The 53,542-nt window shown below is 68.1% G+C and carries 61 protein-coding genes and 4 tRNA genes (2 of these 65 running past the window's edge); 30 read left to right on the top strand and 35 right to left on the bottom strand.

Annotated elements, in window-relative coordinates; genetic code table 11:
• Positions 1–183 carry the end of an ABC transporter permease gene (locus AC0KS4_RS16145; protein ID WP_425326322.1) on the top strand. Its footprint begins 570 nt before the window's first position, so only the last 183 of its 753 coding nucleotides appear in the window; its start codon lies beyond the left edge, outside the window; it ends in the stop codon at positions 181–183.
• A 5-nt stretch (positions 184–188) separates the two neighbouring features.
• Here the strand turns inward: AC0KS4_RS16145 and AC0KS4_RS16140 are convergent, their stop codons facing one another.
• Positions 189–1,478, bottom strand: a complete 1,290-nt coding sequence (locus tag AC0KS4_RS16140) for an ArsB/NhaD family transporter (protein WP_238956378.1) — start codon at positions 1,476–1,478, stop codon at positions 189–191.
• Between the two features lie 16 nt (positions 1,479–1,494).
• Positions 1,495–1,938, bottom strand: a complete 444-nt coding sequence (locus tag AC0KS4_RS16135) for a CBS domain-containing protein (RefSeq protein ID WP_238956377.1) — start codon at positions 1,936–1,938, stop codon at positions 1,495–1,497.
• Between the two features lie 142 nt (positions 1,939–2,080).
• On the opposite strand from AC0KS4_RS16135, the gene dxs reads away from it, so the two are divergent.
• Positions 2,081–4,006 carry a 1-deoxy-D-xylulose-5-phosphate synthase gene (gene dxs / locus AC0KS4_RS16130; RefSeq protein ID WP_225327699.1) on the top strand — a complete coding sequence of 642 codons (1,926 nt, stop codon included), beginning with the start codon at positions 2,081–2,083 and terminating at the stop codon, positions 4,004–4,006.
• Here dxs and AC0KS4_RS16125 read toward each other — a convergent pair.
• From AC0KS4_RS16125 to AC0KS4_RS16115, 3 genes are all read right to left on the bottom strand, one after another.
• Positions 4,003–5,289 (bottom strand): ribonuclease D, encoded by a 1,287-nt coding sequence (locus AC0KS4_RS16125; RefSeq protein WP_238956376.1) that lies wholly within the window; start codon positions 5,287–5,289, stop codon positions 4,003–4,005. The genes dxs and AC0KS4_RS16125 overlap by 4 nt on opposite strands.
• A gap of 1 nt (position 5,290) precedes the next feature.
• Positions 5,291–5,827: a DUF3000 domain-containing protein gene (locus AC0KS4_RS16120; protein ID WP_255641709.1), complete on the bottom strand. Its 537-nt coding sequence runs from the start codon at positions 5,825–5,827 to the stop codon at positions 5,291–5,293.
• Between the two features lie 208 nt (positions 5,828–6,035).
• Positions 6,036–6,857: an enoyl-CoA hydratase/isomerase family protein gene (locus AC0KS4_RS16115; RefSeq protein ID WP_225327702.1), complete on the bottom strand. Its 822-nt coding sequence runs from the start codon at positions 6,855–6,857 to the stop codon at positions 6,036–6,038.
• Between the two features lie 97 nt (positions 6,858–6,954).
• Between AC0KS4_RS16115 and hemE the strand changes: the two genes are divergently transcribed.
• Genes hemE through AC0KS4_RS16095 form a run of 4 tightly spaced genes read left to right on the top strand, consistent with a single transcriptional unit; the run spans position 6,955 to position 10,881 of the window.
• A complete protein-coding gene (gene hemE, locus AC0KS4_RS16110) occupies positions 6,955–8,004 on the top strand; it encodes a uroporphyrinogen decarboxylase (RefSeq protein WP_238957331.1) in 1,050 nt (349 codons plus the stop codon).
• Between the two features lie 50 nt (positions 8,005–8,054).
• Positions 8,055–9,431 (top strand): protoporphyrinogen oxidase, encoded by a 1,377-nt coding sequence (locus AC0KS4_RS16105; RefSeq protein ID WP_238957330.1) that lies wholly within the window; start codon positions 8,055–8,057, stop codon positions 9,429–9,431.
• Between the two features lie 5 nt (positions 9,432–9,436).
• The gene (gene hemQ / locus AC0KS4_RS16100) at positions 9,437–10,132 is read left to right on the top strand and encodes a hydrogen peroxide-dependent heme synthase (protein WP_225329863.1); all 696 of its coding nucleotides are present in this window, start codon (positions 9,437–9,439) and stop codon (positions 10,130–10,132) included.
• The gene (locus AC0KS4_RS16095) at positions 10,129–10,881 is read left to right on the top strand and encodes a class I SAM-dependent methyltransferase (RefSeq protein WP_225329862.1); all 753 of its coding nucleotides are present in this window, start codon (positions 10,129–10,131) and stop codon (positions 10,879–10,881) included. Before hemQ ends, AC0KS4_RS16095 begins: the two co-directional genes overlap by 4 nt.
• 117 nt (positions 10,882–10,998) lie before the next feature.
• Here the strand turns inward: AC0KS4_RS16095 and AC0KS4_RS16090 are convergent, their stop codons facing one another.
• The 5 genes from AC0KS4_RS16090 to AC0KS4_RS16070 form a co-directional block, all read right to left on the bottom strand.
• A complete protein-coding gene (locus AC0KS4_RS16090) occupies positions 10,999–11,847 on the bottom strand; it encodes an endonuclease domain-containing protein (RefSeq protein ID WP_225329861.1) in 849 nt (282 codons plus the stop codon).
• 125 nt (positions 11,848–11,972) lie between these two features.
• Positions 11,973–12,395 carry a peptide-methionine (R)-S-oxide reductase MsrB gene (gene msrB / locus AC0KS4_RS16085; RefSeq protein WP_238956375.1) on the bottom strand — a complete coding sequence of 141 codons (423 nt, stop codon included), beginning with the start codon at positions 12,393–12,395 and terminating at the stop codon, positions 11,973–11,975.
• The gene (aftC, locus tag AC0KS4_RS16080; RefSeq protein ID WP_238956374.1) at positions 12,392–13,702 is read right to left on the bottom strand and encodes an arabinofuranan 3-O-arabinosyltransferase; all 1,311 of its coding nucleotides are present in this window, start codon (positions 13,700–13,702) and stop codon (positions 12,392–12,394) included. Before aftC ends, msrB begins: the two co-directional genes overlap by 4 nt.
• Before the next feature lie 28 nt (positions 13,703–13,730).
• Entirely contained in the window at positions 13,731–15,290 is a 1,560-nt protein-coding gene (locus AC0KS4_RS16075; protein ID WP_225329858.1) for an alpha/beta hydrolase, read from the bottom strand.
• A gap of 14 nt (positions 15,291–15,304) precedes the next feature.
• Positions 15,305–16,060, bottom strand: coding sequence for a pyrimidine reductase family protein (locus AC0KS4_RS16070; RefSeq protein WP_238956373.1), 756 nt, complete (start codon positions 16,058–16,060; stop codon positions 15,305–15,307).
• On the opposite strand from AC0KS4_RS16070, the gene zapE reads away from it, so the two are divergent.
• Positions 16,059–17,192 carry an AFG1/ZapE family ATPase gene (zapE, locus tag AC0KS4_RS16065; RefSeq protein ID WP_238956372.1) on the top strand — a complete coding sequence of 378 codons (1,134 nt, stop codon included), beginning with the start codon at positions 16,059–16,061 and terminating at the stop codon, positions 17,190–17,192. The two genes, AC0KS4_RS16070 and zapE, sit on opposite strands and share 2 nt — an antisense overlap.
• Here zapE and AC0KS4_RS16060 read toward each other — a convergent pair.
• The 3 genes from AC0KS4_RS16060 to AC0KS4_RS16050 form a co-directional block, all read right to left on the bottom strand.
• Entirely contained in the window at positions 17,170–17,685 is a 516-nt protein-coding gene (locus AC0KS4_RS16060; RefSeq protein WP_238956371.1) for a GNAT family N-acetyltransferase, read from the bottom strand. The genes zapE and AC0KS4_RS16060 overlap by 23 nt on opposite strands.
• Positions 17,673–18,191 (bottom strand): hypothetical protein, encoded by a 519-nt coding sequence (locus AC0KS4_RS16055; protein ID WP_225329868.1) that lies wholly within the window; start codon positions 18,189–18,191, stop codon positions 17,673–17,675. The genes AC0KS4_RS16060 and AC0KS4_RS16055 overlap by 13 nt, the downstream gene beginning before the upstream one ends.
• A gap of 91 nt (positions 18,192–18,282) precedes the next feature.
• Positions 18,283–19,053 (bottom strand): Clp protease N-terminal domain-containing protein, encoded by a 771-nt coding sequence (locus tag AC0KS4_RS16050; protein ID WP_225329854.1) that lies wholly within the window; start codon positions 19,051–19,053, stop codon positions 18,283–18,285.
• Between the two features lie 99 nt (positions 19,054–19,152).
• Between AC0KS4_RS16050 and AC0KS4_RS16045 the strand changes: the two genes are divergently transcribed.
• Genes AC0KS4_RS16045 through AC0KS4_RS16035 form a run of 3 tightly spaced genes read left to right on the top strand, consistent with a single transcriptional unit; the run spans position 19,153 to position 20,844 of the window.
• Entirely contained in the window at positions 19,153–19,470 is a 318-nt protein-coding gene (locus AC0KS4_RS16045) for a DUF732 domain-containing protein (RefSeq protein ID WP_225329853.1), read from the top strand.
• Positions 19,471–19,518: 48 nt separating this feature from the next.
• Positions 19,519–19,875 (top strand): DUF732 domain-containing protein, encoded by a 357-nt coding sequence (locus AC0KS4_RS16040; protein ID WP_225329852.1) that lies wholly within the window; start codon positions 19,519–19,521, stop codon positions 19,873–19,875.
• Between the two features lie 30 nt (positions 19,876–19,905).
• Entirely contained in the window at positions 19,906–20,844 is a 939-nt protein-coding gene (locus tag AC0KS4_RS16035) for a cytochrome c oxidase assembly protein (protein ID WP_238956370.1), read from the top strand.
• A gap of 12 nt (positions 20,845–20,856) precedes the next feature.
• On the opposite strand, the gene AC0KS4_RS16030 is transcribed toward AC0KS4_RS16035, so the two are convergent.
• The 6 genes from AC0KS4_RS16030 to AC0KS4_RS16005 form a co-directional block, all read right to left on the bottom strand.
• The gene (locus AC0KS4_RS16030) at positions 20,857–21,777 is read right to left on the bottom strand and encodes a cation diffusion facilitator family transporter (RefSeq protein ID WP_225329850.1); all 921 of its coding nucleotides are present in this window, start codon (positions 21,775–21,777) and stop codon (positions 20,857–20,859) included.
• A gap of 124 nt (positions 21,778–21,901) precedes the next feature.
• Positions 21,902–22,114, bottom strand: a complete 213-nt coding sequence (locus AC0KS4_RS16025; RefSeq protein WP_225329849.1) for a hypothetical protein — start codon at positions 22,112–22,114, stop codon at positions 21,902–21,904.
• Positions 22,115–22,177: 63 nt separating this feature from the next.
• Positions 22,178–23,641 (bottom strand): aldehyde dehydrogenase family protein, encoded by a 1,464-nt coding sequence (locus AC0KS4_RS16020; protein ID WP_238956369.1) that lies wholly within the window; start codon positions 23,639–23,641, stop codon positions 22,178–22,180.
• A gap of 22 nt (positions 23,642–23,663) precedes the next feature.
• On the bottom strand, positions 23,664–24,419 hold the full coding sequence (locus AC0KS4_RS16015; protein WP_225329867.1) for a carboxymuconolactone decarboxylase family protein: 756 nt from the start codon (positions 24,417–24,419) through the stop codon (positions 23,664–23,666).
• Positions 24,420–24,477: 58 nt separating this feature from the next.
• Positions 24,478–25,299, bottom strand: coding sequence for a mycofactocin-coupled SDR family oxidoreductase (locus AC0KS4_RS16010; protein WP_238956368.1), 822 nt, complete (start codon positions 25,297–25,299; stop codon positions 24,478–24,480).
• A gap of 5 nt (positions 25,300–25,304) precedes the next feature.
• The gene (locus tag AC0KS4_RS16005; protein WP_238956367.1) at positions 25,305–26,135 is read right to left on the bottom strand and encodes a mycofactocin-coupled SDR family oxidoreductase; all 831 of its coding nucleotides are present in this window, start codon (positions 26,133–26,135) and stop codon (positions 25,305–25,307) included.
• 115 nt (positions 26,136–26,250) lie between these two features.
• Between AC0KS4_RS16005 and AC0KS4_RS16000 the strand changes: the two genes are divergently transcribed.
• The gene (locus AC0KS4_RS16000) at positions 26,251–26,817 is read left to right on the top strand and encodes a TetR/AcrR family transcriptional regulator (protein ID WP_238957329.1); all 567 of its coding nucleotides are present in this window, start codon (positions 26,251–26,253) and stop codon (positions 26,815–26,817) included.
• A gap of 15 nt (positions 26,818–26,832) precedes the next feature.
• On the opposite strand, the gene AC0KS4_RS15995 is transcribed toward AC0KS4_RS16000, so the two are convergent.
• The 3 genes from AC0KS4_RS15995 to AC0KS4_RS15985 form a co-directional block, all read right to left on the bottom strand.
• Positions 26,833–27,207: a DUF732 domain-containing protein gene (locus AC0KS4_RS15995; RefSeq protein WP_238956366.1), complete on the bottom strand. Its 375-nt coding sequence runs from the start codon at positions 27,205–27,207 to the stop codon at positions 26,833–26,835.
• A 113-nt stretch (positions 27,208–27,320) separates the two neighbouring features.
• The gene (locus tag AC0KS4_RS15990) at positions 27,321–27,686 is read right to left on the bottom strand and encodes a DUF4189 domain-containing protein (protein WP_238956365.1); all 366 of its coding nucleotides are present in this window, start codon (positions 27,684–27,686) and stop codon (positions 27,321–27,323) included.
• An 86-nt stretch (positions 27,687–27,772) separates the two neighbouring features.
• Positions 27,773–27,991, bottom strand: a complete 219-nt coding sequence (locus AC0KS4_RS15985) for a hypothetical protein (protein ID WP_225329843.1) — start codon at positions 27,989–27,991, stop codon at positions 27,773–27,775.
• A gap of 94 nt (positions 27,992–28,085) precedes the next feature.
• Between AC0KS4_RS15985 and AC0KS4_RS15980 the strand changes: the two genes are divergently transcribed.
• On the top strand, positions 28,086–29,360 hold the full coding sequence (locus AC0KS4_RS15980) for an amidohydrolase family protein (protein WP_238956364.1): 1,275 nt from the start codon (positions 28,086–28,088) through the stop codon (positions 29,358–29,360).
• Here the strand turns inward: AC0KS4_RS15980 and AC0KS4_RS15975 are convergent.
• Positions 29,357–30,244, bottom strand: a complete 888-nt coding sequence (locus AC0KS4_RS15975; RefSeq protein ID WP_225329841.1) for an IclR family transcriptional regulator — start codon at positions 30,242–30,244, stop codon at positions 29,357–29,359. The genes AC0KS4_RS15980 and AC0KS4_RS15975 overlap by 4 nt on opposite strands.
• A gap of 65 nt (positions 30,245–30,309) precedes the next feature.
• Between AC0KS4_RS15975 and AC0KS4_RS15970 the strand changes: the two genes are divergently transcribed.
• The 5 genes from AC0KS4_RS15970 (at position 30,310) to AC0KS4_RS15950 (ending at position 34,954) form a co-directional block, all read left to right on the top strand.
• On the top strand, positions 30,310–31,224 hold the full coding sequence (locus tag AC0KS4_RS15970) for an SDR family oxidoreductase (RefSeq protein WP_238957328.1): 915 nt from the start codon (positions 30,310–30,312) through the stop codon (positions 31,222–31,224).
• Between the two features lie 21 nt (positions 31,225–31,245).
• Positions 31,246–32,061: an acetoacetate decarboxylase family protein gene (locus tag AC0KS4_RS15965; protein ID WP_238956363.1), complete on the top strand. Its 816-nt coding sequence runs from the start codon at positions 31,246–31,248 to the stop codon at positions 32,059–32,061.
• Between the two features lie 3 nt (positions 32,062–32,064).
• Positions 32,065–33,279, top strand: coding sequence for an amidohydrolase family protein (locus AC0KS4_RS15960; RefSeq protein WP_238956362.1), 1,215 nt, complete (start codon positions 32,065–32,067; stop codon positions 33,277–33,279).
• Positions 33,280–33,292: 13 nt separating this feature from the next.
• Complete coding sequence (locus tag AC0KS4_RS15955) at positions 33,293–34,561, top strand: amidohydrolase family protein (RefSeq protein WP_238956361.1); 1,269 nt, start codon at positions 33,293–33,295, stop codon at positions 34,559–34,561.
• Between the two features lie 249 nt (positions 34,562–34,810).
• Positions 34,811–34,954 carry a hypothetical protein gene (locus tag AC0KS4_RS15950; protein WP_238956360.1) on the top strand — a complete coding sequence of 48 codons (144 nt, stop codon included), beginning with the start codon at positions 34,811–34,813 and terminating at the stop codon, positions 34,952–34,954.
• A 7-nt stretch (positions 34,955–34,961) separates the two neighbouring features.
• Here the strand turns inward: AC0KS4_RS15950 and AC0KS4_RS15945 are convergent, their stop codons facing one another.
• Positions 34,962–35,246 carry a hypothetical protein gene (locus AC0KS4_RS15945; RefSeq protein WP_196771124.1) on the bottom strand — a complete coding sequence of 95 codons (285 nt, stop codon included), beginning with the start codon at positions 35,244–35,246 and terminating at the stop codon, positions 34,962–34,964.
• A gap of 124 nt (positions 35,247–35,370) precedes the next feature.
• Here AC0KS4_RS15945 and AC0KS4_RS15940 point away from each other — a divergent pair, with 124 nt between their 5' ends.
• The 3 genes from AC0KS4_RS15940 (at position 35,371) to AC0KS4_RS15930 (ending at position 38,194) form a co-directional block, all read left to right on the top strand.
• Positions 35,371–35,652: a hypothetical protein gene (locus AC0KS4_RS15940; RefSeq protein WP_238956358.1), complete on the top strand. Its 282-nt coding sequence runs from the start codon at positions 35,371–35,373 to the stop codon at positions 35,650–35,652.
• 152 nt (positions 35,653–35,804) lie between these two features.
• Positions 35,805–37,640 carry a putative alpha/beta hydrolase gene (locus AC0KS4_RS15935; protein WP_238956357.1) on the top strand — a complete coding sequence of 612 codons (1,836 nt, stop codon included), beginning with the start codon at positions 35,805–35,807 and terminating at the stop codon, positions 37,638–37,640.
• Positions 37,637–38,194 carry a hypothetical protein gene (locus tag AC0KS4_RS15930; protein WP_238956356.1) on the top strand — a complete coding sequence of 186 codons (558 nt, stop codon included), beginning with the start codon at positions 37,637–37,639 and terminating at the stop codon, positions 38,192–38,194. Before AC0KS4_RS15935 ends, AC0KS4_RS15930 begins: the two co-directional genes overlap by 4 nt.
• A gap of 169 nt (positions 38,195–38,363) precedes the next feature.
• Here the strand turns inward: AC0KS4_RS15930 and AC0KS4_RS15925 are convergent, their stop codons facing one another.
• From AC0KS4_RS15925 to AC0KS4_RS15905, 5 genes are all read right to left on the bottom strand, one after another.
• Positions 38,364–38,849: a DUF4411 family protein gene (locus AC0KS4_RS15925; RefSeq protein WP_238956355.1), complete on the bottom strand. Its 486-nt coding sequence runs from the start codon at positions 38,847–38,849 to the stop codon at positions 38,364–38,366.
• A gap of 1 nt (position 38,850) precedes the next feature.
• The gene (locus AC0KS4_RS15920; protein WP_238956354.1) at positions 38,851–40,026 is read right to left on the bottom strand and encodes an ImmA/IrrE family metallo-endopeptidase; all 1,176 of its coding nucleotides are present in this window, start codon (positions 40,024–40,026) and stop codon (positions 38,851–38,853) included.
• Positions 40,027–40,276: 250 nt separating this feature from the next.
• Positions 40,277–40,351, bottom strand: a tRNA-Val gene (locus AC0KS4_RS15915).
• Between the two features lie 15 nt (positions 40,352–40,366).
• Positions 40,367–40,440, bottom strand: a tRNA-Cys gene (locus tag AC0KS4_RS15910).
• Between the two features lie 28 nt (positions 40,441–40,468).
• A tRNA-Gly gene (locus AC0KS4_RS15905) sits at positions 40,469–40,541 on the bottom strand.
• A 182-nt stretch (positions 40,542–40,723) separates the two neighbouring features.
• On the opposite strand from AC0KS4_RS15905, the gene AC0KS4_RS15900 reads away from it, so the two are divergent.
• From AC0KS4_RS15900 to AC0KS4_RS15885, 4 genes are all read left to right on the top strand, one after another.
• Positions 40,724–40,795, top strand: a tRNA-Val gene (locus AC0KS4_RS15900).
• A 217-nt stretch (positions 40,796–41,012) separates the two neighbouring features.
• Positions 41,013–41,459, top strand: coding sequence for an SRPBCC family protein (locus AC0KS4_RS15895; RefSeq protein WP_238956353.1), 447 nt, complete (start codon positions 41,013–41,015; stop codon positions 41,457–41,459).
• A 318-nt stretch (positions 41,460–41,777) separates the two neighbouring features.
• Positions 41,778–41,903, top strand: coding sequence for a hypothetical protein (locus tag AC0KS4_RS15890; protein ID WP_472408519.1), 126 nt, complete (start codon positions 41,778–41,780; stop codon positions 41,901–41,903).
• A 77-nt stretch (positions 41,904–41,980) separates the two neighbouring features.
• Entirely contained in the window at positions 41,981–42,820 is an 840-nt protein-coding gene (locus tag AC0KS4_RS15885; RefSeq protein WP_238956352.1) for an enoyl-CoA hydratase/isomerase family protein, read from the top strand.
• 10 nt (positions 42,821–42,830) lie between these two features.
• Here the strand turns inward: AC0KS4_RS15885 and AC0KS4_RS15880 are convergent, their stop codons facing one another.
• The gene (locus AC0KS4_RS15880) at positions 42,831–44,378 is read right to left on the bottom strand and encodes a long-chain-fatty-acid--CoA ligase (protein WP_238956351.1); all 1,548 of its coding nucleotides are present in this window, start codon (positions 44,376–44,378) and stop codon (positions 42,831–42,833) included.
• 70 nt (positions 44,379–44,448) lie between these two features.
• Entirely contained in the window at positions 44,449–45,054 is a 606-nt protein-coding gene (locus tag AC0KS4_RS15875) for a hypothetical protein (RefSeq protein ID WP_238956350.1), read from the bottom strand.
• 197 nt (positions 45,055–45,251) lie between these two features.
• Between AC0KS4_RS15875 and AC0KS4_RS15870 the strand changes: the two genes are divergently transcribed.
• The 3 genes from AC0KS4_RS15870 to AC0KS4_RS15860 all read left to right on the top strand — a co-directional run bounded on the left by AC0KS4_RS15870 (position 45,252) and on the right by AC0KS4_RS15860 (position 47,863).
• Entirely contained in the window at positions 45,252–46,043 is a 792-nt protein-coding gene (locus AC0KS4_RS15870; RefSeq protein ID WP_238956349.1) for an SDR family NAD(P)-dependent oxidoreductase, read from the top strand.
• Between the two features lie 35 nt (positions 46,044–46,078).
• Complete coding sequence (locus AC0KS4_RS15865) at positions 46,079–47,020, top strand: catalase family peroxidase (RefSeq protein ID WP_238956348.1); 942 nt, start codon at positions 46,079–46,081, stop codon at positions 47,018–47,020.
• A gap of 72 nt (positions 47,021–47,092) precedes the next feature.
• On the top strand, positions 47,093–47,863 hold the full coding sequence (locus tag AC0KS4_RS15860) for a sulfite exporter TauE/SafE family protein (RefSeq protein ID WP_275254441.1): 771 nt from the start codon (positions 47,093–47,095) through the stop codon (positions 47,861–47,863).
• A 26-nt stretch (positions 47,864–47,889) separates the two neighbouring features.
• On the opposite strand, the gene AC0KS4_RS15855 is transcribed toward AC0KS4_RS15860, so the two are convergent.
• Positions 47,890–48,975, bottom strand: coding sequence for a glutamate--cysteine ligase (locus AC0KS4_RS15855; RefSeq protein WP_238956346.1), 1,086 nt, complete (start codon positions 48,973–48,975; stop codon positions 47,890–47,892).
• 32 nt (positions 48,976–49,007) lie between these two features.
• Complete coding sequence (locus tag AC0KS4_RS15850; RefSeq protein ID WP_238956345.1) at positions 49,008–49,445, bottom strand: anti-sigma factor antagonist; 438 nt, start codon at positions 49,443–49,445, stop codon at positions 49,008–49,010.
• Between the two features lie 153 nt (positions 49,446–49,598).
• Here AC0KS4_RS15850 and AC0KS4_RS15845 point away from each other — a divergent pair, with 153 nt between their 5' ends.
• The gene (locus AC0KS4_RS15845; protein ID WP_238956344.1) at positions 49,599–50,216 is read left to right on the top strand and encodes a TetR/AcrR family transcriptional regulator; all 618 of its coding nucleotides are present in this window, start codon (positions 49,599–49,601) and stop codon (positions 50,214–50,216) included.
• Here the strand turns inward: AC0KS4_RS15845 and AC0KS4_RS15840 are convergent, their stop codons facing one another.
• On the bottom strand, positions 50,217–50,894 hold the full coding sequence (locus AC0KS4_RS15840) for a DedA family protein (protein ID WP_225329472.1): 678 nt from the start codon (positions 50,892–50,894) through the stop codon (positions 50,217–50,219). It lies immediately after the preceding gene.
• A gap of 314 nt (positions 50,895–51,208) precedes the next feature.
• On the opposite strand from AC0KS4_RS15840, the gene AC0KS4_RS15835 reads away from it, so the two are divergent.
• Together AC0KS4_RS15835 and AC0KS4_RS15830 are read left to right on the top strand one after the other, a co-directional pair.
• Complete coding sequence (locus tag AC0KS4_RS15835) at positions 51,209–52,270, top strand: NAD(P)H-dependent amine dehydrogenase family protein (protein WP_238956343.1); 1,062 nt, start codon at positions 51,209–51,211, stop codon at positions 52,268–52,270.
• A gap of 166 nt (positions 52,271–52,436) precedes the next feature.
• Positions 52,437–53,252, top strand: a complete 816-nt coding sequence (locus tag AC0KS4_RS15830; protein WP_238956342.1) for an IclR family transcriptional regulator — start codon at positions 52,437–52,439, stop codon at positions 53,250–53,252.
• Here AC0KS4_RS15830 and phtC read toward each other — a convergent pair.
• Positions 53,249–53,542 carry the 3' portion of a 3,4-dihydroxyphthalate decarboxylase gene (gene phtC, locus AC0KS4_RS15825; protein WP_238956341.1) on the bottom strand. It continues 429 nt past the right edge of the window, so only the last 294 of its 723 coding nucleotides appear in the window; its start codon lies off the right edge, out of view; it ends in the stop codon at positions 53,249–53,251. The two genes, AC0KS4_RS15830 and phtC, sit on opposite strands and share 4 nt — an antisense overlap.

Below are 53,542 nucleotides of genomic sequence, written 5' to 3'. Positions count from 1 at the left end.
CTGCCATGGTTCATCGACTCCAACTGGAACCTCGCCTTCGGGGTGCTGCCGGCCTATTGGGCCGCCAAGGCGTTCTGGGTCGCCAGCGACTATGGCGCCTGGTGGCCCTACCTTGTCGGCGGCGTCGTGTACAACCTGGCGCTTGCCTGGCCGTTGTTCGTCCGCTTCCGCGCCAAACACTAAGGCCGTCAGCCCATCACGAAATACCGCAGCCACAGGTACAGCGCGGACATCGCGACGGAGACCGCGGTGACGACCGCGCCCTTGCGGGTGAATTCCCAAAAGGAAATGGGATTGTCGGCGCGGCGGGCGATTCCGAGTAGGACGATGTTGGCGCTGGCGCCGATGGCGGTCAGGTTGCCGCCGAAGTCCGTACCCAGCGCCAGCGACCACCACAAGACGCCGGGGTTGGCGTGATCGCTCAGGGCGGGCACCAGGTCGGCCACCACCGGCGCCATCGTCGCCGCGTACGGAACGTTGTCGACGACCCCGCTGATGACGACCGACGCGACCAGGATGATCATCGTCGCGGTCAACGTGTTCCCGCCGGTGGCCGTGATCGCCACGTGGGCAAGCTGTTTGACGACACCCGTCTTCACCAGGGCGCCGACCATGATGAACAGGCCGGCGAAGAACAGCAGCGTGTCCCACTCCACGCTGGACAGGTAGTCGGACGGCTTGAGCCGGGACGCCACGACCAGGATCCCGGCGCCCAACAACGCCACCACCGAGGGCTCCATGTGCAGCGGCGAGTGGGCGATGAACGCGGTGAACACCGCCAGCAAAACGACGCCGCACGTGATGAGCAGCCGGGGGTCGCGGATGGCCTCCTTTTCCTCCAGCGACATCACATCGGCGACCCGCTCGGGATCCACGTCGAATTCCCCGGGAAATAGGCGCGGCAACAACGCAATCAGGACGGCGATGACGATGACCACGATCGGCGCCAGATGGATCAGGAAGTCGTTGAACGTCAGGCCGGCCTTGCTGGCGATGATGATGTTGGGCGGGTCACCCACCAGGGTCGCCGCGCCCCCGACGTTCGAGGCGAACACCTCGGCCATCAGGAAGGGTGCCGCATTGATCGCCAGACGTTCGCACACCAGCAGCGTGACCGGGGCGACGAGCAGCACGGTGGTGACGTTGTCGAGCAGGGCCGACGCGATCGCGGTCACGAGGACCAACAGGATCATGACGCGCAGCGGGGAACCACGGGCGCGTTTGGCCGACCAGATCGCCACGTACTCGAACACGCCGGTCTGCCGCAGCACGCTGACGATGATCATCATGCCCAGCAGCAAAAAGATGACGTCCCAATCGATTCCGGTTCCGCGCGAGTAGAAGATGTCGTCGGAGTGAATGATCGGCAGGGTGACCACGATCGCGGCGCCGGCCAGGGCCACGAACGTCTTGTTGACGCGATCGCTGGCGATCAGGGCATAGGCGACCACGAAGACCAGGATCGCGATGAAGCTCATCGATGTGCCTGTGGCATCAGGGTTTCAGCGCGGCGGCGAGCACCCGCGACGCCGTGATCACCCCGACCAGCCGGCCCTCTTTGACCACCGCGACGAGCGGGCTGCGCAGCCGCGCCATGAGCGCGGCCACTTCGATGATGGTGTCGTCGGCGTTGGCGGGGGGCACGTCGACCAGATGGTCGGGCAGCACGTCGCGCACCGTCTTGCCGCTCAACTTTTCCGCGCAGCGATCGGCGGTCGATTCGTTGAGCACGCCGGCCAGCGACGGATCGTCCTGCACATAACGGGGCACGATGAAGCGGACGACCTGGGAGGCGGGCAGCACCGCGTAGGGGCGCCCCGAGCCGTCGGTGACCAACAGCCCGGGCAGCCGGTGCTCGGCCAGCATCCGGGCGGCGTCCAGCGCGTCCGCGTCAATGCTGACGACGGGGAAGTCCTCGGCGATCTGCTCCGCGCGCACACTGCGACGATACGTCCGCTGGGATTGTGTGGTGCGGTCATGGCGTACTCCTGGGTCGGAAGAAGACGTGCCGACCAGGCTTCCCGGCTCACCGCGCATTGACGCTACCAAACCTGCGTCGTCGGCTGCGTAGACTGACGGGATGCTGGAACAGATCCGCGGGCCCGCTGATCTGCAGCACCTTTCTACGCATCAGCTCCGCGAATTGGCCGCCGAGATTCGCGAGTTCCTGATTCACAAGGTCGCTGCCACCGGGGGACACCTCGGGCCCAATCTGGGCGTGGTCGAACTGACGCTCGCGCTGCACCGGGTGTTCGACTCGCCCCACGATCCGATCATCTTCGACACCGGCCATCAGGCCTACGTCCACAAGATGCTGACGGGGCGTTCCCACGAGTTCGAGACCCTGCGCAAAAAGGGCGGGCTGTCCGGGTATCCGTCGCGCGCCGAGAGCGAACACGACTGGGTGGAGTCCAGCCACGCCAGCGCCGCGCTGTCCTACGCCGACGGCCTGGCCAAGGCCTTCGAGCTGAGCGGGCACCGCAATCGGCACGTGGTCGCGGTGGTCGGAGACGGGGCGCTCACCGGCGGCATGTGCTGGGAGGCGCTGAACAACATCGCCGCGTCCGGGCGCCCGGTGATCATCGTGGTCAACGACAACGGCCGCAGCTACGCCCCGACGATCGGCGGTGTGGCCGACCATCTCGCCACGCTGCGGCTGCAACCGGTCTACGAGCAGGCCCTGGAACGGGGCCGCGACGCGCTGCGGGCGCTGCCGCTGGTCGGCAGGCTCGCCTACCGCGTCATGCACAGCGTCAAGGCCGGCATCAAGGACTCGTTGTCGCCGCAGCTGCTGTTCACCGACCTGGGCCTGAAGTACGTGGGCCCCGTCGACGGCCACGACGAGCGCGCGGTGGAGGCCGCGCTGCGCCACGCCCGTGGTTTCGGGCGCCCGGTGATCGTGCACGTGGTGACCCGCAAGGGGATGGGCTATGCGCCCGCCGAGGACGACGAAGCCGAGCAGATGCATTCCTGCGGGGTGATCGATCCCCTGACCGGCCAGGCGACCAGCATCGCGGGCCCCGGGTGGACGGCGACCTTCTCCGACGCGCTGATCGGCTACGCCCGCAAGCGCCGCGACATCGTGGCCATCACCGCGGCCATGCCCGGACCCACCGGGCTGACGCCGTTCGGGCAGCAGTTCCCGGACCGCCTGTTCGACGTCGGCATCGCCGAGCAGCACGCGATGACGTCGGCGGCCGGCCTGGCAATGGGCGGGATGCACCCGGTGGTGGCCATCTATTCGACCTTCCTCAACCGGGCCTTCGACCAGATCATGATGGACGTGGCGCTGCACCGGCTGCCCGTCACCATGGTGCTCGACCGGGCCGGGATCACCGGCTCGGACGGCGCCAGCCACAACGGGATGTGGGACCTGTCGATGCTGGGCATCGTGCCGGGCATGCGGGCGGCCGCGCCCCGCGACGCCACCCGGTTGCGCGAGGAGCTCGGCGAGGCGCTCGAGGTCGACGACGGGCCGACGGCGCTGCGCTTCCCCAAAGGTGATGTGGGCGAGGACATCCCGGCGATCGAACGCGTCGGGTCGGGGCTCTCGGGTGTCGACGTGCTCGCGGTTCCGGCCAGTGGGTGCAACCACGACGTGCTGCTGGTGGGTGTCGGCGCGTTCGCGCGGATGGCGCTGGCCGTGGCCAAGCGGCTGCACAACCAGGGGATCGGCGTCACGGTCGTCGATCCGCGCTGGGTGCTGCCGGTGTCGGACACGCTCGTCGACCTGGCGGGGCGGCACAAACTGGTCGTCACCTGCGAGGACAACGGCGTCAACGGCGGTGTGGGTTCGGCGGTGTCGGCCGCCCTGCGCCGCGCCGAGATCGACGTGCCGTGCCGCGATGTCGGCTTGCCGCAGCGGTTCTACGAGCACGCTTCGCGGGGCGAGCTACTCGCCGACCTGGCGCTGACGGATCAGGACGTGGCACGCCGCATCACCGGTTGGGTCGCCGCGCTGGCCAGCAGCGACGCCGAGGCCGAAATCCGCGAGCACCTCGACTAGTCGGCGTCCTCCGGCGGCTGCAGCGCCCGGGCCAGCACCGGATCCACCAACTCCCGCTGCCACGGCCGGGCCTGCCCGGCCCGCAGAAACGCCTCGACGGCCTCGAAGGGATCCGGCGCGGCCTCCCAGTCCCAGCACAGCCGTCGCACCAGGTCCGGTGAGACCAGGTTCTCGGTGGGGACGTGCACCCGCTCCGACACCTCCGACAGCCCCGCCCGCGCGGCCTCCAGCCGCGCGGCAGCCTCCGGTTTGCGCCGGCTCCACCGCGCCGGCGGCGGCGGGCCGTTCGGCGGTTCGGCGTCCGCGGGCGGATTCTTGTTCTCGCGCGCGGCGTCCAGCGCCGCCAGCCACGTCGCGGCGCTGCGGCGTTGATTGCGCCCGCCGAACACGGGCAGCGCGACCAGTTCCTCGACCGTCGTCGGGTTGGCCAGCGCGGCATCGATGATGGCCGAGTCGGGAAGGATGCGGCGCGGGGCGATGTCGCGGCGCTGCGCGATCCGGTCGCGCGTCAGCCACAGTTCACGCACCGCGGCCAGCCCGCGCTGATCCCGCACCCGATGGATCCCCGACGTTCGTCGCCACCGGTCCCGTCGCGCGGCGGCGCCCGGCTCTTTCGAGCCCACGTCCCGCAGGTAGTCGAATTCCTGTGCGGCCCAATCGCTTTTGCCTTGCCCGGCGAGGACGTCCGCGATCGCCGCGCGCAGCTCGATGAGCAGTTCCACGTCCAGGGCGGCGTAGTTGAGCCAGTCGGCGGGCAGGGGCCGCTTGGACCAGTCGGCCGCGCCGTGGCCCTTGGCCAGCCCGAAACCCAGCAGCCGCTCGACCATGGTGGCCAGGTTCACGCGTTCGAACCCGGCCAGCCGCCCGGCGAGCTCGGTGTCATACAGCGTCGGCGGTCGCATGCCCACCTCCGCCAAACAGGGCAGGTCCTGATCGGCGGAGTGCAGGATCCATTCGTCGGTGCCCAGCACCTCGGCCACCGGCCGCAGGGCCTCGAGCGGGTCGCGGCCGTGGCTCACCGGGTCGATCAGCACGGTGCCGGAGCCGGCCCGGCGGATCTGGATCAGGTAGGCCCGGTTGGAGTAGCGGAAACCCGATGCCCGTTCGGCGTCCACCGCGAACGGCCCCCGCCCGCCGGCCAGCCGCTGTGCCGCGGCCTCGATCTCGTACACGCTGACCGAGATGGGTGGGACGCCTTCGGCCGGATGCGGCAGCGGGGTGGGCGCGGGTTCGGTGCTGCCGGGCGCGTCGCTGCCCGGCCCGTCGGGCGACGGCTCGCCCATGCTAGGCGCGTGACCGCGAGCTCAGGTCGGTGACTCCGGCGGGCGGCAGGCCCGCGGCGTGTTCCAGCACCTCGCAGAACGACTCGACGTGCGCGCCGACGGCGGGTGACGTCGCGGTCCAGGACGCCCGCAGCTCGAGCTGGTGGGCGCGCGGCGGCCCCGAGATGTCGCCGTAACGCACCGAGGTGGTGGCGGTGACGGTGCCGCCCAGCGCGACGACGTGTTCCATCCGTGACTCCAGTGCCTCGACCAGCCAGCTCCACGCTACTTCGGGCAGCAGCGGGTCGACGGCCTCGCTGGGGTCCAGGTCGGCCTGGATGTAGGCGACCATGCGGATGGTGCCGTCCCACGCGTCGGCCCCTTCGGGGTCGTACAGCAGGATGAGCCGTCCGAAGGCGTCGCCGTCGGACCGTTCGGGGATGATCTCGCGGTCGGGATGTTTGACCTCGGCGCCCAGCGCGTAGCTGTGGGGTGCCAGGCGTTGGGGCGGCCGGATCGGACCCAGCTCGATCTCCGGCCGCACGACGACGGCGTTCATGGCCGCCACCGCCTCGCGGAAGGGGGCCGGTTCGGATGAGGTCACTTGCCGTCGCTCCTGTTCATCCCGACCGTTCTGCGTTGTCACGGCACGGGTCACAGGGATCGACGGTAGACCTATCGCCCGACACGCCGCGACAGGCGCGCCGGGTTTCAAACCCGCCGCGATCAAGCCGTTACCAGCCCTCCACCAAACGTATATGTCCTGCTCAGGAGGCAGATCCGCCGGTGAACCGGGCGGGGCGCTTCTCGCGGTGGGCGGCCAGGCCTTCTTGCACGTCGGGGCCGCTGAAGCTGAGAAATTCCAGGCCGACCGAGGTTTCGAAGGTGGGTCCCATCATGCGGTACCAGTGGTTGAGGCTGCGCTTGGTCCACTGGATGGCGTTCTGCGCGCCCTGCGCCAGGTTCTCGGCGATCCGGGTGGCGGTGGACAGGACGTCGTCGTCGTCGACGCAGGTGGAGACCAGGCCGATCCGCTCGGCCTCCTCGCCGAGCAGGGTTTCGCAGGTCAGCAGGTAGTACTTGGCCTTGGCCATGCCGACCAGCAGCGGCCAGCAGATCGCGGCGTGGTCGCCGGCCGCCACGCCGAGCTTGGTGTGCCCGTCGATGAGCTTCGCGGTCCGGCCCGCCACCGAGATGTCGGCCAGCAGCGCCACGACCAGGCCCGCACCCACCGCCGGTCCCCGGATCGCCGACACCACGGGGGTGTCGCAGTTGATCATGTTGTGCACCAGGTCGCGGGCTTCGCGCATGATGCGGATCCGGCCCTCGTACTCGCCGATGGTCTCGGCGATCAGGTCGAAGCTGCCGCCGGAGGAAAAGGCCTTGCCCTCGCCGCGGACCAGGACGACGCGCACGGCCGGGTCGCGATCGATCACCGGCCAGATGTCGGCGAGGTCGCGGTGCATCTGCGGCCCGACCGAATTGAGCCCCGGGGAGTCGAGCACCAGCGTCAGCACGCCGTTCTCGCCGAGCTCGCAGCGCAGGCTGGGGAACTCGTCGTAGTTCACTGGGGGCTGGCTGACTGGCATCCGGGCTCCTGACGTTCAAACGGTCGCGGTCGCGATAGTACGCAGCGGCGTTCGGCGTTTTGTGGTCATGGCAGCATTGAGGCCGATGAACAGGCCGTTGCACACCCGTCGCGACCTTCCCGAGTCGCCGTATCTGGCCGCCGCGGGCGGCCGCAAACCCCGCCGGGTCCCGGTGTGGTTCATGCGGCAGGCCGGCCGGTCGCTGCCCGAATACCGGGCGCTGCGGGCCCAGCACGACATGCTGTCGGCGTGTTTCGACGCCGAGCTAGTCTGCGAGATCACCCTGCAGCCGGTGCGCCGCCACGACGTCGACGCGGCGATCTTGTTCTCCGACATCGTGGTCCCGCTGCTCGGCGCCGGCATCGACCTGGACATCGTCGCCGGGGTCGGGCCGGTGATCGAGTCGCCGGTGCGCACCGCCGCCGACGTGGCCGCGATCAAACCCCTTGAGCGGCAACGGGTTCAGCCGATTTCGGATGCGGTGTCGTTGCTGGTGTCCGCGCTGGGCGACGTTCCGCTGATCGGTTTCGCGGGCGCGCCGTTCACCCTGGCGTCCTACCTGATCGAGGGTGGGCCCAGCCGTCACCATGCGCGCACCAAGGCGATGATGCTGGCCGAGCCCGACAGCTGGCATGCGTTGATGGAGAAGCTGACCGACATCACCGTCGGTTTCCTGCGGGTGCAACTGGACGCCGGGGTGGACGCGATCCAGGTGTTCGACTCGTGGGCCGGGACGCTGTCGCTGGCGAACTACCGCACCTATGTGCAGCCGCACAGCGCCCGGATCTTCGCCGCCCTGGCCGGTTACGGCGTGCCGATGACGCATTTCGGCGTCGGCACGGCCGAACTGCTGGGCGCGATGTCGGCGGTCGGCGCGTCCGTGGTGGGCGTGGATTGGCGAACCTCGCTCGCCGACGCGGCGGCCCGGGTGGAACCCGGCACGGCGTTGCAGGGCAACCTCGATCCGGTGGTCCTGCTGGCGGGCTGGCCGGTGGTCGAACGCGCGGCGCGCACCGTCGTCGATGACGGTAGGCGCGCGATCGACGCCGGCGCCGCCGGTCACGTGTTCAACCTCGGCCACGGCGTGCTGCCCGAGACCGACCCCGCACTGTTGACCGACCTGGTGTCGCTGGTCCATTCGCTATGACGTCGTCCGGCGACGATGCGGGCCGGGACGGCCAGAGGAGGAGCCGGACAATCGGCCGGGGCTCGTATTGCGTTGTGGGGGGCGGGATCTCGGGGCTGACGGCGGCCTACCGGCTGCGCATGGCCCTCGGCGCCGACGCGGCGATCACGCTGTTCGACCCGGGGGAGAGGCTCGGCGGGATCCTGCGCACCGAGCGGGTCGGCGGGGTGCCGATGGACCTGGGCGCCGAGGCGTTCGTGCTGCGACGACCGGAGCTGCCGGCGCTGCTGGGCGAACTGAATTTGACCGGGCACCAACTTGTTTCGACCGGCGTCCGCCCGCTGATCTACAGCGGGCAGCAGCTGCGTCCGTTGCCGACGGGCACGGTCGTGGGCATCCCGTCGTCGTCGGCGTCGGTGGCGGGATTGGTCGACGAGACGACCGTCGCCCGCATCGACGCCGAACCCTCCCGCCCGCTGGAGTGGCACGCCGGCGACGATCCCGCGGTGGCCGACCTGGTGGGCGACCGGTTCGGCGAGCAGGTGGTTTCGCGGTCGGTGGATCCGCTGCTGAGCGGGGTCTACGCGGGCTCGGCGGCCACCATCGGCCTGCGCGCGGCCGCCCCCACCGTGGCCGCGGCCCTGGACCGCGGCGCCGCCAGCCTGACCGAGGCCGTCGCGCAGGCCGTGCCGCCGGCCACCGGCGGGCCGGTGTTCGGGGCGCTCGACGGCGGGTACCGGGTGCTGGTCGAGGAGCTCGCCGCGCGTGCCCGGCCGCGCTGGGTGCGCGCCGCGGTGTCGCGCCTCGAGCGCGCCGGCACGGGCTGGGCGGTGTTCGACGACACGGGCGCCCGCTGGGCTGCCGATGCGGTCATCCTCGCCGTGCCCGCGCACGAGGCGTGCCGCCTGCTCGCCGACATCGCCCCGCGCAGCGTCGCCGCCGCCGGGCGCATCGCCAACGCATCGTCGGTGGTGCTGGCGCTGGCGGTGCCGGGTGCCACCGCCTTCCCCGAGTGTTCGGGCGTGCTGGCGGCCACCGGTGAGCGGTTGCGGGCGAAGGCCATCACGCTGTCGTCCAGAAAATGGGGCGCCCGCGCCGACGTGCAGCTGCTGCGGCTGTCGTTCGGGCGGTTCGGCGACCACGTCGCGGCCAGCGCCGCCGACGACGAGCTGCTGGCCTGGGCGCTGGGCGACCTGGCCACCGTCTTCGGGCTGACCGTCGACCCCGTCGACGTCCGGGTGCAGCGCTGGATCGACGCCATGCCGCAGTACGGGCCGGGTCATGCCGACCTAGTCGCCGAGGTGCGCGCGGGCCTGCCGCCGACGCTGGCGGCGGCAGGCAGCTACCTCGACGGCATCGGCGTGCCGGCCTGCGTCGGTGCGGCCGGCCGCGCGGCCGAGCGTGTGATCAAGGCCATCGAAGGCCGAGATGGACAGGTGGCACGATAGGTTTCATGGCCAAGCTCGACTACGACTCCCTCAACTCCCAAATTCGCTACCTGATGTTCTCGGTCTTCTCCGTCGAGCCGGGTGAACTGGGTGAGCAGCGCGACGACGTGATTGACGAGGCGTCGACGTTCCTCAAGCAACAGGAGGAGCGCGGGGTCGTGGTGCGCGGCCTCTACGACGTGGCGGGCATGCGGGCCGACGCGGACTTCATGATCTGGACGCACGCCGAACGCGTCGAGGCGCTGCAGGCCACGTACGCCGATTTCCGCCGCACCACCGCGCTGGGACGGGCCAGCTCGCCCGTGTGGAGCAGCGTCGCCCTGCACCGGCCGGCCGAGTTCAACAAGAGCCACATCCCGGCGTTCCTGGCCGGCGAGGAGCCCGGCAACTACATCTGCGTGTATCCCTTTGTGCGGTCCTATGAGTGGTATCTGCTGCCCGACGAGGAACGCCGCCGCATGCTCGCCGAGCACGGCATGGCCGCCCGCGAATACAAGGACGTCCGCGCCAACACGGTCCCGGCGTTCGCGCTCGGCGACTACGAGTGGATCCTGGCCTTCGAGGCTCCCGAACTGCACCGCATCGTCGACTTGATGCGTGAGCTGCGCGCCACCGACGCCCGCCGGCACACCCGCGAGGAGACGCCGTTTTTCACCGGCCCTCGGGTGCCCGTCGAGCAGTTGGTGAAAGCCCTGCCATGACAGCGCCGTTCGATCCGACCGACCCCGCCCGTTTCGAGCAGATGTACCGCGACGACCGGACGTCGCACGGCCTGCCCACCGCCACTCCGTGGGACATCGGCGGCCCCCAACCGGTGGTCCAGCAGCTCGTGGCGGTGGGCGCGATCAAAGGTGAGGTGCTCGACCCGGGCACCGGTCCCGGCCACCACGCCATCTACTACGCCTCGAAGGGCTATTCGGCGACCGGCATCGACGGCTCGGCCGGCGCCATCGAGCGCGCCCGGGAGAACGCCGAAAAGGCCGGCGTATCAGTGAATTTCGAGTTGGCCGACGCCACCAAGCTGGACGGGTTCGATGGCCACTTCGACACGGTGGTCGACTGCGCGTTCTACCACACCTTCAGCACCGAGCCCGAGCTGCGACGGTCCTACGTGGAGGCACTGCGGCGCGCGACCAGGCCGGGCGCACGGCTGTACATGTTCGAGTTCGGCGAACACAACGTCAACGGCTTCAAGATGCTGCGGTCTTTGTCGGAGAACGACTTTCGCGATGTGCTGCCGGACGCCGGCTGGGAGATCACCTACCTTGGCCCGACCACCTACCAGGTCAACATCAGCGTCGAGTCCATCGAACTGATGGCCGCGCGCAATCCCGACATGGCGCAGGAGGCGGAGAAGCTGCTGGAACGGTTCCGCGCCATGGAGCCCTGGCTCGACGGCAGCCGGGTGTACGCGCCGTTCTGGGAAGTGCACGCCACGCGGGTCGATTGAGTGCCTCGGGCGCCACGCCCCCGCCCGTACCGCGAAGCCCCCGCCCCGCGCCACGCCCCCGCCCATACCGCGAAACTTAAACCGCTGCGATACTTTTCGGCGTGTCGTCGCAACTGGTTAAGTGTCGCGGTATCCGCGGCGGATGAGTGCACGGCGCACGCGGCCCACAACGTCGCCCGGCTTGTCGTCGGCGATCACCCGGATGACGGTCCACCCCAATTCTTCTAGCTTTCGTAGCCGACTCTGATCACGTGCGTACTGCTTGCGGTTGGTGCGATGGTGATCGCCGTCGTACTCGGCGGCCACCTTGTACTCCTCCCAGCCCATGTCGAGCAACGCGATCAGTCGCCAGTTGTCCTGCACCGGTATCTGCGTGGTCGGGACGGGCAGGCCGGCGTCGATCAGAAGTAGGCGCAACCACGTCTCCTTGGGCGACGCCGCGCCCGGGTCGACCAGCGGCAAGGCTAACCTCAGCCGACGCAAGCCGCGCGCACCGCGGTATCGCTTGGCCAGCAGCAGCACCTCCTCGAGCGAGAACGGCGTGGCACGCATCAACGCGTCGATCCGCGCCACCGCCTCGCCGATGGGACGCAGCCGGGCAAGGTCGAACGCGGTCCTGGCAAGAGTGGTCACCGGCAAACCGCTGACCCGGGTGACTTCGTCGGGCTGGATGCGCTGATTTCGGGTGATCACACCGCACGGCGGATGCGGGTTGCGCCAGATCAACTCGATGGGCTCATCGTCGTCGATCCACCGCGACCCGTGCAGCGCTGCCGCGGCGAGTCCGGCCAGCACGCCGCGCCGCCGCGACCATAGAAACGTCCCAGTCGAACGCGTCCTCAGCGACGGTGTCACCGCGTTCGACAGATAGATGTCCGGATAGATCGCGCGGAAGTCCGTTCGCAGCTGGTAGGCGCTCACGAGGCCGAGTCGCACTGCCTCGCTGCCCACGAATACGTCGTCCACAACCTCAAAGACGTAACGACGCGTCGGTGGGATCCGACGAAACTTAAAGGGCTGCGAGGCTGTGCGGCGCGTCTTCGCAACCGTTTAAGTGTCGCGGCACCTGGCGAGGAGGGAACCGCGACGAGCTACTCGGCCGGCACCAGCCGCAGGCAGACCGAGTTGATGCAGTACCGCTGATCCGTCGGCGTCGGGTAGCCCTCACCGGCGAACACGTGGCCCAGGTGGCTGTGGCAGTTCACGCACAGCACCTCGGTGCGCGTCGTCCCCAGGGAATGGTCGGGCCGCAGGATCACCGCATCGGATTTCGCCGGGTCGAAGAACGACGGCCAGCCGCAATGCGACTCGAATTTCTCTGTGCTGCGGAACAATTCGGCCCCGCAGGCGCGGCACTGGTACACGCCCTCGGTCTTGGTGTCGGTGTATTCACCGGTGAAGGGTCGCTCGGTGCCGGCTTGACGCAGCACGTGGAACTCTTCCGGGGTGAGCTTCTGGCGCCACTCGTCGTCGGTCAGCTGCAGCTTCGGACGCGATACGTCGGGGGAGGTCATGCATCCACGGTAGCGCGCTGCCGCTCGGTCATCAGCCACGCCGGATCGATCCCGTCGTCGAGCCGGTTCTCCGCCTTGGCGTCCAGATACCGGAAGTACAGCACGGTGAACGTGACGATCAACAGCAGCGACCAGCCGTAGGTGATCTTGAGGTACTCCAGCGCCCGGCCCCACCGCATCCAGTTGAACAGCAGCCAGCGGTCAAGGGTCATGAAGCCGTAGATCCCCAGCCACGCAGGCCAGTTGCGGATCAGCGAGTTGGGCAGCACGACCGTCATCAGGAACGGGAACAGCATCATCGAGTAGTAGCCCTGGGCCAGCGACGACACCAGGAACGACCACAGCAGCAGCACACCCGCCGAGTTGGTCAACCAGAACCGCGGGTCCCGGGTGCGGTAGTGGCGATACAGCAGCCACAGGGCCCCAATCGCGAGCAGCGTGAACAGGATTCGCAGGAACACGATCAGCCAGGTGGGCAGGCCGAAGTACACGCCGTTGCCCTCGATCGAGCTGTTGAAATAGTCGCGGGTGCCCAGGAAGTAGGGCACCGTGCGGGTGACGAAGTCCATCGGATCACTGACCAACGGCCACGCGGCCGCGTTGACGACGACGGGAATCACCAAGGCGGGCACCAGCGTCCGCCACTGGCGGTTCAGCACGGGCAGCAACAGCAACGGCAAGAGCACCGGTTTGAGCGTCAGCGTCAGGCCGATCGCCACGCCGGCCCACCACTGCCGGCTGACCCGCCCGTCGAGCAGCCAGCGCAAAAACAGCATCTCGGCGAGCAGGACGCAGCCGTTGATGTTGGTGAACACCAGCGTGTTGGTCACCGTCTCGGTGCAGAACATGGCCAGCAGCAACGCGGGCGCGGCGACCGAGGACAGCGTGTAGTTGAACATCCGCAGCAGCAGGTACCAGGCGGCCAGGATCGCCAGGGTGTTGATCAGGATGAACAGGTAGCGCGACGGATACTCGGGCAGGTATCCGAACGGTGCCATCAACAGCGTGCCGCCGGGCGGGTACAGGTAGTGCGGATCGACGTAGTCGAAGTGCTCGTTGTAGATGTCCCAGCCGCGCCGGAAGTTCAGCACCGCCCGGTAGACGGGTTTGAAGTCGTCGGTGATGTTGCCGTTGGTGGTGATGACGATGCTGCGGTGCAACACCGAGAAGATCGCGATCGGCCACAGCGCGGACCGCAATATGCTCGCCACGCTCGGCGCGCCGGTGCGGGGACGAAAGGCGGCCAGGAGCCGCTCACGCGAGCCGGTTCGGGTCGATTCAGCTGCCGTCACCAGCGCACCGTACACCGGCGCGCCGGCGCCGCTGAAGGCAGCATCAGGCCGGGCAGTAGGTGTCGGTGTTGGGCAATTTGCCGCTGCTGAGGTAGCCCATCAGCGGGGGAACCGCGCAGCCGGAATAGATGCTGGCGCCGTGCCCGATGCCCTGCCACATCACCCGCTTGCTGGCCGAGTTGGCGTTGATGATGCTGGCCGCGGTCGCCGCGACCCCGTCGGTTCCCACGATCGGGTCGTTCTGCACGCCGAGCAGCAGCACGTCGACCTTCAGGCTCTTCGGTGAGGGCGGCGGGGAACCGGTGGGCCAATGCACGCACTTGACCATGTTGAGCGCGGCGACGGTGCCGAATTGGGGATAGAGCTTGCCCCAGGCGACGAACAGTTCGCGCACCCGGTCCGGGGTCGGGCGGTTGACGGCGTCACTGCAGACGTTGACGAACTGACCGTCGGAGTCCTGCACGGTGTTGGCGTGGTTGATCAGGTTGTTCAGCCCGTTGGTGTCGCCGGAGCGCGCGGCCGCCAGCGCGTTGGCCAGGTTGGTGGTGGCGTTGACGCGCCCGCCGGAGGGAAAGCCCAGCGCGACGGTGATGGCGTTGGCGACCTGCGCCACCGACGCACCGCCGGGGCCCTTGCCGGCGCGGGCGTCGGCCAGCAGAGCGCTGACCGCGCCCTTGGGGTCCGGACCCAGCGCGCAGTTCACGGCGATGCACTGGGCGGCGAAGGCGTCGAGCGCGGCCTGCTGCCCCTTGACCTGTTGCTCGGCGGCGGCTTCGGCGTTGGTGCCCAACGCAACCGGCGAGTCGAGGATCAGGCGGGCGACCTTGTCCGGCCGCGATCCGGCGTAGGCCAGCGCCACCTGTGCGCCGTTGCCGACGCCGATCAGCGCCAGGGCAGGCACGTCCCACGTGCTGCGCAACCGCTCGATGTCGGAGGCTGCGTGCGCGTCGTCGTACGCGGAGGCGCCCGGCGCGATCGCGTCGGTGCAGTTGGTGGTCGCGGTGTTGGCGACCTCGGACAGGTTGGCCACCGGGTCGTCGCCGGTCTGGAACTGCGACTGGTCCCGCATCTCCTGGCGGTCGAACTTGTCCCGGCAGTCGATGGGGCTCGACATGCCGATGCCGCGACGGTCGACGGCGACGATCGGGTGGGCGGCCAGCACGTCGGCGCCGGCCCGGGACAGCCAGATCGGCAATTGCGCCGACGACGGCAGATCCGAGCCGGTGGTCAGAACCAGCGGCCCGGCATCGTGGGGCGTCTTGTCGGAGCGGGCGCGCACCACGCCGATGCTCAGGCTGCCGCCCCCGCCGTTGACCGGGTCCAGGTCGGAGTCGTAGTTCGCGCAGTCCAGCTGCACACCCGCCGCGGCGGGAACGGCCGCGTCCGCGAACACCCGCGAGGTGCAGTCGTGCCACGCCAGGTCGTTTTTGGGTGCGGCGATCGGGGGCGGGCCGGTGGGCGCCGGCTTCGACGTGGCCGCTCCCTGCGGCCGCGCACCGGAATTGGTGGCGAAGCGCGGGTTGGCGGCCAGGCCCGGGACGCAGCCGGCCAGCAGCGCGGTCACCGCAACCAGGATCGTGGCGCACGTGTACGGCCGACTCATGCCGACCACAGTAGCTAGGCCTTGACGTAGCGGGTGTAAAGGTAGCCGGCGTCGTCGGTCAGGACGTGGGCACAACGCATCCCGGTGAGCAGCTGGCCCGGGCCGGCCGCGATGCGTCGCGCCTGACCGCCCACGAGGTAGGGCGCGATCGTCAGGCACAGCTCGTCGAGCATGTCGCGCTCGATCAGCGTGCCCAGCAGCATCGGCCCGCCCTCGGTGAGAATGCGGCGCAGCCCGCGCGCACCGAGGGTCGCCAGCAGAGTGGCCTCGTCGACCTTCTCGGGGTCGCCGCCGGAGCAGTCGAGGACCTCGCACAGGCCGCTGAGCAGCCGCCGCGCCTGGGCGGCCGCCGCGGTGCAGGTGAGCACCAGGGGCGGCACCTCGGTGCGGGTGAACACGGCCATGTCCCGGTTGAGGAGGCCGGATTTGGTCACGATCGCCAGGGGCGGGACTTCGCTTTGCCCACGGCCCTGCCGGCGCTGACGCTGGGCGGCGCTCAGCTGCGCCCCGGAATAACCCTCGATCCGCACGGTGCCCGCGCCCACCACGATGACGTCGGCGAGCTCACGCAGCAGGTTGAAGACGAACCGGTCGCCCGGCCCGCCCATGGCCCCGCTGCTGCCGCCGGACGTGGCTCCGCCGTCGACGCTGGTGATGAAGTTCGCCCGCACCCAGGTCGCGGTGCGCTCGGGATAGCCGTAAAGCCGGGGGAGTTCGCCGTCGTCGAGTTCGCGCATCGAGCCCAGCAGCGACAGCGGCGTCTCGGGCATGTGTCTGATTGCAGCACGCCGCTACAGTTCCTGCATGCACGGGTCCACCTCCGCGGGCGCTTCGCCCGGCGTCGCGCGCCTGGTGGACCGGCATCCGACCGTCTCGCCGGAGCGCCTGATCGCCCAATTGAGGCCGCCCCCGACGTTCGCCGACGTGAGCTTTGCGACGTACCAGCCCGATCCGGCCGAGCCGACGCAGGCCGCCGCGGTCCTGGCGTGTCAGGACTTCTGCCGGCAGGCCACGCAGCGCCGCGCGGGCCGGCGAAAACTGTTGGGACGACGGCAGGTTCTGCCCGGCGTCGGGCTGTACCTCGACGGCGGGTTCGGCGTGGGCAAGACGCACCTGCTGGCGTCGGCCTACTACGAACTGCCCGGTGACGGGCCGGGCGGGTCAAAGGGCGGGACGCTGGATGGCCCGCCCCCCAAGGCGTTCGCGACCTTCGGCGAGCTCACCCAGCTCGCCGGGGTGTTCGGCTTCGTCGAATGCGTCGACCTGCTGGCCACCTACACGGCGGTGTGCATCGACGAGTTCGAGCTCGACGACCCGGGCAACACCACGCTGATCGCGCGCCTGCTCTCGTCGCTGGTCGAGCGCGGGGTGTCGGTGGCCGCCACCTCAAACACCTTGCCCGAGCAGCTGGGCGAGGGCCGTTTCGCGGCGCAGGATTTCCTGCGCGAGATCAACACGCTGGCAAGCATTTTTACCACCGTGCGGATCGAGGGGCCCGACTACCGGCACCGCGGCCTGCCGCCGGCCCCACAGCCGCTGTCCGACGAACAGGTGGCGGCGCGCGCGGTGCAGGTCGACGGGGCGACGCTCGACGACTTCGACGCGCTGTGCGCTCACCTGGCCACCATGCACCCGTCGCGGTACCTGACGTTGATCGAGGGCGTGCGCGCGGTGTTTCTGACCGGCGTGCACGGGATCGACGACCAGAACGTCGCGCTGCGGCTGGTGTCGCTGACCGACCGGCTCTATGACGCCGGCATTCCCGTGGTGGCTTCGGGCACCAAGCTGGACACCATCTTCAGCGAGGAGATGCTGGCCGGTGGATACCGAAAGAAGTACCTACGGGCCACTTCCCGGCTTTTGGCGTTGACTGCGGCGGCTAACCCAGCTCGCGAACCATGACATAGTCGTGCTCGAGGTCGGCGCCGAGTTGAAAGGTCCTGGTGCCGCTGATCCGGAAGCCGCTCTTGGCGTAAAAGCGTTGCGCGCGTTGGTTTGCCCGATTGACCCCCAGCCACACGCGGCGCGCGCCCCACTCGCCGGCGGTGGCCAGCGCGCGCTCCATCAGCGCCGTCGACACCCCGCCGCCGTGATATTCGGGCAGCACGTAAATCTTGGACAACTCGGCGGCGTCGGCGCCGGAGTCGCGAATCAGCATGGCGTAGCCGATGATTCGGCCGTCGCGCGCCGCGGCGAGGACCGCGCGGTGCGGATCGGCGAGGTAGTCCGCGAAGCGCTCGGCCGACAGGTTCGCGTCCACGAACGCCGCGATATTCTCCTGGGCCGCCCCGGGCGGGCATGCCAGCGGAAAGGTTTGTGCCGCAACGCTCGCCAGCTCTACGGCGTCGGCAGAGCCCGCCGCGGAGACCTGGACGGTTCGGATCAAAGATTCCACTGGGCGAGGTGATAGCCCGTCTTCTTGTCCAGCAGGACGACGGTGGAGACGGGGTCGCGGTAGGCGTCCCAATACACGCCGCCGCGCACGATCGCTCCGTTCGGCGCGTTGACGATTACGTTGTCCAGCGCGTCGGGCGCATCCGAGGCGCGCGGCTTGTAGGCGTCGGCGTTGGGGGTCACCCCGTTGAAACTGAAGATGGTCGCCATGACGTACGGATTGGGCACTCGGATCGCGCGAATGGTCACGTCGGCGCGCTCGGCGGTGCTGCCGGGGAAGCCCTTGTAGGTGCCTTCGCGCGTGTAGCCGAATCCGGGCGGTGGGTCGCAGGGCGCGACGCCGCTCACCGTCACGTCCGCGACGAACGTGCCGGTGTCCACGCGCAGCGTGTCCCCGATGTGGCCGATCGGCGCGTCACCGGCCCACGCGCGGGGGACCGACACGACGGCGGTGACGCTCGCCGCGGCAACCAACAAGGCGGACACCGATACCAGCCAGCGGCGCATCTTCGCCATGTCTTGCCTCCTTGGCACCGTTGGGGACCCTCGCATGATCGCACACGCGGCAGCGCCGAAGGGAGGGGTCGGCCCCCGCCCGTCAGCCGTCGCCGTCGGCGTCCGGGGCAACGGTTTTCCCGCCGGCGAGCGATTCCAGCGCCGCGATCAGATCCGCCTCGACCCGGTCCTTGTCGACGCCGCATCGGTGCAGCGGTCCCTGCGAGGAAGAGCCGGCCTCCAGCTCGAGCAGCGCCAGCAGCTGGTGCTCGGTGCCGACGTAGTTGTGGCCGAGCCGAAGCGCCTCGCGCACGGTCAATTCGAGCGCCTTGCGCGCCGGCCCGCTGAACGGGATGAGTTCGGGCGGTTGGTCTTCCACGCGCAGCGCGGCGATCGACGCGGCCGCGGCGTCGCGTAGCGCCTCGGTGTCGACGTCCTGCAGGCGCAGCAGCACCGTTGCCAGGGCGGCCGCGTCGGCGAGCACCCCGATCAGCAGATGGTCGGGGGTGATCTCGCCGTGGCCCGCTTCGTGCGCGGCGTTCTGGGCCGCCACGACCGCGCCGCGCGCCCGCGGGGTGAAACGCGAGAAGCCCTGCTCGGGAACCAGGGTGGCGGGCTCGGCCCGCGGCACGAATCGCTTCTGGGCGGCCTGTTTGGTGACGCCCATGCTCTTGCCGATGTCGGTCCAGGACGCTCCCGAGCGGCGGGCCTGGTCCACGAAGTGGCCGATCAGGTGGTCGGCGACCTCGCCCAGGTGTTCGGCGGCCAGCACGGCGTCGGCCAGTTGATCCAGCACGTCGGGGTGTGTGGTCTTGATCGCGGTGATCAGCTCGTCGAGGCGGATCGGATAGGCGATGCGGATCGGTTCGGACATGTCGTCAACGGTAGGTTGACGCGCCTACGGCTGTCAACCAAGGGTTGACGCCAGAAAGTTGATGCGCGACGGCGACGCCTCTGGGAGAATTCGTGAGCCATGAAGCTCCTGCTCGCCCTGTCCGGCCTCGCCGTCACGATCGGTCTGGCCGCAGCGGCGCACGCCGATGGCACCGACGACGCGTTCATCGCATCGCTGCACGCGGCCGGCATCACCTTCTCCGACCCGGACAAGGCCGTCGGGGCGGGCAAATGGGTGTGCGACACGGTCGGCCAGGGCACGCAGATGCCCGACGTGGTCAAGACGTTGCTGTCCAAGAACTCCGCGCTGAACGAGGACAAGGCCAACCAGTTCGCGGCCATCGCGGCCCACTCGTACTGCCCCAACACGATCACCTCAACCACGAACACCCCGTAGCGGCGCCGAGATGCCAATTGCCGCCGGGTTTGAAAGAATCTAGGCGTTATGCGATTTCTCCTCGGGCTTTTTCTTGGGCTTTGCAGTGCCGCCGCCGTGATCGGCCTGGCCGCCCCGGCCCGCGCGGACGTCGACAACGATCAGGATTTCCTCAAGGACCTGCGCGACGCCGGCATCACCTACCAGGACGCCGGCAATGCGATCACCATCGGCAAGTCGGTGTGTGAGCTGCTCGACGACGGGCAGTCGGACGCGAAGATCGTGACGGACCTGCGCAACCAGAACCCGGCCTTCCAGGGCGCCAGCGCGGCCAAGTTCACCTTCCTCTCGGCCGCCCACTACTGCCCGAAGTACATCACCGGCGAGGACCGCGGCCCGAAGCCCGAAGGCGCAAGCGGCAACTGAGCCGGGCGGGGCCGCCCTAGGCTGGTGCCCGTGCGCGTCGATCCTGGACCGCTGACATGGGACGCGGCGGTTCAGACCTGGCATCTCGACCTCGTCTCCGCGGCCGTCATCGCGGCGCTCGGGGCCGGATACGCCTGGTGCTACCGGCGCACGCGCAACGCCGAACACCCCCTCGGTGCCGCGCACGCCGCGTGCTTCGCCGTGGGCGCGCTGGTGTGGCTGCTGGCCGCGATCAGCGCGATCGGCGCCTACGCCTACATCCTGTTCTGGGTGCGCGCGCTGCAGGTCCTGCTGCTGCTCTACGTCGCGCCCTTCTTCTTCGCCCAGGCCAAGCCGGTCACCGTCCTGCGCGACGCCGTCGGGCCGGCCGGGCGTGATCGCATCGACCGGCTGCTGGCGTCCCGGTTGGCCCGCTGGGTGGCGCATCCGGCGACCACATCGGTGGCGATGCTCGCCGCGCCCTGGCTGCTGTATCTGACGCCCTGGTATACCGCGGCGCTGCGGACCGAATGGATCGGCGCGCCAACGCGAATCCTGTTGATAGTGTTCGGCTTTGGCTACTTCTATGCCCGGCTGCAGGAAGATCCCGTACCCCGCAGGTACCCGCAGTCGATCTCGTTGCTGATCACCGTCGCCGAGGCGCTCGGTGACGGCGTCCTGGGATTGGTCATCTGGCAGGGGCCGCTGATCGGCGCGGCGTATTACGCGGGGCTGCAACGTTCCTGGGGGCCGGATCCGCGCCTGGACCAGACGATCGGCGCCGGCGTGCTGTGGATCGTCGGGGATCTGGTCGGCTGGCCGTTCGTGCTGCTGCTGATGCGTGCGCTGTCCCGCGACGAGACGGCGCACGCGGTGGCGGTCGATGCCGAGTTGGACGAGGCCGACGGCGCCGTGAGCGACGGCGCCGCACCGTCGGGGCTGTGGTGGGAGAACGACCCACAGCTGCGGGAGCGGTTCCGCCGCCGGTGACTTCAGGCCGGATCAGGCCGCGCGCGCCGTCCAGGTGAAGCTCTGCATCTCCGGGATCCGTGGCGCCAGGGCGGCGGCGACGCTGCGACCGATCTGATCGGATGCGGCCAGCGACGTGTCGGCGTTCAGGAACCCTTCCACCTCCACGCGCAGGGTCCGCCCGGTCCACCGGGCGCGGGCGTGCGCGTGCGTCACGCCGGGTACCGAGGCGGCGAGGGCCTCGGCGGTGGTGATGATGTCGGGGTCGACGCCGTCGAGCAGGCGATGCGCGATGTCGGCGGTGACCTCCCAGCCGACGTGGCAGATGAATCCGGTGACGACGATTCCGGCGACCGCGTCGGCCCAGCCCCAGCCGAGTGCCACCCCGATCAGCCCCAGCACCGCCCCGGCCGACGACAACGCGTCCAGCCAGGAATGCTTGGCGTCGGCGACCATGGTCGCCGACCGAATTCGCTTGCCCACCACCAGTTTGTAGCGGGCCACCAGCTGATTGCCGACGACGCCGACGGCGGCCGCGGCGATGCCCCAGCCCACGTAACCGGTGCCGCCGTGGCGCAGCAACTTGGTGATGCTCTCGAAACCGGCGACCACGGCGCTGCCCCAGATCACCAGGGCCACCCCGATGCCGGCGAGGTCTTCGGCGCGTTCGTAGCCATAGGAGTACCGCTCGGTGGGCACCTTGCGCGAGGCGCGGAAGCCCACGAACACCAGGGCGCTGGTGGACACGTCGGACAGGTTGTGCAGCGCGTCGCCGAGCAGTGCCACCGAACCGGACAGCAGCGCGATGACCAATTCCACCAGCCCGGTCAGCGCCAGCCCGATGGCGCTGACGGCAACCGCACGGTTGGCCTGCCGGCGCTCGCCGGCGTCGTCCGCCACGGTGTCGAGGGGAAAGCCTGCCGCCGGGTCACGGACCCCGTTGATCACATGCATACCGTCAGCATGCCCGATGCGGCGGCAACTCCCAAGCCATTATCGGCGCAGGAAGGGCGGGGGCTCCGGTCGGCGCCCGTGGCCATCAGGCCGGGCCCCACGTAATCGCGTGGGCGCCAACGCCCTAGTTGTCCTGCTCCGGGTTGGCCGGGCGATCGCGCCACGGGCGGACGGTCTTCGGCAGGAGCATGAACGCCACGGGCAGGCGCACCAGCGCGTCGCGGGCGGAGACCTCGAGGAACACGATCTCCATCTCGAGGCTGTTCAGGGGCCGCGTTTCCATCATGAAGCGTGTCCGCAAGTAGCGGGGGGTCCGCAGCCACTCGACCAAATTCATGAACGCGACTGTACGCCTCTAGCGGAAATACCTGATGTACACGGTCTTTCGCAGCTTCGTCCGTCAGCCCATGCCGATGCGGATGTTCTTCACCTGCAAAAAGTCGTAGAGGCCTTCGACGCCGCCGGTGCGGCCGAACCCGCTTTGCTTGTATCCGCCGTAGGGGCCTTGGGGCGCGATGTCGCTGTGCCTGTTCACCCACACCGACCCCGCTTCCAGCCGGCGCGCAACCCGGTGTGCGCGTTCCAGGTTGGAGGTGGCCACGAAGGCGTTGAGGCCGTAGCGGGAATCGTTGGCGATCCTGACCGCCTCGTCCTCGTCGTGGAACGGCATCACCGACGCCACCGGCCCGAATGTCTCGGTCTGCGCCAGCGCCGAGCGGTTGTCCACGTTGGTGAAGATCGTCGGCTCGATGAAATAGCCGGACGCGAGGTCACCGCCCAGGCGGCGACCGCCGGTGATCAGGTCACCGGCCTTCTCACTGACCGCTTGGTCGATGACGCCGAGGATGCGCTCGGCGGCCGCCTCGCTGATGACGGGCCCGAGCATGACGTCGGGCTGCAGCGGATCCCCGACCTTCGCGGCCTGCACGGTCGCCACGAGTTTCTCCACGAACGTGGGGTACACCGACGCTTCGACGAGGATCCGGGAGGCGCAGGCGCAACTTTGGCCGGCCTGGGTGATGGGCCCCTGGTGGGCCGCGATGACGGCGGCCATGTCGAGGTCGGCGTCGGCGAACACGAGATACGCCGATTTGCCGCCCAATTCGGCCGTCACGGGTGTGAGGTTGTGCGATGCGGCCTGCAGTACTTTCTGCGCGGTCGCCTGGCCACCGGTGAAGTGGATCTTGCCGACCCTCGGGTGACGAACCAGCGCGTCGCCGCCGTCCGGACCGGCCGGCAGCACGTTCACCAATCCCGGCGGCAGGCCCGCCTCGAGGCAGAGTTCGCCAAAACGCAAGGGCGCCAACGACGCAACTTCCGACGGTTTGAGGATGACGGCGTTTCCCGCCGCCAGCGCGGGCGCCACGGCCGCGCCGACGACCACCAGCGGCCCGTTCCACGGGGTGAGGACGCCGACGACGCCGTAGGGTTCGCGTCCGACGATGTTGACGTCGAACGCACCGGCGACGGGAGTGCTTGCGCCATGCGACTTGTCGACGTATCCGGCGTAGTAGCGCAGGAACCGCTCCGTCAGTACGGAGTTGCCGGCAACCGCGATCGGGACGCCGTAGTCGTGCACGTTGAGCTCGCTCAGCTCGGCGAAGTGGTCGCGCACCGCATCGGCCAGCGCGAACAACAGATCGCGGCGGCGATCGACGGGGTAGGACATCCATTCCCGGTGCGCGTCCCATGCGCTGTCGACGGCTCTGTCGACCTCGCTGTGGCCGGCCATGGGTATGGACGCGTTGGGCAGGCCGGTGCCCGGGTAGACGTGGCGGTAGGTTCCACCGGATGCCGCGGTAATGCGTTCTCCGCCAATGAGTAACGCACCCGAGAGCGTCGGCGACGACGCGGTTGCCGTCATGGCAGTGTCCTCCGTTGTCGTGTCAGCCGACGGGCGCGGGATCGGCCTGGTTTTCGGCCGCCACCCGCTGCTTCTGTTGCGCGATCACCTGGTTGAGGTAATCCGCCTTGGCGCAGCCGTAGTACGCCGCGAATTGCAGCGCCAGTTCGTCCATCTCCCCGAACGAGACGTCGCCGCTCTTCAGCGCCGCGTACACGTGCGACATGATCGGGATTTCGGCGTCCTGGAAGGCGACGCAGGCAACCGTGATGAGGCGGCGTTCCTTCATGCCCAAGCCGGGTCGCAGCCACATCTCGCCGAAGACGAAGTTCAGGATGCCCGCGCCCGAGTAGGGGTTGTCGCGCATCGGCGCGAACGGCAGGCAGTTGATCTCCTTGAACGATTCTTCGCCGCCCTGCAGCCGCTGCTCGGGATCACTGGCGGTGACCAGCGGCAGCAACGGCTCCGGCGGGGGAGGCGTCTCTCCGCGCGCCTCGGCGATCTTCGCCCACTGCTGATCCACGGCGATGTTGAACCGCGACGCCTTCGGCCAGCCCGCGTAGACGGCGAAATGCAGGACCGTTTCCCGCATTTCGGTGATCGTGAGGTCGCCGCTGTTCAAAGCCGCATAGACGTGCTGCTCGAGCGGGGCCTGCGCGTCCGCGGCCGCGACGCAGGCCAGCGTCACGAACCGTCGATCGCGGCGGCTGAGCCCCGGCCGCGACCACACCTCGCCGAACACGAAGTCGACCAGCCCTGCCGTGAAAGGGCCCTGACCGTCGGGCGGGTTGAACGTCATCACCTCGGCGAAGGTGCGCACCCCTCGCTCGTGTCGCGCACCGTCGTCCGTCAAAGCACTACCTGATGGTGACACCGGCGTCCACTTTCAGCTCGAGTCCTGTGACATAACGGGATTCATCGGAGAGGAGGTAGAGCACCGCGTTGCTCACATCGGTCGCCTCGATCAGCGTCGCGGGCAACGCGTTGAGAAAGATGGGCACCAGGTCGGGCCGCTGCTCGGCGATCAGCGTGTGCATCGTCGGGGGCGCCATCCCGGTGGCCACCCCGGTGGGGTGCACGGTGTTGACCCGAATGTTCTGGGCGGCAAGCTCGTTGGCGAGTGCGAGCGTCATCCCCACGATGCCGTGCTTGGACGCCGTGTAGGGCACGTGCAGCGGGGTCCCCTTGATGCCGGCCGAGGAGCTGATGTTGACCAGGCTTCCGCCGCCCCGTTCGACGAGGTGGGGGAGCGCCGCCGCGCAGGTGTTCCAGGCGCCGATGAGGTTGACGTCGACGACCAGCCGCCACTGCTCGGCGGTGGTGGTGTCCCAGGTGCCGACGGTCAGCACGCCGGCGTTGGCGACGGCGCCGTCGAGCCCGCCGAGTTCGTCGACGGCCGCGTCGACCGCCGCCTTCAACGCGGCCTCGTCACGCACGTCGACGACCGCGGTGAGCGCCCGTCGGCCGTGTTTCTCGACCAGTTTCGCGGTCTCGTTCAGATCGTCCTCGGTGGCCAGCGGGTATTCCAAACCCTCTGGGGTGGAGCAGATGTCGACGAGGATGCAGTCGGCGCCCTCTTCGGCCAGCCGCACCGCGTGCGAGCGTCCCATGCCGCGCGCCGCCCCGGTGATCAGGACCCGTTTGCCCGCGACGCGGCCCGGTGGATTGTTCGTTGCCATGGGTATCAGACCTTGTTGCAGAAGCCGGCGTCGACGGGGAAGGTCACGCCGGTCACGTACTTGGCGTCATCGGAGACCAGGTAGGCGATGGCGGCGCTGATGTCCTCGGGTTCCAGCATGCCGACGGGCATCGGGTTCTGCAGGTGGGGGCCGGCGCCGGGATTCTTCTCCAGGAAATCGGTCATGTCGTCGTTGGTCGCCATCATCGTGTTGACGGCGGTCGGGTGCACGGTGTTCACCCGAATATTCAGCGGCGCAAGCGCATTGGCCATGGTGCGCATCAACCCGACGATGCCGTGTTTGGACGCCGCGTAGCCCAGGCCGCCGCCTTGCAGTCCGCCGAAGCCCTTGATGCCGGCGGTCGAGCTGGTGAAGATGATCACCCCGCCGCGATTACCGGTCAACAGATGCGGAACGGCCGCCCACGCGGTGTGATAGGCCCCGTCGAGGTTGACGCCGACGACCGCGCGCCACTGCGCCAGCTCCTCCTCAATGCTCAACTCGCGGAACGCCAATGGCGCGATCCCGGCGTTGGCCAACACGATGTCGAGGCGGCCGAAGTGCTCGACGCCGCTATCCATCGCGGTCTTGACCTGCTCGAAGTCGCGCACATCGGCCACCGTGCCCAGCATCTTTCCGCCGCCCTCTTCGACGAGGGCGACGGTCTGGTCCAGTTCCTCGCGGGAGGCCATCGGATATCCGTTGGCGGGGATGTCGGCGCAGATGTCGATCCCGATGATGTTGGCGCCCTCGCGGGCGAGCCGTACCGCGTGGCTGCGGCCCTGGCCGCGCGCCACCCCGGTGATGAAGGCGACTTTGCCATCTAACGAACCCACGGCGCGTTTCCTCTTTCCTTGGTCATCGGCCCAGATCAGGCCGGAGTAACGCCGTTACTCCCGTGCGCACAGTAACATGGTTACTGTGAAGGCGACAGGGCCCCGAGTGGAGACCGTGGACAGCGCGTCGGGGCCGCGCGTCGATCCGATCCTGGACATCGTGGTCGAGATGCTCGACACCGAGGGTTATGAGGCCGTTCAGCTCCGCGAGGTGGCGCGACGGGCCCGCGTTTCGTTGGCGACCATCTACAAGCGGTATCCGACGCGCGACGAACTCATCGTCGCCGCGCTGGAAGGCTGGATGGACGCCAACCGCTACGCGGGATTGCCTTCGCTGATCGACGATCTGCCCGGCGATTCGATCTATGTGGACCTGATGCACGTGATGAGGACCATCTTCGAGCCGTGGGAACAGCACCCGTTGATGCTGCGCTCCTACTTCCAGGCGCGATCGGGGCCCGGGGGGAAACGCCTCATCCAGCGCGGTGTCGACGCCGTCGTCCCGGTCGCCAAAGCCATTCTGGCCCAAGCGGATCCGGGGTTCGCCAAAGACCTCGAGCTCATCCTGCCCGGCGTCGTGTTCGGGTTTCTCACGCGATTCGCCCAAGGGGAGATCGACGTTACCGAGATCGTGCCCGGCATTGAACGCGCGGTGTTCTGGCTGACCGCGGCGCAGGGCTGAGCGCGTGACCCGCTCTCACATCAGCGGTGGTGGTATCAACCACGTCATCGAAGGATCGACGTCGTCTCTGTGTTCCGGGCAGTAGCTGGCCACCGAAAGACCGATGAAGTAGCCGGATTGCTTCGCCGACATGGGCGTTTGCTTCGTCAGTTTGATCGCCAGCATGGATACGTTCGGGTTCGTTTCGATGCTGGTGCACACCGCATGGGCCGTTGCGATCGCATCGTCGTCGTCGAACATCGTGATCCCGCCCTTGTCGAGGCCGGCGAGGAACGCATCATCGGCATCATCGTCCGCCGCCGCCGGTGCCGCGCAGGCCAGCGCGCCCGTGGACAGGACGATCGCGCAGGCGGCCGCCCACTTCGCAGCACCGGCCTTCAGATGAGCCATGGCCTCCCCTCTACGCGCGGGCCAATCGGCGACAAGTCAAGGACGACTTAAGTGAACGATAGCCGAAATCGCGGTGTCCACCGCGCGATCGCGCGTAGGCGTCGCCACGGTTTTCATGACGAGCAATGGGAGGCTTTGATCCGTCCGTTGGGCGCGCCCAGCTTGGCCAGGGCGTCCGCATTGGATGCCGTTGTGTCCGGGCCGGATCCGCCCTGGAACCGGCCGGAACGGTCGAACGCCACCGATGCGCAGCCGTTGCGCGTGCCGGCCACGACTTCGCACACGTCGCCGGCCTCGGCGGTGCAGTGGGCCAATGCGATCTGGTTGGCCTGGTCCTGACTGCCCCCGGTGCCCCAGCCGGCGGCGCGTCCGCTCCCGACGGAGACCGCCAGGGCGACGAAGTCATCGTCGGCCGCGGCCGTCGGCGCCGCGACGAGCGCGCAACCGATCGCGACGACGACGGCAATGATTGACCGCACCGGCCGGCTCCTTCGCAACGCTCAGGACAGGAATTTAGCGCCGAGGTCGGCGTCCGCGCGGGAAAATGGACCGCTGCGTCGCGCGGCTACGGGTTGCCCTCCGGGTCTTCGGCCAGGTAGGTGACGTCATACCAGCGCTTCTGAGGTTCGGCGTCGGACGGCTCGCTCGCAGTGGCCCGCTCGAGTCGAACGTCCGTCAGATGCGGATTGTCAACGCGGATATAGTCTTCCAGCTCAGCGTGCAGCGCTTCGCCGTGCAGGCTGATGTCCGCGAGCGCCCTGCCGTCGTACCTCGTCCAACTCACGGGTGACATCTTGCTCCGGTCACGGCCCGGACTTTCGTTGGCCCTTCGCGAGCCGACCCGTTTCTCCTATACTCGACGTACCTTTGGAGGTGCGATGGCTACAAGCTGGGACACGCTGGATCGCTACGTCGTCATTTCGACGGACACTCACGCCGGGGCGGATCTTTACGACTACAAACCGTATCTGCCGGCCAGTCTGCACGCGGAGTTCGATGCGTGGGCCAAGGCCTACGCCAGCCCGTTCGACGATCTGATCGTCGCGACCGCCAACCGGAACTGGGACCACGAGCTTCGGATCGCCGAGATGGACGCCGACGGCGTGGCCGCCGAGGTGCTGCTGCCCAACACCGTTCCGCCGTTCTTCCCGACGACCCCGAACATCACCATCAGCCTGCCTCGCACGCGCGAGGACTTCGAGAAGCGTTGGGCCGGCGTGCAGGCCCACAACCGGTGGCAGGTCGATTTCTGTTCGCTGGCGCCCGCCCGGCGCCGCGGGCTGATCCAAATCTTCCCCAACGATGTCGATTTGGCGCTGGAGGAGATCCGCTGGGGTGCGGAGCAGGAATGCTTTGGCGGCGTGCTCATTCCGCCGGTCTCGCCCGGCGATTCGCAGGTGGCCCCGCTTTTCCACACCCGCTATGAACCGCTCTGGGCGCTGTGCGCGGAACTCGACCTCACGGTGGTGCAGCACGCGGGCGCCGGCAGCCCGGAGATGCCGATGGACCAACCGGCCTCCAACGCGGTGTTGATCACCGAGATGGCGCTGTGGGCCCAGCGGACGCTCGGTCACCTGATTCTGGCCGGAGTGTTCGAGCGCCACCCGACGCTGCGATTCGTGCCGACCGAACAGGGCACGCTCTGGGTGCCCGGGCAGCTCGCCGTCCTCGACGCCATGGTGCCCACCATGAAGTCGGACGCCGGCAACCGCACGTACGGGATGTTCGGCGGATCGTCGGTCGACGAGCTCACCCTGACGCCGAGCGAATACGTCCAGCGGAACTGCTATTTGGCCACCGAGCTGATGCCGTACGACGGCGCGATGATCGACTTCATGGGCCCCGATCACATCATGTGGGGCAGTGACTATCCCCACGAGGAAGGCTTTGCGCCCCACTCGACGTTGGCCATTCGTTGGGCCCTGCACGACAGGCCGCAGGACGTTTGCCGAAAGATACTGGGCGGCAACGCCGCTCGCCTGTACCGCTTCGACCTCGATGCCCTGGTGCCGGTCGCCAGCAAGATCGGGCCCACCGTCGCCGAGGTGCAGACCCCCCTCGAGGACACGGGATATCGCGCCCCGGCCGCTTTCGGCTACCGACCCTTCGAAGGGGGCCTGGCCCTCAAGCGGCTGGCTCCGCAGCGGCGCTAAGCGGATTCGTCGCTCAACGCGGCGCTCAGCCGGCGGGTCGCCGACGAGAGCTGCGCCCCCAGGCCGGTGACCGCCGCGCCGCTCATCGGCTCGGCGCTGGGGACCAGGCTGAGCATCAACGCGATGCGCGACCCGGGTCCCAGGATCGGGGAGTCGATGTGGCTCACCTCGTAGGTGCGGTCCGGGTCGAGATCGATCGGGAACCACTCCTCCTGGTGGATCAACTCGTCGGTCAATTCCTGTGCCAGCCGGCTCAGCCGGGTGGAGCGCACCTCGGCGCTGCGCACGATCAGCGCCAGTTCCTGCAGGCGCAGATCGGGTAGGAGGTGCAGGCCGACGGCGTAGCCACGCGCCCGGGCGGTGGTGATGGCCTCGCGGTAGCGGTCGCGCACGTCGTCGGGCAGGGCGGCCAGCCAGCGTTCCCGAACCTCGGGACCGGCCCACGCGACAGTCGACGCCCCATACGGCGGGCGGTGGGGGAACTGGGTGCCGATGGGCATCGGGTGACCGCCGCCGTGACGGCTTCGGACCTGATCGACGACGGTCGAGTAGTCCTCGCTCACCGAGAAGGCCACGCAGTGCGCGCCCGTCGCGGCCGACAGCTCGGCCATCGCGGAACGGGCCAACACCAGGGCCGGGTAGCGCCCCGCGGCCTCGCGGCCGAGACGCACCAGCGCCGGACCGAGGTGATAGGTCTTGCGCACCGGGTCGCGCAGCAACCAGCCGGCCCGGAGCAGCTCCGACAGCATCGAGTGGCAGCTGGCCTTGTGCACGCTCAAGTGGCGCGACACCTCGGCCAATGTCATTCCCCGGCTCCCGTCGCCCGCCAGCTGCTCGAACAGGTTCACGACCCGTTCGGTCTGGGGGGAAGGGCGCGGGGCCATGGGCGCAATGGTCGCATATTGCGACTGCTTGCGGTGATATAAGCGACCATGTGACCATGGCCACAATGGAAGACCTGCGGGGCAAGGTGGCGGTCGTGACCGGCGGGGCCGGGGGCATCGGCCGGGCCATGGGCCGCCGATTCGGCCACGAGGGCATGAAGGTGGTGCTGGCCGACGTCCTCGCCGAACCCCTCGAGGAGGCGACGCGGGCGCTCGCGGACGAGGGCGTCGAGGCGGCCGGGGTTCTCACCGACGTCACCGACTATTCCTCGGTCGAGTCGCTGGCCAAGGAGGCGCTGACCCGCTTCGGCGCGGTGCACGTGGTGTGCAACAACGCGGGCACCGGCGGGGTCTCCGAGGGGTACATGTGGGAGCACGACCTGGCCGACTGGCGCTGGGGGATCGACGTCAACGTGCTCGGCGTCATCCACGGCATCAAGGCCTTCGTGCCCATCCTGCTCGAGCAGGGCGAAGGGCACGTGGTCAACACCTGCTCGGGCAACGGCGGGTTCGCGCCGATCGCCCGGGGCGCCATGGGCGGACCGGCCACCGCGGTCTACCCGATGACCAAGGCGGCGGTGCTCTGCCTGACCGAGAGCCTCTACACCCACCTGGAGATGACCGGGACGCGGGTTCGGGCGCACGTCCTTTTCCCCGGCGGCTTCTTGAACACCGGCATCTGGGAATCGTGGCGGCACCGCCCGCAGCGCTACGCCGCCACCCAGGAACGTCGCACGCCCGAGCAGACGCTGGACAAGGTCGTGGCCCGCTTCGAATCCGCCGGCGCCCACGTCGAATTCACCCCGCTCGAGACGGTCGCCGACCAGGTGGTGGACGGCATTCGCGCGGACCGCTTCTGGATGATGGGCCCGCCCACCCCGGCCGATCAGGTGGTGAGCAGCAAGGCGGCATCGATCCTCGCTCGTGGAGCCCCCGACTACCTGGTCGACGTCCTCGGCCGAAGCGCCGGCAAGGACTGAAGAAAACGGAAGGAGAAACCGTTGAGCACCAACGTCGTTCGCTACGGTCCTCGCCCGCCCGAGGCGCAGGTCGACCACGAGATCGATGCCACCAAGGCGCCGATCGCCACCGAGGCGGTCACCGTCACCTACCTCACCGATCCGGAGATCGTCGCGGCCGTGCTGCCCCGGCCGCTGGAGCCGGCGGCCGAACCGCTGGTGCGCATCCAGCTGCAACGGGTCCGGATCGAGGGCATGGCGCCGTTCGGGTCGGCGGTGTTTTCGGTGACCGCCCGGCACGGCGACGTCGAGGGTGACTATCCGCTCTTCATGCCCCAGTCCACCGAGCAGTCGGTCACCGGCGGCCGCGAAACGTTCGGTGAGCCAAAGAAATTGGCCCACATCGAGGTGGAGCGCGACGGCGATCGCGTCACCGCCGCCGTCGACCGGCTGGGCTGTCAGCTCATCACGGTGAACGGACAGATCACCGGCCCGGCGGAGTTGCCGCCCGACCAGGTGAACACCGAGTTCTACTTCAAGTTCCTGCGCGCCCCCGACGGCGGCGGCATCACCGACCCCCACCTGGTCTACGGCGAGTACCACCGGCACTACGAGCTGCTGGAGACCATCGACGGCACCGTCGAGTTGGGGGAGTCGCCGCTGGATCCGGTGGCCGACATCGTCGTTCGCCAGATCAGGTCGATCACCTGGTGTCGGCGGCGCACCGTCCAGGTGGGCCGGATCGCGGCCCGGGTGCCGCAGGAGTGGCTGCTGCCCTACGTGCACCAGCGCTACGACGATCCCTCTAACGGCGTAGCCGGGTCTCCTGTCCCCAGGCCCGAGCCGGCGCGGGCGTAGCGCATGGACCGCTACACCGTCATTTCGGCCGACTGCCACGCCGGCGCCGATCTGCTCGCCTACCGCGAGTACCTCGACCCGCAGTACCGGGACGAATTCGACGGCTGGGCAAAGACATACGTCAACCCGTTCGGGGATCTCACCGAGCCCGAGGCCGAACGCAACTGGAACAGCGATCGGCGCAACGCCGATCTGGATACCGAAGGCATTGCGGGGGAAGTCATTTACCCCAACACCGTGCCGCCGTTCTTTCCTCAGGCGAGCCTGGCCGCCCCTCCGCCGGAGACCGCCCGGGAACTCGAGCTGCGCTGGGCCGGCCTGCGGGCGCACAATCGCTGGCTGGCCGACTTCTGCTCCCTGTCGCCCGAGCGGCGCGCCGGGGTGGGCCAGATCCTGCTTCCGGATCTCGACGAGGCCATCGCCGAGATCGCGCAGATCGCCAAGCTGGGGCTGCGCGGCGGTGTGCTGCTGCCCGGGATCGCCCCGGGCACCGGCCTTCCCGCGCTCTACGCCGAGCACTGGGAGCCGCTGTGGGCGGCGTGCGCGGAGGCGGGCCTGGTGGTCAACCACCACGGCGGCAGCGCCGGGCCGAGCCCGACGGACGGGTGGGGTAGCTCGTTCGCGGTGTGGGTGTACGAGACGCACTGGTGGGCGCATCGGGCGTTGTGGCACTTGATCTTCAGTGGCGCGCTGGACCGCCACCCGGACCTCGTCGTCGTCTTCACCGAGCAGGGCGCCGGGTGGATCCCTGCGACGCTCGACTCGCTCGACGTGGCCGCGGCCCGCTACGGGCGGGAGAATTCGGCGATCGCCCGCTTCGCCGGGCCCACCGCCGGCTCGCTGCGGCTGCGGCCCAGCGAGTACTGGGCCCGCCAGTGTTACGTCGGCGCCAGCTTCATGCGTCCCGTCGAGTGCGCCGAGCGGCACGGCATCGGCGTCGACCGAATCATGTGGGGAAGCGACTACCCCCACTACGAGGGGACCGCCCCCTACACGCGGGAAGCGTTGCGCCACACCTTCAGCGACGTCCCGACCGACGAGGTGGCCGCCATGGTTGGCGGCAACGCGGCCGGCGTGTACGGGTTCGACCTCGAAACCCTGGCGCCGCTTGTCGACCGGATCGGCCCGACCGTGGCCGAGGTCGCCGAGCCGCTGGCCGCCATACCTGCCGACGCGCGCAGCACCGTCTTCGAACCCGACCCCATCCGTGCTTGGTAAGGAAGGACCATCCGTGAACCCCTACATCATCATCTCCGCGGACACCCACGCCGAACTCCCGACCGAGCGGTACCGCGAATACGTCGACCCCGAGTACCGCGAGGACTTCGAGGCCTACCTGGCTGAGAAGACCGCCGCTGCGCAGGCGGGCGGATTCATCGACGAGGAGTTCGCCCAGGAGTGGTTCTCCGAGCATGGCGACGGCATCGCCGGGGGATGGGATGTCGGCCTGCGCGACAAGGAACTCGACGGCGACGGGGTGGTCGGCGAGGTCATCTTCCCCGACGCCGACGCCGTCACCGGGGTGGCCGGGGCCCCGTTCGGCGCCGGGCTGGGCCAGTCGGGCGACCTCGACCCGGGGCGGGCCATGGCCGGGGCGCGGGCCCACAACCGCTGGTTGGCCGAATTGTGCAGCCACAGCCCCGAACGCCGGGCCGGGGTGGCCGTCGTGCCGATACTGGCGGACGTCGACGCGGCGGTAGCCGAGATCACCCGCGCGGCGGAGTCCGGACTGCGCGGCGGGATCCTGATCCCGGCGCGCTGGGTCGGCTACCCGCCGTACCACGATCGTCGCTACGACAAGGTCTGGGCCGCCTGCCAGGACCTGCAGATGCCGATCCACACCCACTCCGGTCCCGCCCCGCAGGAGGAGTACGGGGGCCACCTGGGCATCTATGTGACCGAGGTGCGCTGGTGGGGCGCCCGGCCGTTGTGGTTCGCGCTGTGGTCGGGCGTGTTCGAGCGCTTCCCCGGGCTGCGCTGGGGTGTCACCGAGTGCGGGGCGTTCTGGGCCAACGACCTGCTGTGGCTGATGGACACGCGGTATCTGCGTGAGCACTCGGCCAAGAAGATGAGCCATCTGATGGAGGGCGACTTGACGATGCCGCCGTCGGCCTACTTCGACCGGAACTGCTTCATCGGGGCCACTACCACCGAGCGCCGGGAGTTGGCGCGCCGCTACGAGATCGGCGTATCGAACCTCCTGTGGGGCAACGACTTTCCCCATCCGGAGGGGACCTGGCCGCACACCCGCGAATGGCTGCGCCGCTCCTTCTGGGACATCCCCGTCGAGGAGACCCGCCAGATGCTGGGACTGGCGGCGGCCGAGCTGTACAACTTCGATCTGGGGGCGCTGGCCTCGCTGGCCGAGCGCATCGGCCCGACCCCTGAGGACCTCGGCCAGGACGATGCGGTGAGCATCCCCAAGTGGGATGCGGCCCGCCGCGTCGGACGGCACTGGCTGACCGACGCCGAGCCGATCCCCGATCTTGTGGAGAACTGAATAGCTTCATCAGGTCCGGGCGCCCGGCTCCGGCGCGATGGCGGTATTCCGTTGCGGTGCAACGCGTCTGATTGCCGCCCGTGGTTATTGTCTCCGTGAAGCTTTCGTGGCCGCCGGGGTCATTGCCAGCCGTGAAAGGATGGCGATGATGACCACGGTATCTGCGGGATTATCGGTTGCACCGGTGCTGATGGGTTGAGCGTGCCCCTCAAACGCGTTGACGAACTGAAGCCCGGGGACAGGATCCGCATGAAGGTCGGGCACGCCACCGTCGTCGCGACGGAACCCCTGGGCGATGACCGCACCCTGCTCACCTTTACCTACGGGACCACGGCTCCCGCCGACAGCGGTCTCACCGTGGACGTCCTGGATGACGACGACTGGGGTTGGTAAGCGGGGATCACGGCTCCGGCGGCGGCGCCGGCGGGTTATCCCAACTTCCCGGCGTGCCGGCGGGCACCTGCATCCCGAGCCAGTTGCACGGCATCATCGATCGCCACGCGATGAACGCGCACTGCTGTTCAGGCGTCAACGGACTCGGCCCCGCGCAGGGCGGCGTGCCCGCCGTCCCGCAAATCGGGTCGGCCGCGGCGGGTGGTGACGCGGCGAATGTGGCGACGGCGATCATCGGCGCGATGGCCGCGATGAATGTGGTGACGAAACGTCGGGTGCGATGCATGGCCACCTCGAATCTGTAGCTCCGTGCGCAGATCGTAACGCCAGGCCTTGGCGCCGGGTGGCCGTTTGCCGACGTAGCTGGCTTGCGGTTTGGCGGATAATACGGACCATCGCATGGAAGGGAGGCCGTCATGACCGACACCGCTAGCACTCCGACCAGACCGACGTGGACTCGCTGGCTCTACCCAATCCTGGCCATCACCGGCACCGCGGTCGGCATCGTCGTCATCGTCGCCGTTCTCTATCTGCTCTTCTCACGCCCGGGCTGCTGTCCCTCAATGATGAAAGCCGACCCGCCGGCGGCCCAGCAGATGGATTGCTGCGCCGCGATGATGAAAGACATGAAAATGCCGCCGGGGCCGGGCAAGCCGTCGATGCCCCCGATGCCCATGCCCAGCCATTCCGGCGGCTGACTTTTGGGAAACCCAACCGTCAGCAGGCCAGTCCTCTTCGAAGGGAACAACAGTCGATCGCGCGGTCAGACGTGACTGGCTTGAACTACCGCCAGCGGAAGGTAGCGTCATAGCTCTCGGAGAGAACAAGTAGCGGATTTGCGGGCGGTGCGATGCAGCTGGTCTGGCTAAACGTTGCCGACTTGATCGCCCAGGCCGGCGGCGATCCTTGGGAGATCAACCGGAGTTTGCAGGCCGGCAGCCCATTTCAGATTTCTCAACTGGCGGGTGCCTTCCACCAAGCGGGCCGATGCACCCAGGAGGCCGACCATGCCTTCCAGCAAGCCCGCGACCGCTTCGACGCCGCCTGGAATCACCAGAACGGCGACCACCCGATCAACGGCTCAGCCGAGGTGCAGCGCACCGTCAAATCGCTTGGCGCGCAATCGCTGCAACTTCCCAAGATCGCGGTCGACCTGGAGAACATCGCCGCCGCCCTGGCCGAGGCGCAGAAAGCGGGCGCCAACGACATCGCCGCGTTGGAGGCCCAACTGCAACAGCTCGACAACATCATCGGGGCGGCCGCGCACGACCTGCAAGATCCGAACCTGGACGCGAATTCCCGAAGTGCGCTGCAGTCGTTGATCAACGACGCCAAAGCCGATGCGGCCGACGACACCCGAAGCGCCCTCGGCCAATTGCAGGGGATACGAAACGGCTATTCGGGCACGCTGCAGAACTCTCTGACCACCCTGCGCGCCGACGGCTACGACCCCAAGCCGCTTGCGCCGGCCGACGCCCAGGCAGGCCCCGAAGAGTTCGCGATCCCGCCGCCCAGTACCAAGCCCGAAGACGTCAAGCGGTGGTGGGATTCCCTGAGCCAGCAGGAAAGAGACCAGTTGCTCGCTCAGCATCCGCCCGAGCTGGGCAACCTCAACGGCATCGACACCATCTCTCGCGACACGGTCAACCAGGCGGTGATGAACGACGACATTTCCCGCGTCGAGAACGCCGCCGCACAACATCATGTGTCGGTGGACCAGGTGACCCAACACCCGGAGCTGTACGGCCTCGCCCCGTCGGCCATCACGCGCTACAACAACGCCGTGAAGACCAAAGCCGGGCTCAGTACGGATTCCGACGGCGGCAAGAACCCCGTCTTCCTGCAAACCTATGACCCGGAGGCGTTCGAGGGCCGGGGCAGGGAAGCCATTGCCATCGGCAACCCTGACACCGCCGACAACACCACGGTGCTGGTGCCCGGGACCGGCAGCAGCGTCCGGGACGGCTACCTGACGCACCGCGACGGGCTCAACGTCTACAACGAGGCCCAGCGGGCTGACCCGAACAAGTCCAATTCCGTGTTGGTGTGGATGGGCTATCACGCCCCCGACAGCGCGATCGACCCACAGATCGGGCAGACGACGCTCGCGAGAAATGGGGGTGGTCTACTCGCCGGGGATGTCAACGCTCTCGCGGTGACTCATGGCGGTGCGCCCTCTCACGTGACCGTGATGGGCCATTCTTATGGGTCGACCACCGTGGCCGACGCCGCAGCCGGTTCCGGAATGCATGCCAACGACATCGTGCTCGTCGGCTGCCCGGGAACTGACCTGGCCCACAGCGCCGGCGACTTCCACCTCCCCGAAGGGGGACACGTCTACGTGGGCGCCGCATCGACGGACCCGATCACGCACTTGGGCGGCATCCAGGGGCATCTGCCGGGAACGGGGGTCACCATCGGACTCGGTTCCGACCCCGCCGTCGAAGGGTTCGGTTCGACGCGGTTCAAGGCCGAAGCCCCCGGGCTCACGTTCCCCCTGAAGGACCACAGTTCCTACTTCACCCCCGGTAATGAATCGTTGTTCAGCATCGGTGACATAGCATCGGGCCACGGTGACGCATTGGCCCACGACAGCATGACCGCACAACATCGCGGCACCTACTGGCTGCCTGATGAATTCGACCCAGAATCGCTTCGGCGCCCTACCGGAGGTCATTACCATTGAAAGTTTCGACGATCACCTTCGAGAGGATCGGCGCCGCCATGTGCCGTTCGGTTGTTGTCTACATCGCAGCGGGCGTGCTGATGATTGCGCTTCAATCATGCAGCGCCGTAAGGAATGTGAGCGAAGGGGTGCCTAATCCAATGACTCCGGAACAGTCGAGGGCGCAGGTGGTCGATGCGGCACGGGAAATCGCGACAACCCTGGGCCTCAAAAACGTATCCGCGAACTTCACGCGAGATTCCTGTAATGACCAAGCCGTGGCGCCTTTTCGGGGCCGCGTGGAACTCAAGTACGACCACGCGCCCACCCTGGAGGCATCCCGAGCCGAGATTCAGCAGATGATCGGGGTGCTCAAACAGCACGGCTGGGGAGGCCCGGGGGACTTCCACACCCATGCCTCGGCCGTGAGCAAGCAAGGCGTCACGGCGGTGTTCGATCCCTACTCGCCGGTCCAGAAGTCCGGTGGATCGATCAGCATCTACGGCGAGTGCCGGGACATGACGACGAAACAGAACACTCTGCCCGAGCCGATACCGGCTGATCAGTTGGGCTGAGGTCGGTTCGGATGCGCGCCCTCGGTGAAACCATCTGCGTCGCCAGGCTTTTCGGCCAATGCGTCCGAGGGGTGTCCGCTGTTGTTGATTAGACGGGGCTGCTCTGGTTGTGCGAGAAGGTGATCCCGGCTAGCCAGTTTGGCGTGGCACCTAGTCCGTGACAATGCGATCAGGGCGCTTGGATGAACCTCGCACCCTCCGCGCGGAGCATCTGGAATGGATTCATGCACCTTACGCCTAGCGCGGTGCAGCCGTCGGGGATGAAGATCCTCTTCTTGGAGTTGGGATCTGAGCCCTCCTGAGTCACGACCACGTGGGAGTGTGCGTGGGCGAAAGCGATGAGGGAATAGTCCGCTTTGCTAAGAAAATCGGCGATCGCCCCAGGGGTGAATGAGCCGGATTGGGCCCAGTTCGATAGCAACTGCAAGCTCGGTTGCGTGGCCGCGTCCAGTGGAATGAAGAGGTTACTGTGGTTTCTCGCCCAACGGGTGAGTTCGTCATTGCCTTTGTCAATTTCGCTCTTGACGTCGGCAATGCTGCACAGCACCCCGGCGGCATGCTGGTCGACGAGCCAATCCCAAAATCCGGGGACGAAGTCAAAGCCATAGTGCCGGTTCTTGGCGTCGATGAACACGTCGGTGTCGAGGACATACATGCTAGATGGCTCCGACTTGCTCGCCTAGTTGAACGAACGTTTGATGCTTGCGAGTACCGATGAGCCGGTATGCGTCGTTATAGAGGGTGTTTCCTGCGACGGCGTCGCTGATGACGGCGTGCGCGAACCGCTGGCTTATGCGCAAGGGTTGCGTGTAGTAGTAATTTCCTCCGCCCGATTCTGCTTGCCTCCCAGCTAAGATGCCCATCACGCGGCCGAGTTCAGCTTCGTATCGCTGCCGGAAGTCCGCCCATTTGAGATGGCCCGCATCGTATATACGCCTCAAGACGACGAGGGTGCTCACCTTGTGGATTCGAGCCAGGCGATCTAACTCGTCGGAGTCATACGGCCACACCGGTCGGAAGCTTGCTAAAGGGACGAGGACCTCCGCAGCGACGCGATTGCACCATTGCTCAACTTGATTGCTAGCAGCGCGGCCGGCAGTGGGTGTATCGAGACGAGCGTCAGTGAGGGCGCTTTGACCGAGCCAGATGTGGGCGACTTCATGGATCAAGGTAAATATCTGTGCAGCTTTGGTGTCGGCGCCGTTTATGAAAATCAACGGTGCTAGCGGGTCGGAAAGAGCGAAGCCCCGGAACTCATTTGGATCAAGGACGCGACGAGTGTTGTTGCCTACGATCCCGCTGATCATCACGAGGATGCCGATATCTTCTGCGCTATCTATCAAGCGGCGAAGGGCTTCGGACCAAGTCCGATCGCGAGCCCGGTCATCGCTTGTAAAACCCAGTCTGCGGCGGATCTTATCGGCGGTTACCGCGATCGGGTCGTTGATTGTGGCGCTGCCTACAAAGTCGAGCGGGTCGTAATCATTTCTCGCGGCGTATTTCCTGTACCATTCTTGCCTCTGCTCGCACATATAGATGGTTTCCAGCAAGTCGGGGCTTGGCGTCGTGACTTCGGCGTCGGCGATAGTCCGGAAGTCGGGGATTGGTACTTTCTCGACTGGCGGCGTACTTAAGAAAAGCATCCCGAACGGTGTATGGGTTGCTCGCGCGAACGTCTGTAACTCGTTGTAAGTAGGCTTCTTTTCGCGGCGTTGCCAGAGAGGCAAGTCGCGGAGCGCCCTTTTCGAGTACAACTCGTCCCGGTCGATCCGGGATCGCTCGATGGCCCAATCAAGAAGGGCTGGCTCTACATCCACGCGGTATGTCGCCACGGGACTGCCCTCCCTTCGTCACCGGAGCGATCCCGTTCCATGAAGGCCAGGTGGCTTGAACTTCCCAAGTCGTTCCTGTTGAGTCGAAAGCATGCCACACGCCTTGCAAATGCCAGGGTGCCACGCGTAGCAGACAGGTGGCATCACGAAACAACGGTGCCCTGAACAGCAGCGGCATTGCTCATTGGTTGCGTATTGGTTGCAGTTGAACAGCCTCTATCACAAAAGTGCTGTTTACCTGCATAAACTCTGGTGCGCGATACTGGGATTGAACCAGTGACCTCTTCCGTGTCAGGGAAGCGCTCTCCCGCTGAGCTAATCGCGCCGGGGAACCAAAATCTGGAGGTGGAGACGGGAATCGAACCCGTGTGCACGGCTTTGCAGGCCGTTGCCTCACCACTCGGCCACTCCACCGTTGGGGTCCACGCCACTTGCACCTTCGAGCGGATGACGGGATTCGAACCCGCGACCCTCACCTTGGCAAGGTGATGCGCTACCAACTGCGCTACATCCGCGCGCCTCGGACGAGATCGTCGCCCGGTGCGAAGCACGACGATAGTCCACGTGAGCGGGCACATACAAATTTCTTGGTACGAGCCGTGTCTAGGCTATCGCGTCGCTCCTGGCATGCCGATGCGGCCGGTATTGTCACGGTCTGCACGTGCTAGTCTTCGACGTCGTTCGCCATCTCGGCGCCGGTCCCGTGGCTCAGTGGGAGAGCGTCCGCTTCACACGCGGAAGGTCGCTGGTTCGATCCCAGCCGGGACCACACATCGATACAGGTCAATGACCAGTTGGGCCGCTGACCCACCCCCATGTCCCCTCGCCTTTTCGCGCTGTAGCGCCATGCCCTCACCCGACGTTTCCCGAGGCTAATGGCGGCGTACTTCGCGCGCCGGGTCGGGTTAACCGCTCGGCGAGACGAAGTCGCGTCCAGACGCCCTAAGCCCACGCTGCCCTTGCCGGAACGCGCCCGCTGGGCCACCATGAACCGCGTGAGTAAGGTAACCCTAACTACCGAGCTGCCGATCCCGGCCGAGACCGCGTCCGCCCTGGCGCGCAAGCCCGAGATGATGCGCCATGTGCTGAGCCCGGTGCTGCGGATCTACCGCCTCGATGTCCCTGAGCGCATCGAGGTCGGCACCCAGGGATCGGCGCGGTTCTGGTGGTTCGGCGTGATCCCGGCCTGGACCCACCACCTCACCATCAAGCGCCTCGACCCGACCGAGATCTACACCAACGAACACGGGGGACCGGTCCGCACGTGGAACCACCGCCTGACGTTCGAACCCATCGACGAGCACAGCTGCCGCTACACCGACGAGATCGAAACCGACGACGGCCTGCATGGGCTGCTGACCCGCGCCTTCATCCGGCTCATGTTTCGCCACCGGCATCGGCGATGGCGAAAGCTCGCGCAGATCCTGCGATAACGAGAACGGCTTCGCGAAAAGCCCGCGTCCATAAACCAATAGCGCGCCCGATCCGAACCGCTGCGCGACTATTACCCGCCCGTGCAACAGGTACTGCTGTAGATGACTGCTCACACAGCCACAGAGGAAGGGATCATGGGAGACACGGCTCGAGATCCGCTCGATCATCAACGGTCCAGCCGTCCACGGGTTGGCCAAGCCCTGAAAAATTCCGCCAAAGCCCCGGGTTTGCTTCTCGTGGGGGCCGGAGTTGTGGCGTTCGCAATCTGTCTGGCGTGCTTCGCTGACGGTCGGGTTGACGCGGGAATCGTTGCGGCCGTGGTGTCGTTGCTGGCGGCCGGGGCGGGGCTGGCCTGGCTGACCAGGGAAGCGCGCCGCCTGCGCGAGCTCGAACGCCAGCACGCGAGCAATCACTCGCCGGCGGGGAGCCGCGGCCGGCCCTGAACCCGTCATCGGGGTGGCGCGCGACCCCGCGGATACTGTAAGAGCTACAGTAGCGGCGTCGACCCGAGAGGAGCCCCGTGGCGCAGAATCCTTCGACACCGCCGAGCACCCCCCGTCCCCCCGAGGGAGACTGGCTGGGCACGCCCTATCTGCGCTTCGAGCGTCAGGGGCCGATCGCGGTGTGCACCATCGACCGTCCCGACGCGCGCAACGCCCTGAGCCCCGCGATGTACTTCGGAATCCGTTATGCCGTGGGACGTCTCAACGAGGACCCGGATCTGGCCGGGCTGGTGCTCACCGGAACCGGCGACGTCTTCGCGCCCGGCGGGGACATGGGCGGCGGCGGAGGCGAGGACAACTGGATCACCTTCGGCTCCGCGCTGGGCATGGACGTGACCCCGTTCGACGCGGTGCGCACCTCCGCCAAGCCCATCGTCTCCGCCGTCAACGGCCTGTGCCAGGGCGGCGGATTCCAGATCGCGCTGTGCAGCGACCTGTCGGTGGTGAGCGATCGGGCGACCTTCCGGGTGCCCGAGTTGTTCCGCGGCTACGCCGACACCTACTACAGCCAGATGCTCACCCGCGTCATCGGGCCGGTGCGCACCCGCGACCTCATGTTCACCGGACGAGTGCTGACCGCGGTCGAAGCCCTCGACTGGGGCCTGGTCACCCGCGTCGTGCCGCACGAGGGCCTGCTGGACGCGGCGAAAGACGTACTGGCGCAATGCTGTCGGACCGCGCCGCGCGCCCGCGGCGTCATCAAATCCAGCATCGACAGCTACCTGGGCCTGTATGACCGCATCGGCATGAGCTCCAGCCTGTCCGACGCCGAGGCCATCGAGGGCTTCCGCTCGTTCAAGGAACGCCGCTCGCCCGACTGGGTGCATCCGGATCTGCGCGTCGAGGGACGTCTGTAGCCGCCCACGCTTATATTCCGCGGGACCGGTCTCGCCAAAACGGTTCCCGCAGCTGCGTTTTGAGGATTTTTCCGCTCGCATTGCGGGGGAGCTCCGACACCAAATCCACGGTGCGTGGGCATTTGAAGCCCGCCAGATGCTGTCGACAGAATTCGATGACGTCGGCGGGATCGATCTCGCCGTCGGCCACCACGATGGCCTTGACCGATTCTCCCCAGAAGTCGTCGGGCACCCCGATCACCGCCGCGTCGGCCACGGCGGGATGCTCGATGAGTACGCTTTCGACTTCGGGGCCGTACACGTTCTCGCCGCCGGTGATGATCATGTCCTTCAACCGGTCTTCGATGTAGACGTAGTCGTCGGCGTCGAGGCGCCCGACGTCGCCGGTGCGCACCCAGTCGTCGGCGGTGATCGTCTCGGCCGTCGCCTCCGGGCGGTTGAGGTACCCGGTCATGTTCTGGTTGCTGCGCACCCATACTTCGCCGGGCTCTCCGGGCGGCAACGACGCGCCCGTCTCGGGATCGACGATGCGAATCTCGCAGCCCAGCACCGCCTTTCCGGCCGAGAGTTGCAATTCGGGCCGCGTCGAATCGCGGTGGTCGGCGTCCGACAGGGCGGTCACCGCGCCGCACAGCTCGGTCTGCCCGTACACCTGCACGAATTTCGTGTCCGGCCATGTCGACAGCGCCCGGTGCAGCAACGGCAGCGGCATCGGCGCCGCCCCGTAGACGATGTAGCGCAGGCCGGCGATGGCGGCGGTCGCCGCCTCACCCGCGTGCAGGAACCGGGCGATCACCGGCGGGACGAAGAACGCGTGGGTGGCGCCAGCGCGCACCGCGCCGATCAGTGTCGCGGCATCGGGCTCGCGAGTCAGGAAAGTCGGTGCCCCCGAACGGATCCCGAACAGGGCGTAGCCGATCCCGCCCACGTGGAACAACGGCATGGCGACCAGGTTCGCGTCCCCGTCGGCGAACGGAAACGCCGGCGCCAGGTTCGCGGCGTGATTGACCAGTGCGCGCTGGCTGAGCAGCACGCCTTTGGGCCTTCCGGTGGTGCCCGAGCTGTAGATCACCAACGCGGTCTCGTTCGGGTCGAGGCCCGCGTCGGGCTCGGCCGGTGACGCCGCGGCGAGCAACGATTCGTATTCGTCGCCGACCTCGATGATCCGTTCCAGCCCGGGTACCCGCTCGGCGGCCGCCTCGGCGGCGGCCCGCAGCTCGGCGCCGACCAGCAGCACGCGGGCCCCGCTATCGGCCAGCACGTGGACGAGCTCGTCGCCGATCACCCGCCAGTTGACGACGGTGGTGACCACGCCGATGGAGGCGCCGGCGATCAGCACCTCGAGGCAGGCGGGATGGTTCTTGTCCAGGAACGCCACGCACTGGCCCCGCTCGATCCCGGCGGCGCGCAGGGCCCCCGCCGCGCGACGGATCCGCGCGCTCCAGTCGGCCCAGGACCACTGGCGTTCACCGAAGCGAATCGCGATCGCCTCGGGCCGCCGCTGCGCGTGTCCTTCGACGATCCCGGCGAGCGTCTCCGCCGTGTCCGCTTGTGGCATGAACCCCTCCGCGTTCGGTTTGTCCCACTCGGTAATACGGGATCGGTGCGCCGCACCGGACGGCGGGGCCTCATTCCATGGAGTCGATCATCATTCCGCCGTCGCCCGCGTCTTGGGTGGTGGCGCTGCTGCCTTGCCGGAAGTCGACGAATGCCGAGCGCCCGGTCGAAGGGTTCAGCAGCTCGGTGAACGTGCCGATCACCGGAATCGTGCCCTGCGGGTTCACCACGCTGGCCGTGTAGTTGACGGACGCTTGCTGCTGAAAGTTGGGTCCCTGCAGCGGCTTGACGTCGGGCGCGGTCAAGCGATTCACACCGGTCAAGATGGCCGACGCGCCGCGCACGTACTGGTCGATGTCGGATTGCAGAACCGCGGCGGCGTCGGCGCCGCCGGCTTGCTTGACGGTGATCCGCATCTGCGCGCTGGTGTCGGCGTTGTTCAGCGCCACCCAGTTCGGGCCGCGGTTTCCCAGCGTCCAGCCGGGTGCGGGGGTGACCGCGACGCCCTGCGCGATGGCGATCGCGTCGCCGGAAGTCAGCGCTACCCCGGTCGTCGCGTGGGTGCCGGCCACGATGACCACCGCGGCCACGGCCGCGCTCAGCGCCCCGAACCGCCGACCGGCCGGGGGTGTCGAGGCGGGGACAGCGGGGGACGCCTGCGGCGGAGTCGATGACATCGTCGTTCCTCACTCTGTGGGCGGCGCGGGATTCGAGCTCGGTCCTATCGTCCTCCGCCGCCAGGGCCGATGTCCAAGATGGGTTCGCTATGAGTCGATCCAGCGCGGCTATCGCAAATCCGGTATCCGCGAACTGATCCCGGGCCGGTGTGTCACCATGACGGGGCCGCCCGACCCGCCACCCGAGGAGATCCGACATGGTGAACCCCGAACGCGCCCGCTCCCGCACCTTCGTCGTGACCGGCGCCGCCTCCGGAATCGGGCTGGCCACCGCGCGACGGTTATTGGCCGAGGGCGGCACCGTCGTCGGCGCCGACCTGGCCGCACCGCCGGACGACCTGGGCCCGCGGTTCACGTTCGTGCCCGCCGACGTGACCGACGAAGCTGCGATCGCCGCGACGCTGGCCGCCGTGCCGGGCCGCCTCGACGGCCTCTTCCACGCCGCGGGCGTCGCCGGGGGCGGCCCGGTGCACCTGCTGGACCGCGCCGAATGGGAGCGGGTGATCGGGATCAACCTCACCGGCACCTTCCTCGTCGCCAAGGCGGCCCTGGCCAGGATGATCGAGCAACCCCGCGCCGACGGTGAGCGGGGCTCGATCGTGACCGTCGCCAGCGTCGAGGGCCTGGAAGGCACCGCGGGCGGCAGCTCCTACAACGCGGCCAAGGGCGGCGTCGTGCTACTCACCAAGAACATCGCCCTCGACTACGGTCCGAGCGGCATCCGGGCGAACGTCATCTGTCCCGGCTTCATCGAAACACCGATGGCGCACAGCGTTTTCAGCATTCCCGGGATGGAGGGCCCGCTCGCCTCGATCACCAAGGAGCACGCGCTGCAGCGGCTGGGGCAGCCCGAAGAGATCGCGGCCATGGCCGCCTTCCTGCTGTCTCCCGACGCCTCGTTCGTCAGCGGACAGGCGATCGCCGTCGACGGCGGCTACACGGCCGGTCGCGATCACGGTGTCGTCGAACTCTTCGGCTTTCCCACCTGATACCACTGCGATTCAAATGCCACTAAGATTCGTACATGAGCGGTGGATTAACCCCTGACCAAGCGATCGAGGCGATCCGGGGTGCCGGCGGCGCTCGGCCCGGCTGCCGCGCGCTGCACGCGAAGGGAACCCTGTATCGCGGCACGTTCACCGCGGCCCACGATGCGGTGATGCTCTCGCGCGCAAGGCATCTCGATGGCTCACCGGTCCCGGCGCTGGTCCGCTTCTCCAACGGATCGGGCAACCCCAAGCAGCGCGACGGCCGGCCCGGCGTGCGTGGGATGGCGGTGAAGTTCACCCTGCCCGACGGCTCCACCACCGACGTCTCGACGCAGACCGCCCGGCTCTTCGTCTCCAGCACGCCGGAGGGCTTCATCGATCTGCTCAAGGCGATGCGGCCCGGCCTGACGACGCCGCTGCGCATGGCCAAACACCTGCTCACCCATCCGGGCCTCCTCGGCGCGTTGCCGATACTGCGGGAGGCCAACCGGATCCCCGCCAGCTACGCCACCACCGAATACCACGGCCTGCACGCGTTTCGCTGGGTCGCCGGCGACGGCAGCGCCAGATTCGTTCGCTACCACCTGGTTCCGACGGCGTCCGAGGAGTACCTGTCGGCCTCGGACGCCCAGGGCAAGGATCCGGACTTCCTCACCGACGAGCTGGCGACGCGGTTGGAGGGCGGGCCGGTGCGGTTCGATTTCCGGGTGCAGATCGCCGGGCCCACCGACTCCACGGTGGACCCGTCGTCGGCCTGGCAGAGCACCCAGATCGTCACCGTCGGCTCGCTGGAGATCACCGGTCCGGACACCGAGCGCGAGCGCGGCGACGACATCGTGGTGTTCGACCCGATGCGCGTGACCGACGGCATCGAACCCTCCGACGATCCGGTCCTGCACTTTCGGACGCTGGCGTATTCGGCGTCGGTCAAGCTGCGCACCGGGGTCGAGCGCGGCGACGATGCTCCGCCCGCCTGAGCCCGGCGAGTGGTCGCCGTCGGGACGAAATCGGCGGCACGCTAAGGTTTTTCTTCGGTGTCGCCATTTCAGATGATCCTCATATGCCTGGCCGGGTTGGCGGCCGGGGCGATCAACGCGCTGGTCGGCTCCGGCACCCTGATCACTTTCCCGACGCTGGTCGCGCTCGGCTTCCCGCCGGTGACGGCCACCATGTCGAACGCGACGGGCCTGGTCGCCGGCAGCGTATCGGCCACTTGGGGCTATCGCGCCGAGTTGCGCGGGCAACGGGATCGGTTGCGCTGGCAGCTCCCGGCCTCGCTGGCCGGCGCGACGCTGGGCGCCTATCTGCTGTTGCATCTGCCCGAGAAGGTGTTCGCCGAGATCGTGCCGGCGCTGCTGGTGCTGGCGCTGGCGCTGGTGGTGATCGGGCCGCGGATTCAGGCGTGGACCGCGCGGCGCGCCGCGGAGGCGGGCCGTTCACCCGACCACGTCCCGCCGGGGCGGATGGCGACGCTCGTGTTGGGCACCTTCGCCGTCGGTGTCTACGGCGGCTATTTCACCGCCGCCCAGGGCATTTTGCTGGTCGGGCTGATGGGGGCGTTGCTACCGGAATCGGTGCAGCGGATGAACGCCGCCAAAAACCTCTTGGCCCTGGTGGTGAATGTGGTTGCGGCGGTTGCCTATACGACGGTGGCATTCGACCGGATCAGCTGGCCGGCCGCCGGGCTGATCGCGGCGGGCTCGCTGGTCGGTGGCATGCTCGGGGCGCGCTACGGGCGCCGGCTCTCGGGCAACGCGCTGCGCGCCATCATCGTGGTCGTGGGCCTGATCGGGTTGTATCGCCTGCTGGCGGTGGCTTGACGAGAGCGGTTGTGCGGCAACGATAGTCAACTCAGCGTGGCCGCGGCGGCCTCGGCGATGACGTCTGCCACCTCGCCGCGTCGGCGCCACGCCCGCAGTTGCCGCATCGCCCCATTGCCCCGGGTCGCGACGCGGTCGAGTTCGTCGACGACGTGCTCATATTCCCCCAGCGACTCGAGCGCCGGGCGCACCCGTTGCACCAGCACACCCAGCTGCTCACGCGCCGGCACCGCCCCGTGGCCGTGGATCAGATCGAGTGCGTGCCCGGACAATCCGTCGTGGGCGGCCTTCCAATACGCCGCACGCAGCGCGCCGGGCGGCAGCCGCCGGGCGTCGTCGGGCGAGTCGAGCGCCGTCATCACGGCGGCCCTGATCAGGGTGGCAAGTAGCACGGTTTCATCGACCGTGGCGGGCACGTCGGCCACGCGCACCTCCACCGTCGGGAACTCCGCCGAAGGGCGCACGTCCCAATAGATCATGTCCTTGTCGAGGATCACCCCGGTGTCGACCAGCATGCGCACCGCGACGTCGTATTCGTCGGGCGAGGTGAAAAATGGCGGCGCTCCGGCGGCGGGCCAGCGCCGCCACAGCACGCTGCGCCAGCTCGCGTAACCGCTGTCGGCGCTTCGGTACACGCGCGAATTGGCCGACAGCGCAAGCAATGACGGAAGCCACGGCCGCAACCAATTGCTGACATGGATGGCCGCGGCACGGTCGGGCACCTGCACGTGCACGTGGCATCCGCAGATGCCCTGCTCGTGGGCGACCATCCCGAACTCGTCGCCGATGCGGCGGTAGCGCGGGGTGTCGGTGACCGGAAACTCGTGCGGGGTGGCCGGCGGAAGCCCGCAGGCGAGCAGTTGAAGGTCGACGGCCTGCGCGGCCTGCGCCGCGGTGCGCCGCAGTCGGCGCAGCTGCTCACCGAGTTCGGCGGCGGTTGCCGCCACGTCGGAGGTGGTTTCCACCTGGCAGCTGCTCAGTTCCAGTTGCAGCGTGACGCCGCGCCGCTGGGCCTCCGCCGCCACGGCGGCGTTGCGCGGGGACGGCTCACCGGTTCGCGGGTCGACAAGGAGGAATTCTTCCTCGGCACCGACGGTGGGATGGCCGCTCATTCAGCCGATTACGGCCGAGCAGCGCCGTGTGGTTACCAGCGTGCGGCCGCGGACAACGCGGAGTCGACGGTGGGGTAGATGGGCAGCACGCCGCTGAGCCCGCACGCGTCGATGATCCGAGCCACGATCGGCTCGCAGCTCACCAGCCGCAGGTCGATGCCGCGCTGCTGGCAACGTTTCGCCTCTTCGGCGAGCACCGAGAACGCGCAGCAGCCCATGAACTCGAGCCCGGTGACGTCGACGACGAACGGGCCCGGCGCGGTGACGACGCCGGCCGCCTCGCTGACCAGATGACGCCAGGTGTGCTCGTTGCACGCGTCGATCTCACCGCCCGCGTAGATCAGCACCGCAGGCCCGCTGCGATCGGCGGTTGCGCGCAGCGTGCTGTGGGGATCGCCCAGCTCATAGACCAGCTTGGTGCTCAGCATGAGGTGAGTGGTGGGCAATTGTTCCGCAATAGCTGAGTTCATGGTGGACCCCCTAATCGACCGGCGTCCGAGACGCCGCGAGGATGCCCGTCCTATTGTCTGAAGACCGACTGTTCGCGGATGCGAATCTCATTTGTATAACGAGACAGGGAGGTCTGTCTACGGGTCCGGGGCTAAGAGTACGGTAAGGCCCGTATGACCACTTCCGATGTCGGGACGCCCGCGCCGTCGGCGCGTGAACGCGTGCTGACCGCGGCGTATGAGCTGTTCAGTCGCCGCGGCGTCCGCGCTGTGGGCACCGACGAGGTGATCGCGCGGGCCGGCGTCGCCAAGGCGACGCTATACCGCCATTTCGCCACCAAGACCGACCTGGTGTTGGCCGTGCTGGAGCGCCGCGAGGAGCTCTGGACGCACGGTTTGATCGAGGAGCAGTCGCGGCAGCGGGGCACCACCCCCGAGGAACAGTTGCTGGCGATCTTCGACGTCATGCACGACTGGTTCCAGCTCCGCGACGGATACGAAGGCTGCTCGTTCATCAACGTGCTGCTCGAAGTCGGACCGGACCATCCCGCCGGCCGGGCCTGCATCACCCACATTGACCACGTCCGCGACATCGTGCGCCGCCGCGCGATCGCGGCGGGGTTGACCGACATCGAGGACTTCGCCTCGTCGTGGCACATCCTGATGAAGGGCGCCATCATCCTCGCCGCCGTCGGGGACCTCGACGCGGCGAAACGCGCCCGCAGGATGGCCCGCGCCCTGATCGACGAACACCGGCCGCCTCTGGTGGCGGACACCGGCGAGGCCGTTTAGTCAGACCGTGCCGGGCGCTGTGGTGGTTTCCGTGGCGCCGGCCTTGTGGTGATGCTCGGCCTCCAGTTCCGCGATCGCCCGTGATGTGCGCTCGCGCAACAGGATTGCGGCGGTGAGCCCGGCAACCACGGCGACCACCAGCCCGATCCACGAGAACCGCTCCAGCCAGCGTTCGGCCGCGATCCCGGCGAAGTACACCAGTGCGGTCGTGCCGCCCGCCCAGCAGATCGCGCCCGAGACGTTGGCCGCCAGGAACCGCGGGTAGTGCATTTTCAGGGCGCCCGCCAGCGGCCCGGCCAAGATCCGCAACAGCGCGATGAACCGGCCCAAGAAGACCGCCCGGACGCCCCACCGGTTGAACAGCCTCTCGGCAAACGCGACGTGTCCGGGGCCGAAATGTTTCGGGAACCGCCGGCCGAGCCGGTCGAACAGTGGCATGCCGAACCGGCGCCCGATCGCGTACCCAATCGAATCTCCGACCACCGCGCCGATCACCGCGGCGACGCCGACCCCGATCGGATTGACGGCCAGCTCATGATGCGACGACATCAGCGCCGCGGTCACCAAGATGATCTCGCCCGGCAGCGGAATGCCCAGGCTCTCGATCCCGACCACACCGCCGACCACCAGGTAGACCGCGAGCGGCGGAATCGAGTGCAGCAGGGGCTCCACATTCATGCGTCAAGGATGCCTGACCGGCCCGCAATCCGCGCCACAAGGTGTGCGTTTTCAATCCGCTTGGAGCGTCCAGATCTTGCAATCGCGGGCCGGCGTCAGCGGCGCCGCTCACGAAGCAGAGAGCAATGGCGCCGAACCTTGAAATCCAGCCGTGGATGCCCTACTCTCCCGAATGAGAATGACATTCTCGCTCTGCGCGGATGCATTCTCGGGCGATCGTCGCCCCCGACGACGCGCCCGCTCCGTTGCCGAGAGGACACCCCTACTTGGAGGCCCGATCAGGCGACGGGCGTCCGTGCTATCCGAAGGAACCCATGAACAAGCTGCGCGTCATCCAGTGGACCACCGGCAAGGTCGGAAAGCTCAGCATGCGAGGGATTCTCGACGACCCTCGACTCGAACTGGTTGGGGTGTACGCGTATTCGGAGGACAAGGCGGGCATGGACGCCGGACCGTTATGCGGCAGACCCGAGACCGGCGTCCTTGCCACCACCGATATCGACGCCCTGATCGCCTTGGGCGCCGACACCGTCCTCTACACACCGTTCATGGCCGACCTCGACCACGCCGTCCGCCTGCTCGAAAGCGGGCTCGACGTCATCAGCACGAACCTGTTCCTCAACGTCGGCGGGATCCAGGGCGAAACAAAGGAAAAGCTGGCCGCGGCATGCGAGCGCGGGGACAGTTCGCTCTACATCACCGGTGTCAATCCGGGCTGGATCAACACGATGGTGACGGCGATGACCGCCGTCTGCCGCGACGTCCAGAAGGTGTCGATCATCGAGTCGGCGGACGTCTCGGTCTACGAGTCAGCGGAAACGTGGCAGGCGTTGGGTTTCGGGCTCCCCGAGGCGACACCCGAAGTGGTCGGTCTGACGAAGTTCGGGTTCACCACTTTCGCCGATTCCGTTCAGCGCATGGCGGCCGCATTGGGATACGAGGTCGACGACATGGAGTTCGTCATCGAACACCAGACCGCCTCGGAGAAGACCGATCTCGGCTGGTTCTGCATGGAGAAGAACACCATCGCCGCAATCCGTGGTGGCTGGAACGCCAAGGTGAGGGGCAAGACCGTCTTCGAGTCGCGCGTCGCCTGGTATCTCACGAAGAAACTCAACGGAGACTGGGAGTTTGACGACGACCACTACCAAGTCGTGATCGACGGCGAGCCCGAGGTGCGGACCCGCATCCGCTTCGTCCCGCCGGAGCACTGGGGCAACCACGAATGGGACACCATGACCGCGATGCCGGCGGTCAACGCGGCCCCCAACGTCGCCGCGGCGCCCGCTGGCATTCTGACCCTGGACGACGTGGGCTTGCCCTGCGCTCCCGCCGGGATCTGGTTGGACACCAGAGCAACTCGCCCTCAGGGCTGAATGATGGGTTCCTGGCAGGCGGCGGGGGATTCGGTGACCCTGGGCTGATGGGCGGGGACAGTTGGCCGACTTTCTGTGTGCCCGACGGGCGGCCGTGACTCCGGGCTTGGTGCTGCGACCGCTGTGAGTGCGGCAATCCCCACCCCGCCGGGGGTACCGTCATGCCATGCAGAAAAAGCGCGAGCGCGCCGGCTTTAACGCCGCGGCGGGACCGCCCGCCGATTCGCTTGCGCCGCAGTATCCGATCGAGTCGGTCGACAACGCGCTCAAGCTGCTCTTGCTGTTGGGCGAACAACCCCAGATCCGGTTGAGCGAGGCCACCCGCTATCTCGGCGTGGCGTCATCGACGGCGCACCGGCTGCTGGCGATGCTGGCCTACCGCGGGTTCGTCCGGCAGGACCCGGTGTCCAAGGCGTACCTGCCCGGGCCATCGTTGACCGGGGTGGCGTTCGCGATCTTCGGCCGCATCGACATCGCGCGATCCGCGGCACCCATCATGCGCGGCCTCAGCGAACAGCTGCGTGAAACGGTGCACGTCGGAATGCTGGACGGCGCCAGCGTCCGCTTCGTTGCCGCCGTCGAGGGGCCGGCCGCGGTGCGGGTGGCGTCCCGGTTGGGCCGGGCCATGCCCGCGCACTGCACCTCGACGGGCAAGGTGATGCTGGCCCAGTTGTCGGCACCGGAATTGCGTGCGCTGCTGCCGCGCGAGCGGCTCGAGCGCATCACCCCGCATTCCATCGGCAGCCGCGCCGAGCTGGAAGCCGAGCTGTCCGGCATCCGCGAACGCGGCTACGCCACCAACCGGGAAGAAAGCGAGGAAGGCGTCGCGTCGGTCGCCGTGCCCATCCCGACGCGGGCGCCCGGCCTGCGACTCGCGCTCAACGCCGCCGCACCACAAAACCGGCTGGACGCCTCCCGATACCCCGCGGTGGCCGCCGCACTTGTCAACGCCGCCAAGGAGATTGGCGACCAGCTCGGCTAGTTATCCGCCAGCCGCGCCACTTCGTGGCGCCAGGCCGCCTCGGCGGTGAACGCGGGCCCCAGATCCGGCAGGTCGTCCCAGTCCGCGTCGTCGATGTCGCGCAGCGTGCCGCCGGCCGCGCGCACCCGCAACGACATCCGGGCCAGCGCGTCAACGCTGATTGCCTGCAGCACCGCCTGCGGCACCGTGGCGGCGGCGCTGGTGATGCCGTGCCCGCGGCAGATCACCACGGGCGCACCGCGCATGGCCGCCACCATTTCCTTGCCCAGGCGCGAATCCCGGATCAGCAC

The sequence above is a fragment of the Mycobacterium sp. NTMscope_MAC_12 genome (assembly GCF_976985675.1).
This window is presented reverse-complemented; position numbering and strand designations above follow the sequence as displayed.

Bases quoted from the DNA above. Each gene is read 5' to 3' on its own strand.
- AC0KS4_RS16140 (WP_238956378.1), bottom strand. From the start codon at position 1,478: ATGAGCTTCATCGCGATCCTGGTCTTCGTGGTCGCCTATGCCCTGATC.
- dxs (WP_225327699.1), top strand. From the start codon at position 2,081: ATGCTGGAACAGATCCGCGGGCCCGCTGATCTGCAGCACCTTTCTACG.
- AC0KS4_RS16125 (WP_238956376.1), bottom strand. From the start codon at position 5,289: ATGGGCGAGCCGTCGCCCGACGGGCCGGGCAGCGACGCGCCCGGCAGC.
- AC0KS4_RS16120 (WP_255641709.1), bottom strand. From the start codon at position 5,827: ATGAACGCCGTCGTCGTGCGGCCGGAGATCGAGCTGGGTCCGATCCGG.
- AC0KS4_RS16115 (WP_225327702.1), bottom strand. From the start codon at position 6,857: ATGCCAGTCAGCCAGCCCCCAGTGAACTACGACGAGTTCCCCAGCCTG.
- hemQ (WP_225329863.1), top strand. From the start codon at position 9,437: ATGGCCAAGCTCGACTACGACTCCCTCAACTCCCAAATTCGCTACCTG.
- AC0KS4_RS16095 (WP_225329862.1), top strand. From the start codon at position 10,129: ATGACAGCGCCGTTCGATCCGACCGACCCCGCCCGTTTCGAGCAGATG.
- msrB (WP_238956375.1), bottom strand. From the start codon at position 12,395: ATGACCTCCCCCGACGTATCGCGTCCGAAGCTGCAGCTGACCGACGAC.
- AC0KS4_RS16075 (WP_225329858.1), bottom strand. From the start codon at position 15,290: ATGAGTCGGCCGTACACGTGCGCCACGATCCTGGTTGCGGTGACCGCG.
- zapE (WP_238956372.1), top strand. From the start codon at position 16,059: ATGTGTCTGATTGCAGCACGCCGCTACAGTTCCTGCATGCACGGGTCC.
- AC0KS4_RS16070 (WP_238956373.1), bottom strand. From the start codon at position 16,060: ATGCCCGAGACGCCGCTGTCGCTGCTGGGCTCGATGCGCGAACTCGAC.
- AC0KS4_RS16055 (WP_225329868.1), bottom strand. From the start codon at position 18,191: ATGCGCCGCTGGCTGGTATCGGTGTCCGCCTTGTTGGTTGCCGCGGCG.
- AC0KS4_RS16050 (WP_225329854.1), bottom strand. From the start codon at position 19,053: ATGTCCGAACCGATCCGCATCGCCTATCCGATCCGCCTCGACGAGCTG.
- AC0KS4_RS16045 (WP_225329853.1), top strand. From the start codon at position 19,153: ATGAAGCTCCTGCTCGCCCTGTCCGGCCTCGCCGTCACGATCGGTCTG.
- AC0KS4_RS16040 (WP_225329852.1), top strand. From the start codon at position 19,519: ATGCGATTTCTCCTCGGGCTTTTTCTTGGGCTTTGCAGTGCCGCCGCC.
- AC0KS4_RS16030 (WP_225329850.1), bottom strand. From the start codon at position 21,777: ATGCATGTGATCAACGGGGTCCGTGACCCGGCGGCAGGCTTTCCCCTC.
- AC0KS4_RS16025 (WP_225329849.1), bottom strand. From the start codon at position 22,114: ATGAATTTGGTCGAGTGGCTGCGGACCCCCCGCTACTTGCGGACACGC.
- AC0KS4_RS16020 (WP_238956369.1), bottom strand. From the start codon at position 23,641: ATGACGGCAACCGCGTCGTCGCCGACGCTCTCGGGTGCGTTACTCATT.
- AC0KS4_RS16015 (WP_225329867.1), bottom strand. From the start codon at position 24,419: ATGACGTTCAACCCGCCCGACGGTCAGGGCCCTTTCACGGCAGGGCTG.
- AC0KS4_RS16010 (WP_238956368.1), bottom strand. From the start codon at position 25,299: ATGGCAACGAACAATCCACCGGGCCGCGTCGCGGGCAAACGGGTCCTG.
- AC0KS4_RS15995 (WP_238956366.1), bottom strand. From the start codon at position 27,207: ATGGCTCATCTGAAGGCCGGTGCTGCGAAGTGGGCGGCCGCCTGCGCG.
- AC0KS4_RS15980 (WP_238956364.1), top strand. From the start codon at position 28,086: ATGGCTACAAGCTGGGACACGCTGGATCGCTACGTCGTCATTTCGACG.
- AC0KS4_RS15975 (WP_225329841.1), bottom strand. From the start codon at position 30,244: ATGGCCCCGCGCCCTTCCCCCCAGACCGAACGGGTCGTGAACCTGTTC.
- AC0KS4_RS15970 (WP_238957328.1), top strand. From the start codon at position 30,310: ATGGAAGACCTGCGGGGCAAGGTGGCGGTCGTGACCGGCGGGGCCGGG.
- AC0KS4_RS15960 (WP_238956362.1), top strand. From the start codon at position 32,065: ATGGACCGCTACACCGTCATTTCGGCCGACTGCCACGCCGGCGCCGAT.
- AC0KS4_RS15950 (WP_238956360.1), top strand. From the start codon at position 34,811: ATGAAGGTCGGGCACGCCACCGTCGTCGCGACGGAACCCCTGGGCGAT.
- AC0KS4_RS15940 (WP_238956358.1), top strand. From the start codon at position 35,371: ATGACCGACACCGCTAGCACTCCGACCAGACCGACGTGGACTCGCTGG.
- AC0KS4_RS15935 (WP_238956357.1), top strand. From the start codon at position 35,805: ATGCAGCTGGTCTGGCTAAACGTTGCCGACTTGATCGCCCAGGCCGGC.
- AC0KS4_RS15925 (WP_238956355.1), bottom strand. From the start codon at position 38,849: ATGTATGTCCTCGACACCGACGTGTTCATCGACGCCAAGAACCGGCAC.
- AC0KS4_RS15895 (WP_238956353.1), top strand. From the start codon at position 41,013: ATGAACCGCGTGAGTAAGGTAACCCTAACTACCGAGCTGCCGATCCCG.
- AC0KS4_RS15880 (WP_238956351.1), bottom strand. From the start codon at position 44,378: ATGCCACAAGCGGACACGGCGGAGACGCTCGCCGGGATCGTCGAAGGA.
- AC0KS4_RS15875 (WP_238956350.1), bottom strand. From the start codon at position 45,054: ATGTCATCGACTCCGCCGCAGGCGTCCCCCGCTGTCCCCGCCTCGACA.
- AC0KS4_RS15870 (WP_238956349.1), top strand. From the start codon at position 45,252: ATGGTGAACCCCGAACGCGCCCGCTCCCGCACCTTCGTCGTGACCGGC.
- AC0KS4_RS15865 (WP_238956348.1), top strand. From the start codon at position 46,079: ATGAGCGGTGGATTAACCCCTGACCAAGCGATCGAGGCGATCCGGGGT.
- AC0KS4_RS15860 (WP_275254441.1), top strand. From the start codon at position 47,093: ATGATCCTCATATGCCTGGCCGGGTTGGCGGCCGGGGCGATCAACGCG.
- AC0KS4_RS15855 (WP_238956346.1), bottom strand. From the start codon at position 48,975: ATGAGCGGCCATCCCACCGTCGGTGCCGAGGAAGAATTCCTCCTTGTC.
- AC0KS4_RS15850 (WP_238956345.1), bottom strand. From the start codon at position 49,445: ATGAACTCAGCTATTGCGGAACAATTGCCCACCACTCACCTCATGCTG.
- AC0KS4_RS15845 (WP_238956344.1), top strand. From the start codon at position 49,599: ATGACCACTTCCGATGTCGGGACGCCCGCGCCGTCGGCGCGTGAACGC.
- AC0KS4_RS15840 (WP_225329472.1), bottom strand. From the start codon at position 50,894: ATGAATGTGGAGCCCCTGCTGCACTCGATTCCGCCGCTCGCGGTCTAC.
- AC0KS4_RS15835 (WP_238956343.1), top strand. From the start codon at position 51,209: ATGAACAAGCTGCGCGTCATCCAGTGGACCACCGGCAAGGTCGGAAAG.
- AC0KS4_RS15830 (WP_238956342.1), top strand. From the start codon at position 52,437: ATGCAGAAAAAGCGCGAGCGCGCCGGCTTTAACGCCGCGGCGGGACCG.